The organism is Pseudomonas sp. GD04091 (genome assembly GCF_029836165.1).
In the GTDB taxonomy this organism is placed as follows: Bacteria; Pseudomonadota; Gammaproteobacteria; order Pseudomonadales; family Pseudomonadaceae; genus Aquipseudomonas.
Genome location: NZ_JAOEBG010000032.1, coordinates 1 through 54,952 on the forward strand (window position 1 = coordinate 1; position 54,952 = coordinate 54,952).

The window sequence follows — 54,952 nt, forward strand, 5'->3', positions numbered from 1 at the left end:
GAAAATGAAATATTTAGCGAAAGGGTCGCATCAAGGCTGTCAGGTGTTCGCCATAACCTTAGCAGCGCCTATCAGATCGAGCGCCGCCCGCGCGGCGCATCGCGGGCAAGCCCGCTCCCACATCTGTTCCGGGCGGCCAGTCACTCCTTTTAGGTCATCGCTGTCTGCCTTGGTGCATGGTGTGCGGTTACAGGAAAGCCGATGCAGAGCTTGCTTACCTTGACGCCAATTGCGCACTATATTGCGCATCCTGCGTTCACAATAATGGAAGCCGACATGTCCCCCTCAAACCGCAGCCTGGCCGCCACACTCTTCCCCATCGGCCTGCTGCTGATCGCCATGGCCTCCATCCAATCAGGGGCTTCGCTGGCCAAGAGCATGTTTCCCGTGGTGGGCGCCCAAGGCACGACCGCGCTACGACTGATCTTTGCCAGCATCATCATGCTCTTGCTGCTGCGGCCCTGGCGCGCACGCCTGGACGCCAGCACCTTGCGCAGCGTGATCATCTACGGCATGGCCCTGGGCGGCATGAACTTCCTCTTCTATATGTCCCTGCGCAGCGTTCCACTGGGAATCGCCGTGGCACTCGAATTCACCGGCCCGCTCGCAGTGGCGCTATGGGCTTCGCGACGGGCATTGGACTTTGTATGGATCGCACTGGCGGTGGTCGGCCTGCTGCTGTTGATCCCTGTCGGCCAGACAGGCGCAGGGCTAGATCCTATCGGCGCCGCCTACGCCCTTGGGGCCGGGGTGTGCTGGGCGCTGTACATTCTCTACGGGCAAAAGGCCGGCGCGCAAAACGGTATCCAAACCGCCGCCCTGGGGGTGGTCATCGCAGCGATCTTCGTCGCCCCCATCGGCATCGCCCACGCGGGCAGCGCCCTGCTTACGCCAGCCCTGCTGCCTGTGGCCCTGGGCGTCGCCATCCTCTCGACCGCCCTGCCCTACAGCCTGGAGATGGTGGCCCTGACCCGCATGCCAGCCCGCACCTTCGGCACATTGATGAGCATCGAGCCAGCTTTCGGCGCGCTGTCCGGGCTGCTCTTTCTGGGCGAGAGGCTCACCGCCTGGCAATGGCTGGCGATTCTCGCCATCATCACCGCGTCAGTGGGTGCGACCCTTTCGATGAAACGGGAAACACCCCCCCCTGTAGCTGCCGACTGATTTGAGAAATATTTGCATTTAACCGTTATGCAACCTTGTACCACTCCCCATGCCTGATTAAGCTGTCACAAAATCATAATCTTGACGCTATCTACTGAGCTGTACATGGATGCCGGGGACCATCAGGGAAGACGCGAAGCGTAAACGAAAGGCCCGTTGACAACGTAGTCGGGCCCGCATAAGGACAGGAATGAAACGTATTTTGCTCATCCTGGCCATCCTGGCCATCGCTGGATGCGCCGCGACAGCCAACACCGAGGTGAAGCGCGGGAAGAAGGGCCTGCACATCAACTGCTCGGGGCTGTCCTCGTCGTGGGAAAGGTGCTACAGCAAAGCGGCTAGCTCCTGCAGCAGCAAGGGCTACAAGGTCATCGCCCGCTCAGGCGATAACGACGAAGAGCCGGGCGACTATGTGTTCGGCATCAATCCTGCCGGCTACACAAGCCGCAGCATGATCGTGATCTGCAAGTAGACGCAGAAAGGGCAGCCCGAGGCTGCCCTTTTTCATTCATGTGTCATTCAGATGGGTGCGGTACGCCGCTCCAGCCATGCCAGCGCCTCACCCTCAAGCAGCGGAGCGAGCCGCTCGCGTACCGCCTGATGGTAGCGGTTGAGCCAGGCGATATCCTCGACGCCAAGCATTTCGGTCAACAGGCAGCGGGTGTCGATCGGGCACAGGGTCAAGGTTTCGAACCCAAGGAACTCACCGAATTCGCTCGTGCCGGCTTCACGGTTGACCACCAGGTTCTCGATACGCACGCCCCACTGCCCCGGCCGATAGGTGCCGGGTTCGATCGAGCTGATCATCCCGGGCTGCATCGCCGTCTGCGGCGTGGCCGCTGCCTGATAGGCGATGACCTGCGGCCCCTCATGCACATTCATGAAGTAGCCGACACCATGGCCGGTCCCGTGCCCATAATCGACCTGGTCCGCCCAGATCGGCGCACGGGCGATGGCATCGAGCAGCGGCGAGAGGATCCCCCGTGGGAACCTGGCCCGCGACAGGGCGATCATGCCTTTGAGAACGCGGGAACAATCCGCCTTCTGTTCGTGACTCGGCTCACCGATCGGCACCATTCGCGTGATATCGGTCGTTCCACCCAAGTACTGGCCACCCGAGTCGATCAACAACAGGCCATTGCCCTCGATCACGGCATGGGATTGCTCGGTGGCGCGGTAGTGCGGCATCGCGCCATTGCCGTTATAGGCCGCGATCGTGGCGAAACTCAACGACACGAAGCCAGGACGACGGGCCCGAGCGGCGCTCAACTGCTCGTCGATGGTCAGTTCGGTGATGCGTTGCCTGCCCTGGCTCGCCTCGAACCAGGCGAAGAATTCACACAGCGCCGCGCCATCCTGCTCCATGGCCTGGCGGATATGGACGAGGTCCCCCTCCCCCTTGCGCGACTTGCTCAAAGTCGTCGGGTTGATGCCCTCCACCAGGCGCACCTGCTCATGGAGGTTGTCCAGCAGCCCACGCGTGACCCGTGCCGGATCCACCATCAGGCTGTCCTCAGGCGCAATGGCGGCCAGTGCCTCATTCACCGTGGCGTAATCCCGCACTTCGATGCCATCGGCCGCCAGCACCTGGCGCAGATGATCATCGACCTTGTCACGGCCGACGAACAGGCAGGCCTGGTCCTGGCTGACCAGGGCGAAGGACACGAACACCGGATTGTAGGAGACATCGCTGCCACGCAGATTGAACAGCCAGGCGATATCGTCAAGGGTGGCGATGAAGTGCCAGTCGGCGCCTTTTTCCTGCAGCGTGCGCCGCAATTCGGCGAGTTTTTCCGCCCGATTGACCGTGGCATGTGGTGCCAGGTGCTGGTACACCGGGTTACCCGGCAGTTGCGGCCGATCGCTCCATACCTGCGTAAGCAGGTCCAGATCCGTGCGCAACGTCGCGCCCCGGGCCTGCAGGCGGTCCCCCAGCTGACGGGCCGAGGCCAAAGCCATGACCGCGCCATCCACCGCGACCGTCCCGCTGGCCTGCGTGCCCAACCACTCCAGCGCGCCCGGCTGTCCAGGGCGCAGCTTCATCAACTCGATACCGCTACCCGCCAGCTCCTTTTCCGCCTGCTCCCAGTAGCGGCTGTCCGCCCACAAGCCGGCGAAATCCGCCGTCACCACCAGCGTACCCACTGAGCCCTGGAACCCAGACAACCATTGCCGCCCTTGCCAATAACCTGGCAGATACTCGGACAGATGGGGGTCGGCAGACGGCACCAGCAGCGCGTCCACGCCCTCGCTGGCCATGACCTCGCGCACGCGGGCCAGCCGCGCCGGTACGGATTCGTGAAGGGGGGACTGACTGTTCATGCGCACTCCTGCGAAAAGGTCTCGACAGATCCAGACCGTCGATAATGAAACAGCCGCGCAACGCCCGCAATCATCATGGCCGCAATAAGACATGCCTTGCCCCAAGTGCCATGTCGACCGCCGATCCATCGCCCTGAACTAAACAGCTGACTGACCTTTCACAACCCTTGCATACCGAGCACGTGCGAGGTCAGTCATGCCCCACCCCAGCGATACCAGAAGCGCTGTCGTATTGCTCGATACCCGCGAGCACACGCCGGACCACGAGCACACGGTCCACCTCAAGATCGCCGACTACCTGGCGCAGCTGCTGGGTGCCGAACGGATCGAAGCCGGCCCTTCGGCGACCAAGGGCGCACGCTCCTACTACATACCGACCGAAACCCTGATAGATCCGGCACGCCATGCGCCGTTGGGCATCCACGGCGAGAACGACCTGTTCGGCGGCATGGTCAGCCATCCGCACATGGCCACCAAGGCGATTTCCCATCCACTGCCGGCCGGCGCGAGTTTCCCCCCTGGGTGGACGGATGCCTTTGCCCGACGGGCCAGTGCCGCGCTGTTGCGAGGCTATACCGTGTTTTCCAAGGTGGATGCCCGCCGCGCCACCGACCTGCTGCTGCGCGAAGGTCCGGTTCGGATCAAGCCGGTGCAGGCCTGCGCCGGTCGAGGCCAGCAGGTCATCACCGATATCCAGGCACTCGAGCCGCTGCTGGAGACCATGGATGACCAACAACTCGCTCTATGGGGCCTGGTACTGGAAGAGGACCTGAGTGAAGTCCAGACCTTCAGCGTCGGCCAGGTGCGCGTGGCCGGCCTGACCTTGAGCTACCACGGCAGCCAGCACCTCACCCGCGACCATCAGGGTATCGAAGTCTATGGCGGCTCCGACCTGCTGATCGTGCGCGGCGACTACCTGCAGTTGCTGCAATTGCCCCTGGAGGATCATCTACGCCTGGCCATCAATCAGGCCATGACCTACGAAGAGGCCGCCGAGCGCCACTTCCCGGGTTTCATCGCGTCACGGCGCAACTACGACATCGCCCGCGGCCATGACAGCCAGGGCCATGTGCGCAGTGGCGTGCTCGAACAGTCCTGGCGCCTGGGCGGCGCCAGCCCCGCCGAGGTCCTGGCGCTGATGGCCTTCGCCGACGACGCTGCCCTGCACCAGTTGCGCGCGTCGACCCACGAGGTGTTCGGCCTGCCCCGGCTGCCCGCCGACGCCACACTCTTCTATCAGGGGCACGACAGTGAACTCGGGCAACTCAGCAAATATGCACGGATACGCGACCATGACCATCGAGAGTGAAACCATAGAACTTCAGGTCGAAGGTGAAAGCATCGTCGGCACCCTGGTCAGCCCCGGCAGCAAGATGCCGGGCATCCTCTTCGTCCACGGCTGGGGCGGCAGCCAGCAACGTGACCTGGCCAGGGCTCGGCAGATCACTGGGCTGGGATGCGTGTGCATGACCTTCGACCTGCGCGGCCATGAGAAGACCGAAAGCCAGCGCCTGACCGTGACCCGCGAGCAGAACCTCGATGACCTGCTGGCCGCCTATGACCGGCTGGCCAGCCATCCGTCGGTCGACCCTGCGGCCATCGCGGTCATCGGCAGCAGCTACGGCGGCTACCTGGCCACGCTGCTGACTGGCTGTCGGGCAGTGAAGTGGCTGGCGTTACGCGTACCGGCCCTGTATTGGGACGATGAATGGAACGCCCCCAAGCAAGCCCTCGACCGCCAGCGTCTGAGCAGCTACCGCCTGCGCAACCTCGGCCCTGCCGACAACCGCGCCCTGGCGGCCTGCGCGGAGTTCGCCGGCGATGTGCTGCTGGTGGAGTCGGAACAGGACGACTATGTCCCGCACAGCACCTTGATGAACTACCGTTCTGCGTTCGTCAGCGCCCACTCGATGACCCACCGGCTGGTCGATGGCGCCGATCATGCGCTGTCCAGCGAAGAGAGCCAGAAAGCCTACAGTGCGATACTGACGGCCTGGATCAGCGAGATGGTGGTCGGCGCCCGACTGGACCGCTATCCCCATTACGCTCCCTGGTATGCCTGAGTCTCGCCCAGTTGGCAGTGCAAGCCACCATCGGCGCCGCGCACCAGGCTGCGCAGGGTCTGGTACGCGGCAAAATTCACCCCGCGCGCCTGGTACCGGCGCAAAAGCTCGAGGAAAGGCTCCTCGACGAAACAGCCCGCGGCCGCCACCCAGGCCTGACGCGATTGCCATTGCAGGTGCTGCAGTACCCGGCGTCCATCGTCGCTGGCCTGGATGCTGACGCTCAACAACCCCTCGCAACGCTGCGCCAACTGCTCGCTGCGCACCACCAGGGCCTCGGCCAGCGCGTCCTGGCACAAAGGGGGCACATCGTATTCGATCATTTGGGTGAACCACAGGGAACGGGTATTGACCACCATGGCGGAGCTCCTCGTCTTGGGCACTTGCAGCAGATGGCCAGGGAGGGTAAAACCTCCAGTTAACTCAAGGTCAAGGACTTTCTCGCGAATGAAGCCACCCTCATCCCAGGACCGCCTGCTCAGCGTCGGCCAGGTGGCCGAACGCAGCGGTGTCGCGGTGACCGCCCTGCACTTCTACGAAACCAAAGGGCTGATCCACAGCACCCGCAACGCCGGCAACCAGCGACGCTATCCACGTGCCATGTTGCGCCGGGTGGCGGTGATCAAGATGGCCCAGCGCCTGGGTATCCCGCTGGCCGATATCGCCAGCGCCCTGGACAGCCTGCCCCGCGATCACACACCTACCGCGGAGGATTGGCGGCACCTTTCCGCGCGTTGGCGCAACGACCTGACCCGGCGCATCGACGAGCTGATGATGCTGCGCGACCAGCTCGATGGCTGTATCGGCTGTGGTTGCATGTCGCTGAAAGAGTGCCCCCTGCGCAACCATCATGACCGTCTGGCCGATGAAGGCCCTGGCCCTCATCCCCCCTGCCACGCCTGATGCTCAACTGCTGATGACCGCGAAGCGCCGCCGGTACTCGCTGGGTGTCATGCCGGTCAGGCGCTGGAATACCTTGCGCAAAGCGCCGGGATCCTGATAACCGACGCCCCAGGCGATCTGGTCGATGCTGCGTCGGGTGAACTCCAGTAGCCGACACGCCCGTCCGACCCGTACCTGCTGCGCGTACTCGGTAGGACGCAATCCGGTGGCGGCGCGAAAGCGGCGCAGGAACGTGCGGGGTTCCAGGCCGGCACAGCGAGCCATCTCAGCCAGGCCGGCGTTGACCGAGTCCTCTGCTTGCAACCAGTGCTGCACCCTCAGCACCGCCTCGTCGCCATGCTCCAGACGTGGTTGGAACAAGGCACCCGGCAGAGGCGCCGGTGAGGGCTCGACCGACAGGTAACGGGCGGTCTCGCGAGCCAGGGCATGGCCAAGAAAGCGCTCGATCAGGTGCAGGCCAAGATCGGTCCAGGCCATCAACCCGGCAGAGGTCACGATGTCGCCATCATCCAGCAATGGCTGGCTGCCTTGCACCCGAACCTTGGGGAAGCGCTCGCTCAGGGCCTGGGCGTAGTTCCAGTGCGTGCAGGCCGCCCGCCCGTCAAGCAAGCCGCTGCCAGCGATGAGAAACACGCCGATGCACACCGAGGCCAGCACGGTGCCCTGGCCATGCAGTTGACAGAGTGCGGCGCGATGCGCCTGGAGCAGCTGCGCCGAGGGCACCGCCGCCAGGCTGGGCGGGATCATCAATGCACGTAGCGCATGGCCGGCCTGGGGCAGACTGTCATGCACCAGCTGCAACTGCCCGGCGGGATCGAGCTGCCAATGGCTGACCCGCAGTACGGGCAGTTCCAGGGCGCCCAGCTGCGCAGCGACCCGGTTGGCCACCGCGAACAGGTCGCTCAGGCCGTACACCGCCGCGCTCTGCGCACCGGGGTAGATCAACACACCGATTTCCAGGCTGTCAGTTTTTGCCGTCATTGTGTCGCTCGCGCCAATCCTCAATCCGATCGCCCAAGCCTATAACTATCGCCAGTTCGTCACTACTGCCGCAGGAGGCATCATGAGCAAGCACGCCCTGATCATCATCGACATCCAGAACGACTACTTTCCGGGTGGCAAATGGCCCCTGGATGGCGCCGAGGCGGCCGCCGACAATGCCGCCCGGCTGCTGGCCGCCGCGCGCCAGCGGGGCGACCTGGTGGTGCATGTACGCCACGAGTTCCAGGACAGCGACGCCCCCTTCTTCGCGCCAGGCTCGCAAGGCGCACAGATCCATCCGAAGGTAGAGCCCGCGACCAACGAGGCCGTGGTGCTCAAGCACAACGTCAACAGCTTCCGCGACACCAACCTCAAGGGCCTGCTCGACCAGCACGGTATCGAGGCACTGACCATTGCCGGCAGCATGAGCCACATGTGCATCGACTCGGCGACGCGCGCCGCCGCCGATCTTGGCTATGACGTCAGCGTGGCCCACGATGCCTGCGCCACCCTGTCGCTGACGTTCGACGGCAAGCAGGTAGCCGCCGCCGAGGTGCAGGCCGCGGCGATGGCCGCGCTGGCGTTCGCCTACGCCAAGGTGGTCAGTACCGAGCAACTGCTGGCTGGCTGAACGCTCAGATCACCACGTTGCGCACGAAGCGCACCGGCACCGCACCGTCGTTGCGATAGACATAGCGGCAATCGCTGGGGAAGACGAAGAACTCGCCCTTGCCCAGCCGCCGCTCTGCCCCTTCTATGACGAGTGCCAGGCATCCCTCGACCACATAGATCTGCTCGCCCCAGCCTGCCGCATCGGCCTCGCTGGCATAGCATTCGCCCGGGGCCAGGGTCCACTCCCACAGTTCGACCTCACGCCGCGCCGGGCTGCTGCCCAGCAGAACGGCACGACTGCCAGGGTGCTCACCGGCCCAGGCCAGTTCCTCGATACGGCTGGGATCACGTCGGTCGGGCGCCTGGATCAACGTGCTGAAGGCCACGCCGAGGGCCTCGGCGATGAGGTCCAGGGTGGTCAGGCTGACATTCTTCTCGCCGGCCTCGATGGCCACCAGCATCCGCCGGCTGACACCGGAACGCTCCGCTAGCGCGGTCTGGCTCAGGCCAGCATCGCCGCGCAGGCGGCGAACGTTCTGACTGACATGCTGTAGCACCGATGCGCGGTGCTCGGAATCTTTGTGCACTATATTGCTCACTGGTAGAGGTTGCGCAGTATACTGCCCACTTTGCGGCGAATTGTGCGCCGCCCCTTCCGAGTGTGCAAGTCCATGAGCCAGCCCCCCGCCCGCAAACCCATCGTCGCCTTTCGCCTGAGCAAGGCCGAACTGGTGCTGGTGTTCATCACCATGCTCTGGGGCGGCACCTTCCTGATCGTGCACAACGTCATGAGCGTCAGCGGACCGATGTTCTTCGTCGGCCTTCGTTTCGCCGCCGCCGCCTTGTTCGTGGGGCTGGTGTCGGCCCGCGCACTGCCGGGGTTGACCCTCACCGAACTCAAGGCGGGCGTGGTCATCGGTGTCTCGATCATGCTCGGCTACGGCCTGCAGACCATGGGCCTGCAGACCATCAGCAGCAGCCAGTCGGCGTTCATCACCGCGCTCTACGTACCGTTCGTGCCGCTCCTGCAATGGCTGGTACTGGGCCGCCGCCCAGGCCTGATGCCCAGCCTGGGCATCTGCCTGGCCTTCGTCGGCCTGATGCTGCTGGCTGGCCCCGAGGGCGGCACACTGCGCTTCAGCGAAGGCGAACTGGTGACGCTGGTGAGCGCCGTGGCCATTGCCGGCGAGATCATTCTCATCAGCCGCTATGCGGGCAAGGTGGACGTACGGCGAGTCACCGTCGTGCAACTCGCCACCGCGTCGGCACTGGCGTTCCTGATGATCGTGCCAACCCAGGAGCGCATTCCCGACTTCTCCTGGCTGCTGCTGGTCAGCGCGGTAGGCCTGGGCGCGATGAGCGCGGTGATCCAGGTGGCGATGAACTGGGCGCAGAAGTCGGTCTCGCCCACCCGCGCGACCCTGATCTACGCCGGCGAGCCGGTCTGGGCCGGCATCGTCGGGCGTATCGCCGGCGAACGCCTGCCGGGCGTGGCGCTGATCGGCGGGCTGCTGATCGTCGTGGCGGTGGTGGTGAGCGAGCTGAAGGTCCGGCGCCGGAACGAGGCGACCTTGGTGCAGGATGAGCAGACAAGGCAACGCGAAGCCGGCCTGTAAAGTGCTCAGGACCCGCTATGCTTTGTAAGAAACTGTTATAAAAAAACAGCTTGTCACAGCACATTTGTAGGATCCTGCAACCGCTTGCGTGTTGGTGAACAACGGCCCGGCACGTATGATCCTTGGCAAACTTCTCAGAACAGAACGCTATGTCATTGATTGTGCTATTGCTTCTGCCCTTCGTGGGCAGTTGCCTGGCGGCTGTCCTGCCGCACAACGCACGCAACGCCGAGTCCATTCTTGCCGGGCTCGTGGCCCTGGTCGGCACCGTCCAGGTGGCGTTGCTGTACCCCCAGGTCGCCGATGGCGGCGTCATTCGCGAAGAGCTGCTGTGGTTGCCGAGCCTGGGCCTGAACCTGGTCCTGCGCATGGACGGCTTTGCCTGGCTGTTCAGCCTGCTGGTGCTGGGCATCGGCACCCTGGTCGCATTGTATGCGCGCTACTACATGTCGCCCCAGGACCCGGTGCCGCGCTTCTTCGCCTTCTTCCTGGCCTTCATGGGCGCCATGCTCGGCCTGGTCATCTCCGGCAACCTGATACAGCTGGTGTTCTTCTGGGAATTGACCAGCCTGTTCTCCTTCCTGCTGATCGGCTACTGGCACCACCGCGCCGACGCCCGCCGCGGCGCCTACATGGCGCTGATGGTCACCGGCGCCGGGGGCTTGTGCCTGCTGGTCGGGGCCCTGCTGCTCGGCCATGTGGTCGGCAGCTATGACCTGGACAAGGTCCTGGCTGCCGGCGACACCATCCGCCAGCATGCGCTGTACCCGGTGCTGCTGCCCCTTATCCTGATCGGCGCGCTGAGCAAGAGCGCGCAATTTCCCTTCCAGTTCTGGCTGCCCCACGCGATGGCGGCGCCCACCCCCGTATCGGCTTATCTGCACTCGGCGACCATGGTCAAGGCCGGGGTGTTCCTGCTCGCCCGGCTATGGCCGGTGCTGTCCGGCAGCGAGGAATGGTTCTGGATCGTCGGCGGGGCCGGCGCTGCCACCTTGCTGCTCGGCGCCTTTGCCGCGATGTTCCAGAACGACCTCAAAGGCCTGCTGGCCTACTCCACCATCAGCCACCTGGGCCTGATCACTCTGCTGCTGGGCCTGAACAGTCCGCTGGCCGCCGTCGCCGCGGTGTTCCATATCCTCAACCACGCCACGTTCAAAGCCTCGCTGTTCATGGCCGCCGGCATCATCGACCACGAAAGCGGCACCCGCGATATCCGACGCCTGAGCGGCCTGTTCCGGCTGGTGCCATTCACCGCGACCCTGGCCATGGTCGCCAGCGCCTCGATGGCCGGCGTACCGCTGATGAACGGCTTTCTGTCCAAGGAAATGTTCTTCGCCGAGACCGTCTTCATCACCTCCACCGCCTGGGTCGAGGCGGCCCTGCCGGTGATCGCCACCCTGGCCGGGACCTTCAGCGTGGCCTATGCGCTGCGCTTCACCGTCGACGTGTTCTTCGGCCCTCCCGCCCAGGACCTGCCCCACACGCCCCACGAGCCGCCGCGCTGGATGCGGGCGCCAGTGGAGCTGCTGGTGCTTGCCTGCCTGGTGGTCGGCATCTTCCCGGCACAATCGGTCGGCCCGTTGCTCGCCGCCGCCGCCTTGCCCGTGGTCGGTGGCACCCTGCCGGAGTACAGCCTGGCCATCTGGCATGGCTGGAATGCGCCACTGGTCATGAGCCTGATCGCCATGACCGGCGGGATCGTCCTCTACCTGTTGCTGCGCAAGCAGCTGCAACGTGGGCGCTTCCCTTATCCACCGCTGATCGAGCGCTTCAACGGCAAGCGCCTGTTCGAACATGGCCTGGTGCGCCTGATGCTGCTGGCGCGACGCATCGAAGGGCTGCTGACCACCCGCCGCCTGCAGAAGCAACTGTTCATGCTGGTGCTCGCGGCGTTCCTCGCCGGCCTCACACCCTTGCTGTTCAGCGGCCTGAGCTGGGGCGACCGACCGAAGATCCCGGGTTCTGGCGTGTTCGTCGCGCTGTGGCTGATCGCCATCGCCTGCGCCCTCGGCGCCGCCTACCAGGCCAAGTACCACCGTCTTGCCGCCCTGATCATGGTCGGCGTCTGTGGCCTGATGACCTGCATCACCTTCGTCTGGTTCTCCGCCCCGGACCTGGCGCTGACCCAGTTGGCCGTCGAGGTGGTGACCACCGTGCTGATCCTGCTCGGGCTGCGCTGGCTGCCCCGGCGTATCGAAGGCGTCTCGCCATTGCCTGGCAGCCAGGATCGCGCCCGCCTGCGCCGTCTGCGCGACCTGGTGCTGGCCGTACTGGTCGGTGGCGGCATGGCGGTGCTGTCCTACGCCATGCTCACCCGTCCGACGCCCAACGACATCTCTTCGTTCTACCTCAGCCGCGCCTTGCCACAAGGTGGCGGAACCAACACGGTCAACGTGATGCTGGTCGACTTCCGTGGCTTCGATACCCTCGGTGAGATCACCGTGCTGGTGGCCGTGGCGCTCACCGTGTTCGCGCTGCTGCGCCGGTTCCGCCCGCCCAAGGAAAGCATGCAGCTGCCAGCCCAGCAGCGTCTGCTGGCCCCGGACGTGGTCACCGACCTGGTCAACCCGCGTCACGCCACCGACACCGCGCTTGGCTTCATGATGGTGCCTGCTGCACTCGTGCGCCTGCTGCTGCCGATCGCCCTGGTGGTTTCGATGTACCTGTTCATGCGCGGCCACAACCAGCCGGGCGGCGGCTTCGTCGCCGGCCTGGTGATGTCGGTGGCGTTCATCCTGCAATACATGGTCGCTGGCACCCAGTGGGTCGAGGCGCAGATGAGCCTGCGTCCGCTGCGCTGGATGGGCACCGGCCTGCTCTGCGCCACCCTCACCGGCGCTGGGGCGATGCTGTTCGGCTACCCGTTCCTCACCACTCATACCGCGCACCTGCACCTGCCGCTGCTGGGTGACGTGCACGTGGCCAGCGCGCTGTTCTTCGATATCGGCGTCTACACCGTGGTGGTCGGATCGACGCTGCTCATCCTCACCGCGCTGGCGCACCAGTCCGTTCGCGCCTACCGCCCCGGCAATCCCGCCAAGTCCAGCCAAGCAGGAGCCGCCTGATGGAAGAAGTCATTGCAGTCGCCATCGGCGTCCTGGCCGCCTCCGGGGTCTGGCTGATCCTGCGCCCACGTACCTACCAGGTGATCATGGGCCTGTGCCTGCTGTCGTACGGCGTCAACCTATTCATCTTCAGCATGGGCAGCCTGTTCATCGGCAAGGAGCCGATCATCAAGGACGGCGTTCCCCAGGACCTGCTGCACTACACCGACCCGCTGCCCCAGGCGCTGGTACTGACCGCGATCGTCATCAGCTTCGCCATGACCGCGCTGTTTCTGGTAGTGCTGCTGGCGTCACGCGGCCTGACCGGCACCGACCATGTGGATGGCCGGGAGCGTGACGAATGACTGGCATGAGTCAACTGGTCATCGCACCGATCCTGCTGCCGCTGCTGACCGCGGCGCTGATGCTGCTGATCGGCGAAAGGCACCGCTGGCTGAAAGCCCGGCTGAACCTGTTGTCCACCCTCGTCGGCCTGGCCATCGCCATCACGCTGTTGATGTGGGTGCGTACCCAGGGGCAGGCCGAGTCCATCGGTGTCTATCTGCCAGGCAACTGGCCGGCGCCGTTCGGCATCGTGCTGGTGGTGGACCACCTCTCGGCCCTGCTGCTCACCCTCACCGGCATCGTCGGCAGTTGCGCCCTGTTGTTCGCGCGGGCCCGCTGGGACGGCGCCGGGGCGAGCTTCCATGCGCTGTTCCAGATCCAGCTGATGGGCCTGTACGGCGCATTCCTCACCGCCGACCTGTTCAACCTGTTCGTGTTCTTCGAAGTGCTGCTGGCGGCCTCCTACGGCCTGCTGCTGCACGGCTCGGGCCGGGCACGGGTCAAGGCCGGCCTGCACTATATCGCCATCAACCTGTTCGCCTCATCGCTGTTCCTGGTCGGCGCGGCCATGCTCTATGGCGTGACCGGCACCCTGAACATGGCCGACCTGGCCTTGAAGGTGCCGCTGGTGCCGGAGGCCGATCGCGGGCTGCTGCATGCCGGCGCGGCGATCCTGGCGATTGCCTTCCTGGCCAAGGCCGGCATCTGGCCGCTCAACTTCTGGCTGGTGCCGGCCTATTCATCGGCCAGTGCGCCGGTGGCCGCGCTGTTCGCGATCATGACCAAGGTCGGCCTGTATGCCGTGCTGCGCCTGTGGAGCCTGCTGTTCTCCGGCCAGGCCGGCGCCTCGGCGCACTTCGGTGGCGAGTGGCTGGTGTATGGCGGCCTGGCAACGCTCGCCGTGGCCGCGGTTTCCATCCTCGCCGCGCAGCGCCTTGAGCGCCTGGCGGCTCTGAGCATCCTGGTCTCGGCCGGCACACTGATGGCCGCCATCGGTTTCGGCCAGCCCGTGCTCACCGGTGCCGCGCTGTTCTACCTGGCCAGCTCCACCCTGGCCCTGTGCGCCCTGTTCCTGCTGGCCGAACTGGTCGAGCGCTCGCGTTCGGCCAACGAGGCGCCGCTGGAGGACGAAGAGGGGACGATCCCGCCGCCCCTCGAGTCGCTGCATCCGCCCAAGGGCATCAACCTGGACGATGAGCAACAGGTCGTGATCGGCCAGATCATTCCCTGGACCATGGCCTTCCTCGGCCTGAGCTTCATCGCCTGCGCCTTGTTGATCATCGGCATGCCACCACTGTCGGGTTTCATCGGCAAGCTCAACCTGATCAGCGCCCTGTTCAATCCGCAAGGCATGGGGGTCGCTCCCGAGCAACCGCTGGGTGCTGCCGGCTGGACGCTGGTGACCCTGCTGATCCTCTCCGGAATGGCCTCGCTCATCGCTTTCGGCCGTGTCGGCATCCAGCGGTTCTGGAAGCCCGAAGAGCGCCCCTCGCCGCTGCTGCGGCGCTATGAATGCGTGCCCATCGTCATCCTGCTGGGCCTGTGCGTCTTCCTCAGCCTCAAGGCCGAACCGCTGCTGCGCTACACCCAGGACACCGCAGCCAGCCTGCAGGCACCTGACAGCTACATCCAGGCGGTGATGGCGACCCGGCCACTACCCGGCCCGACCACCGCCAGCACCGAGGTTCAGCCATGAAGCGACTGTTCCCCGCGCCACTGCTATCCATTTCACTGTTCGCGCTGTGGCTGCTGCTCAACCTGTCGGTCAGCCCGGGCAACCTGTTGCTCGGCGCCGCACTGGGCATCCTGGCGCCGCTATTGATGGCTCCCCTGCGCCCGCAGCACGCCCACGTGCGCCGGCCACTGGCGATCGTCCGACTGATCTGCCGCGTCGGCCTCGATGTGATCCACTCCAACCTGCTGGTGGCCCGTGGCGTGCTGCGCGCCGGCCGCAGACCGCCACGCTCGGCGTTCGTGCACATTCCGCTGGCCCTGCGTGACGCCCATGGCCTGGCCGCCTTGTCGATGATCACCACGGTGGTGCCCGGCACGGTCTGGTCGGAGCTGGCGCTGGATCGTAGCGTCCTGCTGCTGCATGTCTTCGACCTGGAAGACGAAGCAGCTTTCATCGAGCACTTCAAGCACACCTATGAACGCCCGCTGATGGAGATTTTCGAATGAGCGGCCTGCTAGCCAACGCCGTCCTCGCCAGCCTGTTCATCTTCGCCATCGCCATGGGCCTGGCGCTGATCCGGCTGTTCCGAGGCCCTTCCGCCCAGGACCGCGTACTGGCCCTGGACTACCTGTACATCCTGGGCATGCTGATGATGCTGGTGCTGGGGATTCGCTACGCCAGTGACACCTATTTCGAGGGCGCGCTGCTGATCGCCCTGTTCGGCTTCGTCGGCTCCTTCGCCCTGGCCAAGTTCCTCCTGCGTGGCGAGGTAATCGAATGAACGAAACCATCGAACTGCCGTTCTGGCTGGAATTGGCGGTATCCGCCCTGCTGCTGCTCGGCAGCCTGTGCGCCCTGATCGGCGCCATTGGCCTGGTGCGCCTGAAAGACTACTTCCAGCGCATGCACCCACCGGCGCTGGCCTCGACCATTGGCGCCTGGTGCGTCGCGTTGGCATCGATCCTGTTTTTTTCCGTGCTCAAGCAGAGCCCGGTGCTGCACGCCTGGCTGATCCCGGTCCTGCTGTCGATCACCGTTCCGGTGACCACGCTGTTGCTGGCCCGTGCGGCGCTGTTTCGCAAACGCACCTCGGGAGAGGAAGTGCCGGACGAGGTCAGCAGCGGCCATGATCGCGGCAATTGACCGTCAGTCCTGGGTCAGACGCTGCAACTCCCGCCGCACCATCGCGGCGTAGGGTGGCGGGCTGAGCTGGTAGAGCTGGCCTGCGACCCAGGTCAGCCAGGCACCCTGCAACTCGTCGCGACGCGCCAGCAACTGCTCGGCCTGCCGGATGGCCTGAGCCTGGTGCCGACGATGGAAATCGGCTCGCGAATCCGACTCCGACCCTTCGCTCACTCGCTGGCCTTGAACGTGGTCAGCTCGCCCTTGCGCCATTTCGCGACCTTGCCGGTGACAGCCTTGAGCAGTTTGCCCAGGCCTTCCTGAACCTGCTGCTGGGCTGCGAACACCATCACCACGCCATGTCCTTCGCGGAACACGATGGCGTTCCCCTCCGGAACCGAGACAAAGGCGTAGTCACCCTGGCCGTAGACATTGAGCTTGATCTCGCGAAAGCGCAGCTCGAGCTTGCCGCCTTCCCGGCTGGGCAGCACCGCGGCGCGAAAATGATCGCCGACCTTCAGTTCAAGGCGTTGCTTGTCATCGACCACCATCGCACTGTCAGTGTCGATTTCGGCCATGTACAAACCATCGGGGTTCTGCTCGGTGACGTAGATGAAACGCCCCTGGAAAAGTTTGACCAACCTGGCCCGCAGGTCGCCCAGGGCAAACAAAGCGTGGGTATCGAGTGTACTGACTGCCAATGAAGAGCTCCTCACATCAATTGCAACCGGCCACGCCCCAGACGCCTGTGCAGGTCAGGTGGCAGCCACTTCAAGTAAACGTCCCAAGGACTGTGGAAACAGGCAACGGAGCATCTTCGCAGCAGGCGTAGGCAACAACCGGGAAATGATTCACTCGGCCATCGCCAATGGGCGCGAAGTATGCTTCGACCAATTTCCATAAAAGGAATCCGTAATGCCTGACAGCAAAGATGTCAGGAAGGATGCGATCGATAAGGCCGACCCCTTCGTCACAAAGGGCAGCGCCCTTCATGCGCACATTACAAGGAAGCGAATATGCACGAAAACCATGAAATCCGTCGAGAGCCACGGAACATTTACACCCCTGACAACAGTGGCGGCATGCCCCGTTTCATCGTCATCCCCGCCGGCATCGCCTTCTATCACGTGGTCGAGCGTGCCACCGGCAGGATCAGGGGGTTCCGTCAGCGCCACGCGGACGCCTGCGCGCTGGCCCGTGCCTTCGAGGGCTGAGCGCCTCAGGCCGCTCGCCCCCTGGCCATCTGCGCTTGCCAGGCCGCCTGACATTCCAGCGCCTCGTCACGGCTGGCGAAAGCCGTGCCACGGCGCTCTCCATCGACCAATACCACCCAGCACAAGCGCTTGCCCAGTGCACGCAGAGAGGCCGGCACACCACTGCCGATCATCACGGCCACATCGATTCGGCTATTCATCATTCCCTCCGGAATTTAATTAGCAACCTAACGAAGTGGCATGATACGCCTTGCCTGCCAGGGAAAACAGCGCACGCCGGCACTGCTGTATTGCACCAATGGCAACAAACGCCTCAGTTCAGCCCTGGCTCTGGCCGATAACCCAGACGCAGGCCACCCCAGTGCCGCCCCTGGACGAAGATCGGCACGGACAGGTCGTGCATCAGTTCGCCGGTATCGCGGGTGTAGGTCTGCAACAGCAGGCGCTGCTGGTGGCTGCCACAGCGGATCCCGGTGCGATCGTCGAACATGCGCTTGCTGCGATTGTGCGCAGTGTCGTGGACAGGATCGCCGGTCAATGGCTGGTTGAAGGCAGCGTTGTGCGTGGGTACATAGCCCTGCGCGGTGCAAGCGATGGCGTAGACCAGGCCATCATGCTGCAGCAGCGGCTCCTGGATCTGCGGCAGCACGCCATCGGTATAGTGATCGAACCGCGTGGTGAAACGGGGTGGCTGCAGGTCGGCAATCGGCCGGTAGTGGCGGTCGAACAGATCGTCCAGGCCAATACGCCCCTGGTCGATGTCGGTCTCGAAGCATTCGCCGATCTGCCGCGCGGCAGCCTCGGCCAGTTCGAACACGCTCTGGTGATAGGCGTCCAACCCGACCTCGGCCAGGCGCTCGCTGAGGCCTTCGACCTGCCCTTCCATCTGTACCGCGGCGTTGGCCAGCCGCCGGGTCTGCTGGTCGCTGACCTCCAGGTCGCTGCGCACCTGGGCCACGGCCTGGAACAAGGTATCGAGCTGGGCCTGGTTGGTCTGCGTACCGGCGGCGATTTCGCTCACTTGCCCCTCGACACTCGCGGCAAGCCGGGCAATCTGCGCCAGCTGTCCGCCGGTATGCTCGACCTGCTCGACACCACGGCCCAGATCCTCGGCCAACTCGCGGATCTGCGCCACCACCTGGGCGGTTCGCGCCTGGATATCGGTGACCAGTTGCCCCACCTCCTCGGTGGCACTGGCGGTACGTCCGGCCAGCCCACGCACCTCGTCGGCCACCACCGCGAAACCGCGGCCATGCTCCCCGGCCCGCGCGGCCTCGATGGCGGCGTTGAGCGCCAGCAGATTGGTCTGGCTGGCAATGGCCTGGATCACCAGGGTTACCCGGGCGATGGCCTCGCTGCGCTGGTGCAGCGCTTCGATCAGCTCGCGGCTGCTCATGGCCCGTTCGCTTAGGCCACGCATGCAGCGGATCGACTCGGCGAGCACTTCGCTCCCCGCGACGCTGCTGCCGTGAGCCGAGCGCGCAGCGTCCAGAGCCTGCTGGCTCAAGTGCGCGGCGCACTGCTCGGTGGCAATCATGATCTCGGCACTGCCGACGATCTCCTGCGCGGCCCCCAGCTGCGACTGCACGCGCGCCGCCAGCTGTTGCACCGAATGCGCCACCGCGGCGGCCGACAGAGCGTTGTGACTGGTACCACGAGCCAGCTCCTGAATCAGCTCACGGTCCTGGGCAGGTGCCGACGCCTGAAGCGGGGCTCGCGATCGCCGGCCGTGGGGCAACCACAGCACCAGCAACGCCAGGGGCAAGGCGAGGTACAGCGCCAGTCCGGCGAACGCCATGGCCGACAGCACCGCGCACAGGGCCGCGCCCCGGAGCAACGGAAACGTCCAGGCCAGCATGGGGAACGGCTTTTCGTCAGCCGTCAGAGATCCTTCTCGCATCATCTTCGTGGTCCATCCGCATGTCGTTCTTGTGACGTCATTAAACGCCACTATAACGCCATTATCCACGCTCCCTTGAGAGCAAGACGGTCACGCTTGATGCAAGGCAATAAAACACGAAGGCCCCAGGGATCGCTCCGTGGGGCCTTGCGCAGGGCGTGGAATCAGATCTGCCGCTGGTGGCGGTCGAGCTGTTCGTGACGCTCCTGGGCTTCGATGCAGTACTTGGTGGTCGGGCTGATCAGCAGGCGCTTCAGGCCGATCGGCTCGCCGCTGTCGTCACACCAGCCGAAGCTATCGTCACCGATGCGGTCCAGGGCCATCTCCAGCTGCGGCAGCAGGCGCTGGTCGCGATCGATGGCGTTGACCAGCCAGGTGCGTTCTTCCTCGACCGACGCCACGTCAGCGGGATCCGACGGGGTATCCAGGTTTTCGATGGCGGTGCGGTTGAGTTCGATGCGCTCGTGGGTTTCGACTTTCATCGCTTGCAGCAGCGCGGTGAAATACGCGAGCTGCTCGGCGTTCATGTAGTCATCGGCCGACATGGCCAGCAACTGTTCCTTGGTCATCGACTTCTCTATGAAAAATGTGCATTTGGGCAATTCAGGTGCCACCGGCGACACGGTCATCGGTAGCGGAATTCTTCAAGCGCCAACCGGCACTCTTTTACAGGGGGCGGCAGTCTAAGGTGCCAAGCGGCGGTGGGCAACAGAAATGACGGTGGATTTGACCGAAATTGCCAGGAATCCGCCCGCTGGTGCTGTCATTGGCCGCGCTCGCGCCGCTGGGCGGCGCCGCCAGGCAATATGCCGCAACAAATACCACGTTGCCAACCCGGCAGCGCTCGAAACGCCCCGATGCGGTAGCCCGATAGTGCATGCCAGGTCATGAAAAGACGCCTGATTGGCCTCCCTTCATGCACACACCCGAACACCATGAACGACAACCTGCACCAACGCCCGGCCCGTTTCAGCAACCTGGACTGCAAGGTGGCCCGCCGCTTCGATGATCGCCCCGTGCTCCTCGACGCCGCCGACCGTATCCTGAGCGAGCAATGGCAACAATACCTGCCTGGCGATTCCCATGATCCACTGACGCTGTACCTGGCAAGCCGTCATCCGCGCTCCGGCAGTCTGTGGATTCGCCCATTGTCGCAAGTGCTCGTGGAGCGCTATTGCCAGCGCCAGACACTCAACCTCGACGAAGGCGTCGATTTCGTCTCTTCTCGCGTCGAAGCCGACCAGGCCAGTCGGGTGAGTATCGACCTGCATCAGGTCGAGCTACTGGTCAACGAAGCGGCTCCGACTCTGCTCGAGGTCTATCGGCGGGCGCTGACAGCCTACTGGAGTCACTTCGACAAGGCCGGCCAGACGCCATGGCACTGGTTCGCCCAGTACCTTCGCGGCCAGTTCCAGGAGGCCATCGCCGCTCACCGCAAGGCCAGGAGCCTGCCGGACTTCGCCCTGGCGGCCATCCAGCAGGTGCACGAGCATCCAGATGCCGATGCGCGCAGTACGTGGGAACATGCGCCCCACCTGACGGTGTCGCACCTTGCCGTGGACTTCTCTGCCGACGCCAAGCTCGACAGCGACCTGGCCAGCGCCCTGCTCGTCGAATACGCCGATGACGACCCAGGGCATGGGATGACGTTGCTCTTCACGCTGGCCGGCAAGCTGCACAGTTTCCCGTCTCGCCAGCAGATGCTGACCACCATCGGCCGCTATTGGCCAGCCGGTTCACACATCGCGCACCACGTGGTGCACATCGTCCCGACCACCCAGGGTGCCTTCGAAATCCAGGCACTGGGCTTGCTCGACCAGCAGCTGCGTCTGATCGAGCACCTGGCCGGGCAATACCGGAGCAAGCTGGACGCCCTCAACATGAGCCTGGCCCTGGACCGCCTGACCTCGATGATCGACCTGTGCAGCGATGCCGAGGCCAGCCAGCGCCGCACCTTGTCCGGGCATCTGCCCGCCTGGCTGCGCAATGCCCGGGGCCGCCCGTTGATGCGCTACAGCAACCTGTTGATCGACGTCGCCCAAGGCTACCTGGAGACCCAGGGCACGTTCTGGCTCGACGGTATCGACAACGCGCAAACCTTCGCCAACCGGCAGCTTGCCGCGCGCTTCAGCGCCGACCACCCAGGCGACAGCGTCGACCCCGCCCACGTGCGGATCATCAATTACCAGACCACCGCAACCGCCAGCGCCGGCCAGGGCGGGATCATCACCTCGGGAGAAGTCACCCCGGTCTCCTACTCGCTCGCCCAACTGGCGATCGGCAACCTCGGCCTGCTTCGGCCAGGGCGGGTCGAAGTGGGTTCAACCGCTGCCGGTACCCTGCCCGACTGGCTCGACGCAGGTTACCTGCGAAAAGTGGTCAGCGAGCTGGACATCGCCACCGTCTACCCGGCCATGCTGCGCGACAAGCTGCTGGGCGACCAGGCCCAGCGCAAGGCACGCCAGCGCCTGCTCGTCACCCAGTTGCGCAATCAGTTGCCGGCCTTGGCGCAGGAGTTGTATCTGCGCGAGAAACTCCCCGATCAGGAAGCCGCCAGCCACATCGCGCAAGTGTTCTCGACCGCCGGCGATGATGATGCCCAGCGCTGGGTGATGCGCCCGCTGGGCTTCATCAAGGCACCTGGGTCACCCGTGGACCACCCGCGCAACACCTGGCTGATCGAGCCACTGTCCCCCGTGGCCGATACCTGCCTGCTGTACCGCCCATTGCACGAGGACAGCCTGCTGCAGTTCAACGACCGCCTGGCGCTGTTCGTCGCCATCAGCACCCCTGGCCCGCTTCAGGACGATATGCTGCAGCGCCTGCCTGCCGAAGACCGGCGGTTCTATGCCCATGGCGGCTTTCTCGAACCGCATCTGTTCGTGCCCCTGGACGACACCAGCGCCATCCCGTTCGGCACGCCGGCACCGGTGAAGCTGTCGCTGGAAGCGCCTGTGGACGATCCCGGCGAGGCCCTCTACCTGGCGTGCGTGAACGAATCGATCGAGCATTTCGAGGAGCACGCCTCGACCACCGCGCAGACCCGCTGGGCACGCTGGAGGGAGATGGGCTGGCTGCTGTTCAACACCCTGTTGCCCCTGGCCGGTGGCGCGTTGGGCAAGGTGGCCTGGCTGGCGCAGATGGAGCTGACGCTGGCCGACTTCATGGACTCCGACGCCCAGCGTGAACCTGGCCGGCACCAGCTGGCGCTGGTCAACCTGCTGGTCAATATCGCCATGCTGCTGTTTTCCCATTCGATCCTGCGCATACGCGAGGAACAGGGCGAGGCGCCGTCGTTCCCTGGCGAGGCCATCGCCTCCCCGCAAGCGCTGCCTGCTGCCGCTCCGGCAGTGGCGGCAACTTCGCTCATTCGCCTCGACTTCAGCTGGGCACGGCCCGCTCGCGCGCTGACGGCCAGGCAGACCGAGGCGCTGCATGCCCTGCGGGCCAATATCGACGCCTCGCGGCTCGGCACGCCGATCCCCAGTGGGGCGCTGCGTGGCCTGTATCTGCATGGCGACAAGCTGTACACAAGGCTGGGCGACAAGGTGTACGAAGTGATGCTGGACATGCCGCGCAACCAGATGCGCATCATCGGTCCGGACCTTGCCCAAGGGCCTTGGCTGCGCCATGACGAAGCCGGCCGTTGGCAACTTGACCTCAGCCTGGCGCTCAAGGGCGGCATGCCGCTCTCCGGTCAGATCCGCGCGTTACGGCTGGAAAAGGCCAATGCCCTGCGCAGCGTCGATGAACAGATAAAGGCGGACAAGGCTGCCATTCCCGCCAAGCTCAAGGAACAGACCACGATCGAGAGCCTGGTCGCCGCCACGCTCGACGAGACCGCCCTGCAGACCTGCCAGAGCAAGTTGCAAACCCTTTCGGCGTTCTGGGCGACGCACGTCGAACGGCTCAAGACCCGCAACGCCCTGCAACCGATCAGCAACTTCAAGACCGTCCATGCCTATGCGCTCTACCAGGACACCTTCTGCCAACGTGTGCTGCGCAAGGTACTCCAGTTGCGCTACCAGCCTGACCGCGAACAACTGCTGCAATTTGCCAGGCAACAGCAGGACGGCGCGGACCTGACCCGCCGCGACATGCGTATCGCCAGCGAGCGCCTGGACCGGCTGGTGCCGATGATCGACCTGATGATCGAGAACAACCGCCACCTGCGTGATTGCCAGGACGCGCTGAACCGGCTCGCCAGCCCGCAACAGCCCGAGATCCTGCAATGGAGCAAGCTGGCCGGCACCCTGCCCGCCACCGCGGAGCGCGGCCTGATCCTGCGTTTCCTGCGCCTGGAAGCCCTGCTCAACCGCCTGACCCTGATGAACGACCTGACGGACGACGCGGTAATGTGGCGCGATCGGTTCTGGAGCAACGTTCAGCTAGGCATCGCCCAGCGGGCAAAGCTGTTCAAGCGAACCAACGCCGACGAGGAGCTCAGCACGATGCTGTTGCGCAGCATCCTCGGCCATTTCCAGGCGGCGGCGCGCCAGTTGGGCATCTTCACCGGCCTGGTCGAGGGAGAGGCCGCGAACCAGGCCGCGAATCAGTTGCAGGAACAGCTCGACTGGTTGATCTCGCACATCAGCCAGGACCTTGCCGGGCTGCCTGACTATCCACCGACCCGGACCCTCAGCCAGATGCGCGAGACCGAGCCAGGGTTGATCGAGACGTCCGAACACGGTCTGCTGCTGGGCGAACCCCGTGCGAACGATGCCAGGACCGTCGATATCGCGGGCCCGGACAGCAAGACACCGTCACGCACCTACCGCAACAAGAAAGGCGAGTGGGTGGAACTGAAGACGGCGGCCAAAGCCGGTAAACGCGCCTCTGCCCAGCAAAGCCTCACCCAACTGCTCGAAGACAGCGACCGACTGATGGAGCAAGCGCGCGATGAAGTGGCGAAACTGCAACGGACTAGCGCCAGCTATCTGCCGAGGGAGCTCGAAGAAGGTGTACTGCACCAGCGTCAGCGCCTGCTCGAGCAGATCGATACCGTCGAGGCGCGCCTGACCAAGGACAACGAAACCGATGAAGCGCGTGCCGGCAGGGACGCCGAGCTGACCTGCCGCGCCTTGCGCCGGTTGGCCGATGAGCTGCAAGGCAGCGCCAGGACGCTGCGCATATCGGCCGCCCTTGCGCAGAAGCCGAGCATGGGTGAAGTCATGTTCCTGGTCGCAGAAAAACAAGTGCAGATCACTGCCGTCGGCCCTCGGGTCAGGCTTGCCGAGGTCAAGGGCAGGCCCGAGGACTTCCTCGACGAGTACAGGATCAGCCACGCAGGCAAGGGGCTGTGGTATGCCCACTTCCACTACGCCACGATGACCGCGGCCAAGGCCGACTTCACCGCCGGGCACCTGAAGACGGCGGTGCAACGGCGCATGTCCGGGCACCGCCACGCCGACGGCAGTGGCGGCACGGTAGAGGTCTACCGTGCCAAGGTCACCCATGCGGCCGCCGCGAAGTACTTCTTCAACCGATAGACGCAAGGGCGCAGCCTGGGCTGCGCCCGCCTCCCTCAACGGTCCTTGAACTGCGCTTCACGCTTGGCGATGAAGGCGGCCATCCCCTCTTTCTGGTCCTCGGTGGCGAAGGCGGCGTGGAATACCCGGCGCTCGAAACGCACGCCCTCGCTCAGGGTGACCTCGAAGGCACGGTTGACGCTTTCCTTGACCATCATGCTCACCGGGACCGATTTGCTGGCGATGGTCGCGGCCACCTTCAGCGCTTCCTCCAGCAGTTCCGCCTGCGGCACCACACGGGCCACCAGGCCGGCGCGCTCGGCCTCCTCGGCGCCCATCAGGCGGCCGGTCAGGCACAGCTCCATGGCCTTGGCCTTGCCCACCGCGCGGGTCAGGCGCTGGGTGCCGCCCATGCCCGGCAGCACGCCGAGGTTGATCTCGGGCTGACCGAACTTGGCGTTGTCGGCGGCGAGGATGAAGTCGCACATCATCGCCAGCTCGCAACCACCGCCCAGGGCGAAGCCGGACACCGCGGCGATGATCGGCTTGCGCCGGTTGGCGATGCGGTCGGCGTCGCTGAACAGGTCCTCGACGTAGATCTGCGGGTACTGCAGTTCGGCCATTTCCTTGATGTCGGCGCCGGCGGCGAAGGCCTTGGCCGAGCCGGTCAGCACCACGCAACCGATGTGCGGATCCTTCTCCAACTGGTCCAGCGCCTGATTGATCTCGCCGACGATCTGCGCGTTCAACGCATTGAGCGCCTGCGGGCGGTTGAGGGTGATCAGGCCGACCTTGCCGTGGATGTCCAACAGGATGGTTTCGAATGCCATGCAGTCTGCTCCTTCAAAGATTGCGCGCAATGACCATGCGCTGAATGTCGCTGGTGCCTTCGTAGATCTGGCAGACCCGCACGTCGCGGTAGATCCGCTCCAGCGGGAAGTCGCTCAGATAGCCATAACCGCCCAGGGTCTGCAAGGCGTCCGAGCAGACCTTTTCGGCCATTTCCGAGGCGAAAAGCTTGGCCATCGAAGCCTCCACCAACGCCGGGCGCCCGGCGTCGCGCAGTGCGGCGGCGTGCAGCACCATCTGCCGGGCCACGGCGATCCTGGTCGCCATGTCGGCCAGGCGGAAAGCCACGGCCTGGTGCTCGATCAGCGGCTTGCCGAAGCTCTGGCGCTCGCTGGCGTAGTCACGGGCCACCTCGAAGGCAGCGCGGGCCATGCCCACCGACTGCGAGGCGATGCCGATTCGCCCACCTTCGAGGTTGGCCAGGGCGATCTTGTAGCCCTGGCCCTCCTCGCCCAGGCGATTGGCCACCGGCACCCTTACGTTGTCGAAGACGATCTGGCAGGTGTCGGAGGCGTGCTGGCCGAGCTTGTCCTCGACCCGCGCCACCTGGTAGCCCGGCGAGTCGGTAGGCACGATGAAGGCGCTGATGCCACGCTTGCCAGCGTCCGGATCGGTGACGGCGAAGACGATCACCACCCCGGCGTTCTGTCCGGAGGTGATGAACTGCTTGCTGCCATTGAGCACGTAGTGGTCACCGTCCAGGCGCGCGCGGGTCTTCAGGCTGCTGGCATCGGAGCCGGCCTGAGGTTCGGTCAGGGCGAAGGCGCCGAGCATCGCGCCACTGGCCAGCGGCGCAAGAAACTGCTGCTTCTGCGCCTCGGTGCCGAACTTGAGGATCGGCACGCAGCCGACCGAGTTGTGCACGCTCATGATGGTCGAGCAGGCCCCGTCGCCCGCGGCGATCTCTTCCAGGGCCATGGCATAGGCCACGTAGCCCGTGTCACTGCCACCATACTGCTCCGGCACTAGCATGCCGAACAGGCCGAGGTCGGCCATCTCCCCGATCGCTTCCTTGGGGAAGCGGTGCTCCTTGTCCCACTGTTCGGCGAACGGTTTCAGTCGCTCCTGGGCGAAAGCCCGCACGGCGTCGGCGATCTGTTGTTGCTCTTCAGTTACCAGCATGGTTCACCTCAGTACAGGCACTCGACCGCCATGGCCGTCGCTTCGCCACCGCCGATGCAGATGGCCGCCACGCCACGGCGCAGGTTGTTCTGGCGCAGGGCCGACAGCAAGGTCACCAGAATCCGGGCGCCCGAAGCGCCGATCGGGTGACCCAGGGCGCAGGCGCCGCCGTGGATGTTGACCTTGTCGTGAGGCAGGTCGAGGTGCTTCATGGCGGCAAGGGTGACCACGGCGAAGGCCTCGTTGATCTCGAACAGATCCACCTCGACCAGGTTCCAGCCGGTGCGCTTCATCAGTTTGTCGATGGCACCGATCGGCGCGGTGGGGAACAGGGCCGGGGTATCGGCGAAGGCCGCGTGGCCATGGATCACCGCCAATGGCTTGAGGCCGCGTTTCTCGGCCTCGGAGCGACGCATCAGCAGCAAAGCGGCGGCGCCATCGGAGATGGAGCTGGAGTTGGCGGCAGTGACGGTGCCGCCCTCGCGGAAGGCCGGCTTGAGCTGCGGGATCTTGTCCAGGCGCGCCTTGGGCGGCTGCTCGTCGTCCTTGACCAGGCGCTTCTCCTTGCCCTCGGTGACTTCGACCGGGACGATCTCGGCGGCGAAACGACCGCTCTTGATAGCGTCCTGGGCACGGGTCAGCGAAGCGATGGCGAAGGCGTCCTGGGCTTCGCGACTGAAATTCCCCTTCTGCGCGCAGTCCTCGGCGAAGGTGCCCATCAGTCGGCCCTTGTCGTAGGCGTCCTCCAGGCCGTCCATGAACATGTGGTCAATGATTTTCCCGTGGCCCATGCGGTAGCCGCCACGGGCCTTGTCCAGCAGGTACGGGGCGTTGGTCATGCTTTCCATGCCACCGGCGACGATGACGTCGGCACTGCCGGCCAGCAACTGGTCGTGGGCCATGATCGCCGCCTGCATGCCCGAACCGCACATCTTGTTCAGGGTGGTACAGGTGGTGTGCTTGTCCAGGCCCGCGCCCAGCGCCGCCTGGCGCGCCGGAGCCTGGCCCTGGCCGGCGGGCAGCACGCAGCCGAACAGCACCTGCTCGACGCTGGCGGCGTCGATGCCGGCGCGCTCGACGGCGGCGCGGATCGCCGCGCTGCCCAGTTGCGGCGCGGTCAGGCTCTTGAGGTCACCCTGCAGGCCGCCCATGGGCGTGCGCACGGCGCTGACGATGACGATGGGGTCGTTGGCGAGAGTCATGTCGTTATCTCCTTACTTGGCAGCCATGCGCAGCGCGCCGTCGAGGCGAATCACCTCGCCGTTGAGCATGCTGTTCTCGATGATGTGGCAGGCCAGCGCGGCATACTCCTGCGGGCGGCCCAGGCGTGGCGGGAACGGCACCCCGGCGGACAGCGAGGCACGGACTTCGTCGGTCATGCCAGCCATCATCGGGGTCTCGAAAATGCCGGGGGCGATGGTCATCACGCGGATACCGAAGCGCGCCAGCTCACGCGCGGCCGGCAAGGTGAGGCTGGCGATCGCGCCCTTGGACGCGGCGTAGGCAGCCTGGCCGATCTGGCCGTCGTAAGCGGCGATCGAGGCGGTGTTGATGATCACCCCGCGCTCGCCACCCTCGTCCGCCTGCCCCTCGGCCATGGCCGCGGCGGCCAGGCGCAGCAGGTTGAAGCTGCCGACCAGATTGACGTTGATGACCTTGGCGAAGCTGGCCAGGCCGTGCGGCCCGTTCCTGCCCAGAACCTTCTCGGCGCCGACGATGCCGGCGCAGTTGACCAGCCCGTGCAGGCTGCCGAAGGCGCCGAGCGCCGCCGCGACCGCGGCCTGGGCGGCCTGCTCGTCACTGATGTCGGCCACCGCGAAGCGGGCGTTGGCGCCCAGCTCGACAGCCTTGGCCTCGACCGCGGCGGCATTGAGGTCGACCAGCATGACGTTGGCGCCAGCCTCGATGAGCATCTGCGCGGTGGCGGCGCCCAGGCCCGAGGCCGCGCCGCTGACGATGAAATTCTTGTGGGTGATTTGCATATCGGTCTTCCTTCAGGCGCCCGCAGCGATCGGCTGCGTGGCTTGTTGTCGGGCGATTTCCTGGTTGCGCAGGATGAAGCGTTGCAGCTTGCCGCTCGGGGTCTTGGGCAGCTCGCCGACGAATTCGATTTCGCGCGGATAAGCGTGGGCGTACAGCCGCTGACGCACATGCTGGCGCAGGGTTTCCTCCAGCTCGGGACTCCCCTGGTAGCCCTGGCCCAGTACGACGAAAGCCTTGATCAGTTCGGTGCGCTCAGGGTCCGGCTTGCCGATCACGGCGGCCTCGACCACCGCGGGATGCTCGACCAGCGCGCTTTCCACATCGAACGGGCCGACCCGGTAGCCGGAGGTGGTGATCACGTCGTCGCTGCGGCCGACGAAGCTGATGCTGCCGTCCTGGTTGAGCTCGACGGTGTCGCCGGAGAGGTAGTACTGGCCGACGAACGCCTTGGTCGGCAGGCCGTGATACCCCGCGAACCAGCACAGCGGCGAACGCGCACGGTCGACGGCGAGGATCCCGGGCTGCCCCGCTGGCAGCTCGTTGCCTTGCTCGTCCACCACCACGATGCGATGACCGGGGATGGCGAAACCCGCCGACCCCAGGTGCACCGGGTGGTCCAGCGCATGGTGGTTGCACAGCACCATGCCCAGTTCAGTCTGGCCGTAGTGGTCGTGGATGGTCACGCCGAGCTCGTCGGCGAACCAGCGGATCACCTCCGGGTTGAGCGGCTCACCGGCACTGCTGACCACCCGCAGGCGGCCCTTGATCGGCGCCGCGAACGCGCTGCCCGCCGCGATCAGCAGTCTGTAGGCCGTCGGCGAGCCCGCCAGGTTGGTAATGCCCAGCTTGTCGATGACCCGCGCGCAGCTTTCGACACTGAACGGGCCGTCGTAGAACGTGGTGGCATGGCCCAGGGACAGCGGCCCGGTGACCGCGTAATAAAGGCCATAGGCCCAGCCCGGGTCGGCCAGGTTCCAGAAGTTGTCTTGCGCACGCAGGTCGATGGCGTCGCGCATGTAGCCCTGGAACGCGACGATGGCGCGCAGCGGCACTTCCAGCGGCTTGGCCGGGCCGGTGGTGCCCGAGGTGAACATCAGCAGGAAGGGATCGTCGCCAGTACGCATCACCGGTTCGCAATCGCCGGTGGCGGCTTCGAGGCTGCGGTGGAAGTCCAGCGCCTGCCCGGCGGCGCCGACCGTGACGATGGTCGGGCAATCCGTCACGTCGTCGAGCTTGGGGCGATTGCCGCGATCGGTGACCACCACCTTGGCATGCGACTGCTCCAGACGGTGCTCGATGGCCTTGGGCCCGAACGCGGTGAACAGTGGCTGGTACACCGCACCCAGGCGCCAGGTGGCGAGGATGGTCACCAGCAGTTCCGGGGTCCGTGGCATCAGCCCGGCGACGCGATCGCCCGCCGCCACGCCCTGGGCCTTGAGCACATTGGCAAAGCGTGCGGACAGGGCCTGCAACTGGTCGAAGGTATAGCGCCCGCCGTTGCCGTCACGGTCTTCCCAGATCAGGGCGGGCTTGCCTGTGCCAGCGTGGCGGTCGCAGCATTCGACACAGGCGTTGAGGGCATCGAGGTTGCCATGCAGCGCCGCGGCGGCGGCTTGGGCATGGTCGAACGAACGAGCGGCCTCGGCGTAATCGCGCATCGTCAGACTCCTGGTTTCTTATTGTTGGAGTGCACCATCGGTCTGACGATGTTCGCGCCGGTCAGCTCATCCGGCAATGGCCAAAGCTGTCAATCGGGCTGAGCGGATTCGACCGGCTCGAGCAGGTCGCCCTGCTCGACCGTGGCCAGGGCCTGCCGGGTGAGCTGCCAGGTCAGCGCATGCTCTGCGACTTCGCGCTCGACCTTCAGGTCGTTCCACTGCCGCGCGTAGGCCTCGCTGCCCAGCGTCTCGCTCTGCTTGTCGAGCGCCGTGCCGCGGGCCTCGAAGGGTTCAGCGATGGCCGCGAATGCCTTCGCATGTCGATGGCGCAGGTAGCTGCCCCAGAACTCGCGCTCGCACAGGCTTTGCGGCAGCTCGTCGGTCGCCTCGCTGGCCCGCACCGCAGCCAGGGCGTCGCGCTCACGCTCAGGGGTGATGCCGGCGAGCTGCTCGAAACGCATGGTCCGGGGTTGCCCAGGCAACTGCAGTTGCGCAGCCAAACGCACCCGATAACCCAATACCACCTCCAGCACGTCGGTATCCGGATGCGTGGTCAGCCGCCTTGCCGCATCCTGCTGGGCGAACTGGTCCAGGCATTCGAGCCGGAACAGCTGCCTGCCCAGCGCCAGCAACTGATCGCCCGCCGTTCCCGTGGCCGCCTTGCGGTTGGCCTGATACACCATTTCCTCCAGCAACAGGCGACTGAACCGCTCGGCGGTACTGTCGTGGCAGCCTTGCACCTCGTTGGCGCTGGCAAAGATCCGCTCGCGCAGGTCGGCATCCTTTTCGATACTGGCGAACAGCGTCCAGACCTGCTCGGACAGATAGTCCCTGGCCTTGCTGAAATCGGTGGTCTGGGTCAACTGCGCCATCAACTCGAACAACTCGCGGCTCCCGTCCAGAGCGTGCAGTTTTTTCCATAGCGCCTCCCGCGCCGGCCGCTCGGCTTCGCCCGTCCAATCGAGCCAAGAGCGTACGGAAGGTGCCCCGGCGGGGTCGGGTACCAGGTGGGCTGCGTGAGCATCGAGGCCATAGAGTCGGGCGATGGTCCGGTGGGGGATCGGATTACCGCGAATCCTGAGGTGGTGCCTGAACTCCCAGGGCATCTCCAGCACTTCTGGCGCAATGTTCGAGATCAGGTTGTCCCGCAGATCGGCCACCAGCAACATCCCGCAGCGCTCGATACCGCCCGGGATACTGAGCATCCCGCAGTGATTGAGGCGCAGTGTCGTCAGTTGCGGCAACTGGTGGAAACGCAACGCCAGCGAACGGATGGGGTTGCGACTCAGGTCCAGAAGATGCAGCCGAGACAGGTTCGCCAGCTGCTGTTGGTCGTGCTCAGCCATGCGGATGCGGTTCCCCATCAGGTGCAGCGCGCGCAGACGTGGCAGGTTGGAAATGCTTTCGGGCAGGGCCGTGAGCTGATTGTTGTTGAGGTTCAGCGTGCGCAAGGACTGGAAGCAGTGCAGGAAACTGGTTGGCAGCTGATCCAGCCCCATGCCCGCCATCACCAGTTCGCTGATATGGTCGAAATCCACGCTGGCCGGCAGTATCGGCAGCGCGCCCACCCGCCAGCCACTGAGGTTGAGCAGCATGCCCTCGGCCTCGCCGCGCGGGTTCCTGACCATTTCACCGTTGTAGCGCCATGCACCGCACAGGCGATGGGACAACTGGCGACGGACCGTTCGCATGTCTCGGTCGGGCGTTCCGATCACCCAGAACTCAAGAGTGTCCTCGAGCAGGGCAAGATTGCGCTCCAGGCTCAACAGCACCTGGTAAGGATTCGCGACGCCCTGGCGCAGCGTGCGTTCATAGGTTTCGACCTCGTCATCGCTGAAGCCCGGATAAAGTGCACGGATACGGGCACGCAGGGGCGCCGTGGCCGAACGCGACGCCGAGCCACCCAACATATAGCCGACCCTACCATCGGCCAGTCGTTTGCCTGGGTTGAACCATGGCGTGGTGGCCCGCAGGCCGAGCCGATCGAGGACACCGCCGCGGCTGCTGGGCAAGGTGCCGATGAGCGCCTCGCGCAACCGGCGAGCACAGTCGGCGCCTTCGATCGCCATGGCTTTTCGATCCTTTTCCTTCAGCAACACCGAGATGGCGTCGAAGATCGACGCCGGCTCCGGCACCTCGTCCTCCAGCTCGAGCCCCTGACTGTCATAGAGATGGAAGCGCCCTTGGCGCCACACCAGGACGGTTCTGGTAGCACTGGATCCCTGGGGATTCATGATCGCCAGCAACCGGCCGCTCTCATTGCCCTCGCGAAGCTCCAGGTTGACGGACCTTGGCCAATTGCGCAGGCGCTCCAGTTGCGCCAGCACCAGCACGCCGGTGTCGTTGCTGTAGCTCGCCTGGAGAAACACCCCTTCCAGCGCGCGATTGACCCGGACCAGTTGAGACAGGGCGCGGGCACGCTTGGCCAGCGTCACCGGCACGCGCGACTCGAGCAGGGCCACTCTGCGCAGCGTGCCATCGGTGTCTCGCACCGCCTCCTCCACATAGATTTCCGGCAGGCTGGGGAAGTCCCGCTTGACCAGGGCTCCCAGCTCGTCGACTGGCGCCGCCACGCCGGCCAGATATTCCAGCAGCCGCCCCTGCACCTGAGGGTGCTCGTCAACCAGCCAGGCAGCGAGCGATTTTGCATCATGGGCCACCATCCCAGGTTGATTGCGCGCCCACTCGAGCACCTTGGCATCGGTGATCGCCGCATCGGGGGCTCGCGCGTCTTGCAGCACCCGCGAGATGCGCTGGTCGGCCTGGAACCGGCGCAGTGTCTCGGTCAGGTTCACCGGCGCCGGGCGATTCTCCACCAGCACGCCCCGCAGCTCCTCAGGCTCCATGCCGGCGATACGCAGGATCTGCTGCGCTTGCCCATCATCCAAGGGGGGATCGCACGGCCACAACCGGTTGAGCATGCTGGCGCTGTCGCGCCACTCCAGCGGCCTCTCCACGCGCAGTCGCCAGAAGCGTTCGCCATTGTGTTCAACCAGTGGGCCAAAGGCATCGGCCGCACGCGGATGCCTGAGCCGCCAGGGTTTGGCAGCGACCGGCCGATGGACTTCGTAATAGCGATCGCCCACGCGCAACCACTGCCGCCCGTCCAGCGCATACAGGCCATCGTCCTGCAGCACGGCGGCACCCGGATCGGACTCATAGACCTTCAGGTCATGGTTCCACAACCGCTCGCCGGCACCCTCGACGTTCACCGGTTCCAGTGCATCGACGAAGCCGCTGCGAAGGGCGCTGGCGACCACCCCCGCCCCCACCACGAGCGCGCCGGTCACCGCCACGGTTTCCGCCACCTGCAGCATGTGTTGCATGGCTTCGTGCTGGTGACCCTGGTGCCAGTCCACGGCACCTTCATAGACTTCGCCCAGGGTGTCCCAGACCATTTTCGCGAACAGCGCCACACCCACCACCGGCACCGCCAGGCCCACCAGCCCCAGCGCGTCCAGCCCGAGGCCTTGCCAACGCCGCAATCGCTCCTCGGCCAACTGCCGATCCGCATCCGCGCTCGGAACCAGCACCAGGCGCCCCTGCTCCTTGAGGCGATTGACCTGATTGCGCGCCAGGGCCTCGAAAATGTCGCCTTGAACGACCCGCCCCTGCAGTTCGAAATCCGTCTCATCGTCGGACAGGCGCATGTCGAGTGTCCCCATGAAGCCGGCACGCTCCTTCAGACTGACCAACAGGCGAATCTGCTTGTGCGGCTGCGGTGTGGACAGGTGCTCCTTGAGAAAGTCGCTCAGCAACTGCTGCGAGGCGAAGTGGTGCAGTGGGCGCTGCTCATCGGCGGGCAGGTAGTACACCACCCCCTTCGATGCACCGGTTGCATCCCGCAACTGCACCAGCAGCCCGTTCTCGATGGTGCACTGCAACATCCGCAGCTCCCCGGCATAGGCCTGCACCGAGCCTGGCGACGACTGCGCCGCCGGTTCGGTCAGCCGTTTCAGTGCAGCGAGCGTGTCCGTATCGATCAACGACTCGGCGGCCGCACGCTCACAGGCAAGGGCAAACCCCGTGCGCTGATGGTTGCCCAGCACTGCCAGTGTCGACGCAGTGAACATACCCGCCAGCAACGTCTGATACTGCTGCCCTGCGTCCAGGGCATGGCAGCGCCTGGCCAGTGGTTCCGGCGCCCCGGACAGCACCTGGTCGTCGTCCTTGCGCACCAGGCCGCTGCCTTCGAAAAACTGACTATCCGATGCAAAGCCCTGCATCAGCCTCAACAGGGCCGGAAAACGCACCTCGCGGCGCTCCATCGAGGGCGAGGAGATCACCTCCGACCGACCGAAACGGATGTCCAGCCACTGCATCTGTTCAAGGTCCGGGCCGTCTGGAAGGATCTCCTTGATCAACGGCACGAAGGCCTGCTGCGCGAACTGCCATGGCGAGAGCAGTCCCTGGGTCGCCGCAGTCACTTGCTGGCCGCTGGCCATGTGCGCGCTGAAGCTTTCGCGCAAGGCCTTGATCCTGTCGGCCGGGGCGTGCTTCAGCCAGTCCGGCAGCCGCGTGGCGATGAAGCCATCGATGACGGCCTCGTCGCTGAGAGTGGTCGTGGGTGGCGGGGTGTGGGTTGTCGATGACATGGGGTCGCATCCTGCTGTTCATGTGGACGCCGGACACTAGCCAGCGCCCCTCGCCCGTGACAGCGGGAAACGAACCCTCTACGGCGCCGCTGGCAGGACCAGGTTGCGGTAATGCCCCGGATTGCAGCCGAACCACTTGCGAAACGCCTTGTAGAACGAGCTGGCATCGGCGAATCCCAGGCGCAGGGCGATGTCGGCAAGGCCCAGGTCGGCCTCGGCCAGCCAGGCGATCGCCAGCTCCCGACGCACGCTGTCCTTGATACCCTGGTAGCTGTGCCCTTCTTCCGACAGCCGCCGCCGCAGGGTCGACACCGACATGCACAGGCTCGCGGCCAGGCTGTCGGCGTCCGGCCAGCCTCCTGGCTCCTGGCCCAGCAGCGCCGAGCGGATCCGCCGCGCCAGGCTGTCGGGGTCGCGGTACTTGACCAGGATGTTGCCCGGCGCCTCGGCCAGAAATCGCTGCAGTTCCTGAGGCGTGCGCCGCACCGGCACGTCGAGGCAGTCGGCGCTGATGATCATGCGCGTGCGCGGGCGGTCGAACTGCAGGTTTTCCGAGAACATCACCCGGTAATCGTCGCAGAACGGCGGCTCGGCGCAACGCAGGTCGATGGCCAGGATGGCGATGCGCCGCCCGGCCAGCCAGCAGGCCACGCCATGCACGATCATCCAGAAGGTGAAGTAGGTGAACGCCCGGCGCGGCGTGTCGCGCGGCTCGTTGATGACGATCTCGGCCAGGCTCTGCTGACGCACCAGGCTCGGCTGCAGGTCCTCGAGCATCAGCGACAGGAAACCCAGGGCCACGTCCAGCGCCTCGCCCAGGGTGGGCTGGGCCATGCTCGCCCGACACAGGAACGCCAGGCTGCCACTGCGCAGGCCGCGCGGGTCCATGGCGAAGAACTCGTCGTTGCAACGTCGCGCCAGCAACCGCCACAGCCGTGCGTACGCCTCGGCGCTGACCCGCGCCTCGGGCCGCTCGAGCTGGGCCGCGTCGATCCCCGCGCGCCCCAGCAGCAAGCCGTCCGGCGTGCCGTGCGGGCATGTCTGCAACAAGGCCTCGCGTACCAGTTGCATGGAGATGGTGTCTTTCTCGCTCATCGACAATCCTGTCAGCTATCTGCCGGCCATCTTAGGCCCGCGCGAGAAAAACGCCAGGCCTGCCTCACAGCCCGGCCGCCAGGCCGAGAAACGCCTGGATCAGGCGCAACTCGCGGCGTCGCTCCAGACAGCCGAGCATGTGCTGGTTGACCAGCCCGGCGCCACTAAGGGGTCGAGCCACCACACGAGGGTCATTGGCCACCTCGGTGGACGACACCACGCCAATGCCCAGCTGCGCCGCCACCGCCTCGGTGACCGCCTCGCGGCTGTCCAGCTCCAGCAGTACGCGCGGCTGCACCCCCGCGCCGACGCATGCCTTGTCGAAGGTGCGCCGGGTGGTCGAGCTCGGTTCGCGCAGGACCATGATCTGCCTGTCCAGTTCGGCCAGCGGCAGGTCGCCCTCGATCGTCGCCCAGGCATGCCCCACCGGCAGCAACGCGCACAGCCGCGACTGGCACAGGCTCTGCAGGTGCAGGCCCTTGCGCGGTTCTATCTCGGTCAGCACGGCCACGTCGGCGTGCTCCGAGAGCAGCGCGGCCAGGGTTTCCTGGGCGTTGCCCAGGCGCAGGTTGACGGTGATCCCCGGATAGCGCTCGCGCAGCAGCGCCAGCATCGGCATCACCCGGTGCGGGCCGTCGGCGGCCACCTCCAGGCGCCCGGTGAGCAACTGACGGTTGGCCTCGAGCATGGCCTGGGCCTCCTCGGCCAGGCTGAACATCGCCCGGGTGATGGCCGCCAGGCGCGTGCCCTCCTCGGTCAGTTCGACCCGCCGCGCGGTGCGCCGCAGCAGGGTGATCTGGTAGTGCTCCTCCAGTGCCTTCACATGCCCGGTCACCGCCGGCTGGCTGATGAACAGCCGCTCGGCGGCGCGGGTGAAGCTGCCCTCGCGGGCGACGGCATCGAAAGCTCGGAGCTGGAACAGGTTCATATCTATCGGCCTGACTTATGGCTGGCATATCTACAAACAATTTGATTGATGAGTCGGCGAATTGCAACCTAGTCCCCATAGTTTGCAGCCCACCCGCCTGTGAGGAACCACGGAATGAGCAACGCCCCGATCCTGCTGACCCCCGGTCCCCTGACCACCTCGATCCGCACCCGCCAGGCCATGCTGGTGGACTGGGGCTCCTGGGACCGCGACTTCAACCAGTTGACCGCCAGCGTCTGCGAGCAACTGCTGGCCATCATCGACGGCAGCGCCAGCCACCACTGCGTGCCCCTGCAAGGCAGCGGCACCTTCGCCGTCGAGGCGGCCATCGGCACCCTGGTACCGCGTGACGGCAAGGTGCTGGTGCTGATCAACGGTGCCTACGGCCAGCGCCTGGCCAAGATCTGCAAGGTGCTGGGCCGCGACTTCAGCACCTTCGAGACCGCCGAGGACCAGCCGACCACCGCCGCAGATGTCGACCGCCTGCTGGCTGCGGATCCGGCCGTGACCCACGTGGCGCTGATCCACTGCGAGACCAGCACCGGCATCCTCAACCCGCTGCCCGAGATCGCCCAGGTGATCAAGCGCCACGGCAAGCGCCTGATCATCGACGCCATGAGCTCGTTCGGCGCGCTGCCCATCGATGCCCGCCAGATCCCCTTCGAAGCGCTGATCGCCGCCTCCGGCAAGTGCCTGGAAGGCGTACCGGGCATGGGCTTCGTGTTTGCCGAGAAGGCCGCCCTGGCCGCCGCCGAAGGCAACGCTCATTCCCTGGCCATGGATCTGCACGACCAGCACGCCTACATGGCCAAGACCGGCCAGTGGCGCTTCACCCCGCCGACCCACGTGGTCGCCGCCCTGCACGAAGCGCTGCAGCAATACAACGAGGAAGGAGGCCTGCCGGCCCGCCACCGCCGCTACGCCGACAACTGCAAGACCCTGCTCGACGGCATGGCCAGGATCGGCCTGCAGAGCTTCCTGCCCGCCGAGATCCAGGCCCCGATCATCGTCACCTTCCACGCGCCGAAAGACCCGCGCTACCAGTTCAAGGACTTCTACGAGCGAGTCAAGGCCAAGGGCTTCATCCTCTACCCAGGCAAGCTGACCCAGGTCGAGACCTTCCGCGTCGGCTGCATCGGCGTGGTTGGACCAGACGGCATGCAGGCCGCCGTCGATGCCGTGGCCGACGTGCTGCGGGAAATGGAAGTGCTGGACATCTGACCCTCTGCCCACTCGATTCAAGGAAAACGCGCACATGAACTACAGCAACCCCACCCAGCTGCAAGCCGCCATCCTCGACTGGGCCGGCACCGTGGTCGACTTCGGTTCCTTCGCCCCGACCCAGATCTTCGTCGAAGCCTTCGCCGAGTTCGACGTGCAGGTGTCCATCGAAGAGGCCCGCGGCCCGATGGGCATGGGCAAGTGGGACCATATCCGCACCCTGTGCGACGTGCCGGAGATCGCCGAGCGCTATCGCAAGGTGTTCGGTCGCACCCCGACCGATGAAGACGTCACCGCCATCTACGAACGCTTCATGCCGCTGCAGATCGAGAAGATCGCCGTGCACTCCGCGCTGATTCCAGGCGCCCTGGACACCCTCACCGGGCTGCGCGAGGACGGTTTGAAGATCGGCTCGTGCTCGGGCTACCCGAAGGTGGTGATGGACAAGGTGGTCGAGCTGGCCGCGCAGAACGGCTACGTCGCCGATCACGTGGTCGCCACCGACGAAACCCCGAACGGCCGCCCGTGGCCAGCCCAGGCCCTGGCCAACGTGATCGCCCTGGGGATCGATGATGTGGCCGCCTGCGTGAAGGTCGACGACACCGTGCCGGGCATTCTCGAAGGCCGTCGCGCCGGGATGTGGACCGTGGCCCTGGTGTGCTCGGGCAACGCTCTGGGACTGACCTGGGAGGGTTACCGGGCACTGAGCGCGGAGAAGCTGGAGAGCGAGCGCAAGCGCATTCATACGCTGTTCGCAGGCTCGCGTCCGCACTATCTGATCGACACCATCAACGAGCTGCCCGAGGTGATCGCCGATATCAACCGGCGGTTGGCCAAGGGCGAGATGCCGCAAAGCGCCTGATGTCGAGACTATCGCGGGGCAAGCCCGCTCCCACGCCAGACTGAGTGCCGGCATGGGAGCGGGCTTGCCCCGCGATGCTTTTTGCGGATCAGACTGCCTGAATGCGCTTCACCCAGGACGCGAACTTGTCGATGAACCCTTGCAGGAACGGCCGGGTCTTCTCGTTGAGCTTGCCGTTGTCATCGAACAACGACGCCGCGCCGCCGATATAGGCCTCGGGCATCTGCATGCAGGGCATGTCGAGAAACACCAGCGATTGACGCAGCGCATGGTTGGCGCCAAACCCACCGATCGCCCCGGGCGAGACACTGGCCACCGCCGCCGGCTTGCCGCTCCAGACGCTCTCTCCATAAGGTCGAGACCCTACATCGATGGCATTCTTCAACCCACCCGGCACCGAACGGTTGTACTCCGGTGTCACGAACAACACCGCATCGCTACGGCGGATCTCGTCGCGAAAACGTGTCCATGCCTCTGGGGCTCCCTCGGTCTCGACATCCTCGTTGTACAACGGCAGGTCGCCGATCTCGACGATCCGCAGGGCAAGGCTGGACGGCGCCAGCTCAGACAGCGCGCGGGCCACCTTGCGGTTGAAAGAGTCCTTGCGCAAGCTGCCGACGACGACCGCTACCGAATAGACCTGGCTCATGGCGTTTTGCAACCTCTACTCAGGGAAGGGGACCTGTTAGTTATAGATGACCGTTCCTCGTGCCCCTGGTTTTTTTCCAATTGGCGGAAAACTTCCCAAGCATTTCGATTGTCTATGCCTACAGACATTTCCTACACGATTCAGAGGTTTCCACCTAAATGGCAGCAGTAATGGTCGGCCAGTTCCACGCCCGTGACGCCGAAGGCCGTATCTATCCCGTGCATGAATTCCAGGAGTCCACCCTCCAGGCGGACGGCAGCACCCTCGGTGCGCCGATCACCAGTTATCGACTGGCCATCGGCGACCGCGTCAACCATCTGGGCGAAGACCGTTTCGAACTGGCCCAGACCGGCGTCGAGATCATCCGCATTCCCTGACGCAATCGACGGTGTACAGCGCCCCCTCGCGCTGCAGGCCATGCACGTCGGCGACGAACCCCGCAAACCCCTGGTCGAAGGCCCGGGCACAGGCCAGGTATTCGAGGATAGAACGCGTCGCCTCGGTGAAGCGCTCCCCCGGCATGATCAAGGGAATACCTGGGGGATAGGGCACCAGCATCACCGCCGCGACCCGGCCAAGCAGGTGCTCGATCGGCACCGCCTCCACCTCCCCGCGCACCATGCGGTCATAGGCCTGGGCCGGGGTCATCGCCACCTCGGGCAAGCGGGTAAACAGCTGCTTGAGCTGCCGGGCCGTGGCATTGCCACGGTAGAAGGCGTGCAACTGCGCGCACAGATCGCGCAGCCCCAGCCCCTGGTAGCGTGAGGGCTGCGCCGCCACTACGCTGGGCAGGCAATCAGCCAGCGCGGTGTTGTCATCGTAGTGCCGCTTGAACTCCAGCAACTCGGTGAGCAAGGTACTCCACTTGCCCTTGGTGATGCCCATCGAGAACAGCACCAGAAAGCTGTACAGGCCGGTCTTCTCCACCACCAGGCCGCGCTCCCAGAGAAACTTGCCCACCACCGCGGCCGGAATGCCGTGCTCATCCGCCACGCCCCCGGCCCCGGGCATGACCAGAGTGACCTTGAGCGGATCGAGCAACACGTACTCGTCGCTGATCTCGCCAAAGCCATGCCATTCGGCGCCCGGCTGCAGCAGCCAGTCCGCCGCCAGCAGCCGCTCGCTGCCTTGCGCCGCCGATGGTTGCCAGATGCTGAACCACCAGTCTTCGGCGGCGATGTGCTCGCGCAGGTTGGCCAGGGCCCGACGAAAGCTCAGCGCCTCGTCGAACATCTCCTGCAGCAGCGAGCGCCCGGCCGGCCCCTCCATCATCGCCGAGGCCACGTCCAGCGAAGCGAGGATGCTGTACTGCGGCGAGGTGGAGATATGCATCATGAACGCTTCGTTGAAGCGGTCACGGTCCAGCTGGCGACTGGCGCCGTCCTGCACATGGATCATCGACGCCTGACTGAAGGCGGCCAGCAGCTTGTGGGTGGAGTGGGTGCTGAACAGCAGCGGAGCATCGTCGCTACGCGACGTGCCCATGGCGTAGCGGTCGATGAAAAACTCATGGAAGGCGGCATAGGCGAACCAGGCCTCGTCGAAGTGCAGCACCTCGGCACTGGCGCCGAGCGCCTGCTTGATCAGGCCGGCGTGGTAGCACAGCCCGTCGTAGGTGGAGTTGGTGACGACCGCCAGCTTGATCTTCGCTGCGCGCCCCTGGGCCAGCGGGTGGGCCTGGATCTTCGCCTGGATCGACGCGGGGCTGAATTCGCTGAGCGGAATCGGCCCGATGATGCCCAGCTCGTTGCGCTCCGGACACAGGTAGAGGGGGATGGCGCCGGTCATGATGATCGCGTGCACCACCGACTTGTGGCAGTTGCGGTCCACCAGCACCAGGTCGTCGCGCCCGACCATGGCGTGCCAGACGATCTTGTTGGCGGTGGAGGTGCCGTTGATGACGAAGAAGCTGTGGTCGGCGCCGAAGTTGCGCGCCGCCCGCGCTTCGGCCTCTGCCAATGGCCCGGTGTGGTCGAGCAGCGAGCCCAGTTCGGGCACCGACACGGACAGGTCCGAGCGCAATGTGTTTTCGCCGAAGAACTGGTGAAAGGCCTGCCCCACCGGGCTCTTGCGATAGGCCACCCCACCGCCGTGGCCGGGCGTGTGCCAGGAGTAGTTGGATTGCGCGGTGTGCTGCACCAAAGCCTTGAAGAACGGCGGCAACAGCCCATCCAGATAGTTGTGTGCGGCCCGTGCGACCTGGCGGGCGAGAAACGGCACGGTGTCTTCGAACAGGTAGAGGATGCCGCGCAGCTGGTTGAGCTCGCCCATGGCCTCGGCCGGGGCATTCTCCAGGGTGACCTGCTCGCCCAGGGCGAAGATCGGCAGGTTGGGCGCGCGCAGACGGGCCAGGCGAATCAGTTCGGCCATGTTCTGCAGCAGGCGGCTATTGTCGCCGACGCCTTCGGCGGCGATCAGCATGCAAGCCAGGCCATGGTGGGTGGCGGCCACCAGGCGGGCCTCGGCCTGGTCGGCGGCGGCGAGGATGGCGAAACCGTCCTGGGCCAGCTCGTCGGCAATGCCGCGGACCCGCTCGCCGGCGACGCTGTCTGCCTTGATTGCCCGGTGGACGATGAGGATGGGGAACTTGAGGTCCTTGTACATCAGACGGCTACCTCTGCGGGGCGATTCTCCACAGGGTAGTTGATGTCATCGCGGGGCACGCCCGCGCCAGGGCCGGTACTGCCTTGGCGTCAGCTAGCGGGTGTGTCTGTCAGCGCCTGCCACATCGCCGGTCCGCCAGCCGACTTGGCGATGGCCGCCAGCCGCTCGGCATGGGCCTCGAGCTCTTCCTCGCTGGCCTCGATCACCCGCCCCGGCGCACGGCCAGTGATCCGACGAATCTCGCTACCAGTGCCACCCTGCCCATCCTCGCCCTGCGCGCCATCCCCCGCCAGCGACAGGCTGGTCTGGCCGCCGGTCATCGCCAGGTAGACGTCGGCCAGCAGCTCCGAGTCGAGCAGTGCGCCGTGCAGCTCACGGCCAGAGTTGTCGATGCCGTAGCGTTTGCACAGCGCGTCGAGGCTGTTGCGCTGCCCCGGGTGGCGCGAGCGCGCCATCATCAGGGTGTCGAGGATCGGGCAGTGCTGCGCGATATCGGCACGCTCGGACTGGCCGATCAGGGCGAATTCGTTGTTGATGAAACCAACGTCGAACGCCGCGTTGTGGATGACCAGGGTGGCGCCCTGGATGAATTCGAAGAACTCTTCGGCAACGTCGGCGAAACGCGGCTTGCCGACCAGGAAGGCGTCGGTGATGCCGTGGACGTTGATCGCGCCTTCGTCACTCTCGCGATCGGGCTGCAGGTAGACATGGAAGTGCCGCCCGGTCAGGCGTCGGCCCACGACCTCGACGCAACCGATCTCGATGATGCGGTGACCTTCGGCCACCGGCATACCGGTGGTTTCGGTGTCGAGGATGACGAACCGTTTGTCTTGCTGCTGCTCCACGCGGGGACTCCAACTGGCGGTGCTTGAATTCGGGGTGGGAGTATAACGAAATCGGGGCCGCTTTGCGGCCATCGCGGGGCAAGCCCGCTCCCACAAGATGAGCATTCCCCGCGATGGCCCGCAACACAATCAACGCTGGGCGCGTACCTCGTCGACCCCACGCTTGGCCAGCTGGTCAGCCCGTTCGTTGCCCGGGTGACCGATATGCCCACGCACCCACTTCCAGGTCACCTTGTGCCGGTTGACCTGCTCATCGAGCGCCATCCACAGGTCGGCGTTCTTCACCGGCTCCTTGGCGGCGGTCTTCCAGCCGCGCTTCTTCCAGTTGGTCATCCACTCGTTGATGCCCTTCATCACGTACTGGGAGTCGGTGGTCAGGATCACCTCGCACTCGCGCTTTAGCGCCTTCAGGCCCTCGATCGCCGCCATCAGCTCCATGCGGTTGTTGGTGGTCTCGCGCTCGCCGCCCCACAGTTCCTTCTCGACGCCCTTGAAAATCATCAGGACGCCCCAGCCACCCGGGCCAGGATTGCCCTTGCAGGCACCATCGGTGTAGATCTCGACGCTATCGCTCATGTACCACTCGTGTTCAGTGCTTTTCGGAATCAGGGTGGGTGGCGCTGCGATTGACCTTGGCCAACGGCAGCGGCAGCAGCTTGCCCATCGGCTCGCGACGCTCCAGACGCAACGGCCGCAGGCCGACCACCATCTTGCGCGCCACCAGCAGGTAGACCCCGCCACCTGAGCTCTGCCAGCCCCCGGCCACGCGCTCCCAACCGGCCAGACGCTGCTGCCAGGCCGGCGAGGCAAGCGGCGGACGATAGCACCCATACCGGCGTTTCTCCAGCGCGAAGCCCAGCAGGTTGAGCCAGTCGCCGACCCGTGACGCCGAGATGCAGCGAGCCTTGCGCAAGGCGCCGTGGCTGAAGAAGTGACGCATGCCCCAACTGCTCCACGGGTTGATGCCGACGATCAGCAGGTGGCCACCCGGGCGCACCGCACTGGCCGCCTCACGGAGCAATCCATGGGGTGAAAGGCTGAAGTCCAGGCCATGCTGCAGCACCACCACATCGGCGGCATGCTCAGACAACGGCCAGGCCTGTTCCTCACAGACGATCTCAACGCCCGGCAGTGGCGCGCCCAGGCGCACGTTGCGATGCACCTGCGGCGCGCTGGGCGGGGGTTCGGCGCAGGGGCCGTAGTGCACGAGGTAGCCACCGAAGAAGCGCCGCAGCTCTTCTTCGAGCAACTTTTCCTCTTCCTTGAGCATCAACTGCCCCAGAGGGCCGTTGAACCAGTCGCGGGCCAGGCTGATGAGCTCGACCCAGTCGGGGTCGGCCTGGGCGAAGGCTTGGTCGGTCATTGCGTTCTCCCTCGAAGGTTCTCCGGCCGCGCCATCGCGGCTAAGATGCCCCCAATGTCCAGGCTTGGCGATACGGATCCGCACATGATACAGATCGATGCCCTACCCGCTTTCAACGACAACTACATCTGGTTGTTACAGGATACTGCCAATCGCCGCTGCGCAGTGGTCGATCCTGGTGATGCCGAGCCGGTGCTCGCCTGGCTGGCCCAGCACCCCGACTGGGCGCTGGAGACGATCCTCGTCACCCATCATCACCATGACCACGTCGGTGGCGTCGAGGCCCTGAAGCAGGCCACCGGCGCCCGGGTGTACGGCCCGGCCAGCGAGCGCATCCCGGCCCGCGACGTCGCCCTGGAGGACGGCGCCCAGGCGCAGGCGCTGGGCCTGAGCTTCGACGTCCTGGCCGTGCCTGGGCACACCCTCGGGCACATCGCCTATTACACTGCGCAAACGCCCACGCCGCTACTGTTCAGTGGCGACACCCTGTTCGCCGCCGGCTGCGGGCGCCTGTTCGAAGGCACGCCGGAGCAGATGCACCATTCGCTGCAACGTCTGGCCGGCCTGCCTGGCGAAACCGAAGTGTACTGCGCCCATGAATACACCCTGAGCAACCTGCGCTTCGCCCGCGCCGTGGAACCAGAGAGCGAGCACGTTCACCAACGGTTCGAAGACGTTACCCGGCTGCGCGCCGACAATCGCATCACATTGCCATCAACCATTGCCCTGGAGCGCTTGACCAACCCATTCCTGCGCACCGCTGAAACATCCGTTAAACAAAAAGCAGACGAATGGAAGGGACATTCCAACCCAAGCCAAGCCACTGTTTTTGCTGCCTTGAGGTCTTGGAAAGACGTGTTCTGATAACTCCAAGATATATCGCAGTGTGCCCCCAAAGGTTGACCCGGCCGGGACCGGTTTCTAGAATCGCCCAACTTTTTTGCCCGGATAACCGTTCCCGCCGATGTCTTCCCGTAGCCGCAGAACCGCTCATTCGGTCGCCCTGACGCGACTGGCACAGATCAGTGCGCTGGCGCTGGCCGCCACCCTGGTCGGGTGCCAGAGCACCCGTCAGCTCGACGAATCCGACAGCGTTCGCGCGCACAGCTACCAGGCGCGGATCAAGCACAAGCCCGCCCCCCTGGTGATCAAGACCCAGGACCAGGCCCCGCCCCAGGACGTCTGGGAGCGCATGCGCCAGGGCTTCGTCCTGCAGGACGGCATGGACGTCAACCCGCGCATCGAACAGCAACGCCTGTGGTTCGCCAGCAACCCGTCGTTCCTCGAGAACGCCGGCGAGCGTGGCAGCCTGTACCTGCACTACATCGTCGAGCGCCTCGAAGAACGCGACATGCCGCTGGAACTGGCGCTGCTGCCGGCCATCGAGAGCGCCTACAACCCGATGGCGTATTCGCGCGCGCATGCCGCCGGCATGTGGCAGTTCATCCCGTCCACCGGTCGCCACTTCAACCTGCGCCAGACCAACTTCTACGATGGCCGCCGCGACATCACCGCGTCGACCAACGCCGCGCTGGACTACCTGAACCGCCTGCACGACATGTTCAACGGCGACTGGCTGCTGGCCCTGGCGGCCTACAACGCCGGCGAGGGCACCGTCAGCCGCGCCATCGAGCGCAACGAGCGCCTGGGCCTGCCGACCGACTACTGGAACCTGCCACTGCCGCAGGAAACCCGCGACTACGTGCCCAAGCTGCTGGCCCTGTCGCAGGTGGTCAACACCCCGCAAGCTTACGGGATCAACCTCAACCCGATCGCCAACGAACCCTATTTCGAAGCCGTCGCCATCAACGATCGCCTCGACCTGTCGCGGGTCGCCGCCTTCGCCGACATCGACGAGGACGAGCTGATCCAGCTCAACCCCGCCTTCAAGAAGCGCATGACCGTGGACGGCCCGCAGCAACTGCTGGTGCCGACCGCCAAGGCGCAGCTGCTGTCCACCCGCATGTCCAACCTCAAGCCCGAGGAACTGGTCAGCCTGCAGCCGAACAAGGCCGTGTTCCAGGCCGCCCTGGCCGAGGCCAAGGCACCGGCGGCGCGCAGCTACCGGGTCAAGCGTGGCGACAACCTGGGCAGCATCGCCAAGGCCAATCGGGTGTCGGTCAAGCAGCTGCAGGCCTGGAACCGCCTGCGCGGCAACAACCTCAAGGTCGGCCAGGTGCTGGCCCTGCGCGGTGGCAGCGCGCCGAGCGCGGCGGCCAACCGGGTGGCTGATGCCAAGCAGCGTTCCACCCAGTACAAGGTGCGCAAGGGCGACTCGTACTACCTGGTGGCCAAGCGCTTCAATGTCGAGATGAAGCACCTCAAGCGCTGGAACCCGCGTAGCGGCCATGCGCTCAAGCCGGGGCAGACCCTGACCGTTTACCTGTCGCGTTGATGTGAATCCTGGGGGCGCTTGGCGCCCCTTTCGCGGTACAAGGCCGCTCCTACAGAGTCCGCGCAATCCCAAGGGCTGGCGCAATCCCTGTAGGAGCGGCCTTGTGTCGCGAAAGGGCTGCGAAGCAGCCCCGACCCAGCTAGTCGCTCACCCTTTTTCCATTCCAGACAAGCTGTTACTGTACCCCGAACCAAGCCCAACGCCCCCTGGATCGGATGCCGACTTGATACGTCCCCTCCTGCTGTCTCTCAGCCTGGCCTTGAGCTTCCCCGCCGTCGCGATGGTGAGCGAAAGCCACGGATACGCGCAGTTCGGCACGCTCAAGTACCCCGCCAGCTTCACCCACTTCGACTGGGTCAACCCGCAAGCCCCCAAGGGCGGCACCTTGCGGGCCATGGCCTTCGGCACCTTCGATACGCTCAACCCCTACACCTTCAAGGGATCGAGCCCGGTCACCACGCCCAACTTCCTGCAGTACGGCATCAACGAACTCAACGAGCCGCTGATGGTCGGCACCGGCATGTACGACCCGTCCGGCGACGAACCCACCTCCAGCTACGGCCTGATCGCCCGCTCCGTCGAGTACAGCGAGGACCGTAGCTGGGTAGTGTTCAACCTGCGCCCCGAGGCGCGCTTCCACGACGGCGTGCCGATCACCTCGGCCGATGTCGCCTTCAGCTACCGGACCCTGCTCAAGGACGGCCATCCGATCTACCGCACCAACCTGCAGGAAGTCGCCCGCGTCGATATCCTCGGCCCGCTGCGCATCCGCTTCGTCTTCAAGCGCGCCGGCAACCCGCTGCTGATCCTGCGCCTGGGCGAGATGCCGGTGCTGCCCAAGCACTATTGGGCAAAACGCGACTTCAAGGCCACCACCTTCGACCCGCCGCTGGGCAGCGGCCCCTACCGCATCACCGAGGTGCAACCGGGCCGGCGCCTGGTGTTCGAACGGGTGAAGAACTATTGGGGCAAGGACCTGGCCGTGAACCGCGGCAAGTACAACTTCAAGCGCGTCGAATACGAGTTCTACCGTGACGCCACCGTGGCCTTCGAAGCCTTCAAGGCCGGTGAGTTCGACATCTATATCGAGCACCAGGCCAAGAACTGGGCCAACGGCTACCACTTCCCCGCCGTGCGCCGCGGCGAAGTGATCAAGGCTCAGATCCCGCACAAGATCCCGACACAGACCCAAGGCCTGTTCATGAACAGCCGCCGCGCCGCCTTCAGCGACCCCCGGGTACGCCAGGCGCTGGGCCTGATGCTCGACTTCGAATGGACCAACCGCGCGCTGTTCAACGGCGCCTATCGCCGCGCCACCAGCTACTACCCCAACAGCGAGTTCACTGCCAGCGGCCTGCCCACCGGCAAGGAATGGCTGCTGCTCAAGCCGTTCCGCGATCAGTTGCCCGAAAAGCTGTTCACCCAGCCCTACCAGGTCAGCCACACCGACGGCAGCGGCATCAGCCGCCAGGCCCTGCGCCAGGCCCTCGACCTGTTCGCCCAGGCCGGCTGGAAGCTCAGCGGCCAGCGTCTGGTCGACAGCAAGGGCCAACAGTTGCGCATGGAACTGCTGCTGGTGAACCCCAACCTCGAACGCATCCTGCAACCTTATGTCGAAAATCTGGCCAGCATCGGTATCGATGCGCGCTTGCGCACCGTGGACCGCGCCCAGTACAAACAACGCCTCGACCAGTTCGACTTCGACATGATCCTGATGACCCTGAACCAGACCCTGAGCCCGGGCCTCGAACAGTGGCTGTATTTCCATTCCAGCCAGGCCACCACCAAGGGCAGCAAGAACTATGCTGGCGTGAAGGACCCGGTGGTCGACCACCTGCTCGACACCCTGCTCGCCGCCCGCAGCCGTGACGACCAGGTCGCCGCCGCTCGCGCCCTGGACCGCGTGCTCTCATGGCAGTACTACATGATCCCCAACTGGTACCTCGACAATCACCGCCTGGCCTACCGCAACCGGTTCGCCTTCGTCGCCACGCCGCCCTACACCCTCGGGCTGAACAGCTGGTGGATCAAGAAGACTTCGGAGAAAGCCAAGAAATGATGCCAACCCAACGTCTGCGCCAGTTGGCCGGCGGCCTGCTGCTGGCCTGCCTCACGCTCCCGGCGCTGGCCGCCCCGCAGCACGCCCTGACCCTGTACGACGAGCCGCCGAAGTACCCGGCCAACTTCAAGCACTTCGAATACGTCAACCCCGACGCGCCCAAGGGTGGCACCTTCCGCCAGTCCAGCTTCGGCGGCTTCGACAGCCTCAACCCCTTCATCAACAAGGGCGTGGCCGCCGAGAACATCGGCAGCATCTACGACACCCTGATGCGCCAGAGCCTGGACGAGCCGTTCACCGAATACGGCCTGGTGGCCGGCAAGATCGAAAAGGCTCCGGACAACAGCTGGGTACGCTTCTACCTGCGCCCCGAAGCGCGCTTCCACGACGGCCACCCGATGCGCGCCGAGGACGTGGTGTTCACCTTCAATGCCCTGATCAAGGACGGCGCGCCGCTGTACCGTCAGTACTACGCCGACGTCGCCGAGGTGGTCGCCGAAGACCCGCTCAAGGTGCTGTTCAAGTTCAAGCACAACAACAACCGCGAGCTGCCGCTGATCCTCGGCCAGCTGCCGGTGCTACCCAAGCACTGGTACCAAGACCGCGACTTCAACCGCGGCAACCTGGAAATCCCCTTGGGCAGTGGCCCGTACAAGGTCGCCGAAGTGAAGGCCGGTCGCTCGATCCGCTACGAGCGGGTCAAGGACTACTGGGCCAAGGACCTGCCGATCAACCGCGGCTTCTACAACTTCGACGTGATGACCTTCGACTCGTACCGCGACAATACCGTCGCCCTCGAAGCGCTCAAGGCCGGGCAGTTCGACTACGCCCTGGAAGTCAGCGCGAAGAACTGGGCCACCGCCTACGACGTGCCCGCCGTGCGCGACGGCCGCCTGATCAAGGAAGAGATCCCCAACGGCAACCCGGTAGGCATGCAGGGCTTCATCTTCAACCTGCGCAAGCCGGTGTTCCAGGACATCCGCGTGCGTCATGCCATCAGCCTGCTGATGGACTTCGAATGGACCAACAAGCAGCTGTTCAACGGCGCCTACACCCGCACCGACAGCTACTTCGAAAACTCCGAGATGGCCGCCAGCGGCCTGCCCTCGCCAACCGAGCTGAAGATCCTCGAACCACTGCGCGGCAAAGTGCCCGACGAGGTGTTCAACGGCGCCTTCCGCAACCCCGTCACCGACGCCAGCGGCATGATCCGCGACCAGCAGCGCCAGGCCTACAAGCTGCTGCAGGAAGCCGGCTGGAAGATCGTCGACGACAAGATGGTCGACAAGGACGGCAAGCCGGTGACCATCGAGTTCCTGCTGGCCCAGACCCAATTCGAGCGCGTGCTGCTGCCCTTCAAGCGCAACCTCGCGGACCTGGGCATCAACTTCGAGATCCGCCGCGTGGACGTGTCGCAGTACATCACCCGCCTGCGCTCGCGCGACTTCGACATGATCGTCGGCGGCTTCCCGCAGTCCAACTCCCCCGGTAACGAGCAGCGCGAGTTCTGGTCCAGCACCGCCGCCGACAACCCCGGCAGCCGCAACTTCATCGGCCTGCGCGATCCTGCCATCGACCAGCTGGTGGAAGAACTGATCAACGCCGACTCGCGCCAGAGCCTGATCGACCACTGCCGTGCGCTGGACCGAGTGCTGCTGTGGGGCTACTACGTGATCCCCAACTGGCACATCAAGACCTCCCGCGTGGCGTACTGGAACCACATCGGCCACCCCGCCGTACCGCCCAAGTACGACATCGGCATCGACACCTGGTGGATCAAGCCCGACGTGACCCCGTCGGTGAGCGAAACCCCGGTCACGGAAGAGGCCAACTGACATGCTGGCCTATATCCTGCGGCGCCTGCTGCTGATCATCCCCACGCTGTTCGGCATCCTGATCATCAACTTCATCATCGTCCAGGCCGCACCCGGCGGCCCGGTCGAGCAGATGATCGCCAAGCTCGAAGGCTTCGATGGCGCCACCAGCCGCATCGCCGGCGGCGGCGCCGAAGTGTCGGTGGCCGGCTCCAACTACCGTGGCGCGCAAAGCCTGGACCCGGCGCTGATCGCCGAGATCGAGCGCATGTACGGCTTCGACAAGTCGGCGCCAGAGCGGCTGTGGATCATGGTCAAGAACTACGCCCAGCTGGACTTTGGCAACAGCTTCTTCCGCGATGCCAAGGTCATCGACCTGATTGCCGAGAAGATGCCCGTATCCATCTCGCTGGGGCTGTGGAGCACGCTGATCATGTACCTGGTGTCGATCCCCCTGGGGATCGCCAAGGCCGTGCGCCACGGCAGCCATTTCGACGTCTGGACCAGCTCGGCGATCATCGTCGGCTACGCCATCCCCGCGTTCCTGTTCGCCATTTTGCTGATCGTGCTGTTCGCCGGCGGCAGCTACTTCGACTGGTTCCCGCTGCGCGGGCTGACCTCCAACAACTTCGACGAGCTCAGTGCCACCGGCAAGGTGCTCGACTACTTCTGGCACCTGGTGCTGCCGATCACCGCGCTGGTGATCGGCAACTTCGCCACCATGACCCTGCTGACCAAGAACAGCTTCCTCGACGAGATCAACAAGCAGTACGTGGTCACCGCCAAGGCCAAGGGCCTGAGCCGCACCCGCGTGCTCTACGGCCACGTGTTCCGCAATGCCATGCTGCTGGTGATCGCCGGCTTCCCCTCGGCGTTCATCGGCATCTTCTTCACCGGCTCCCTGCTGATCGAGGTGATCTTCAGCCTCGACGGCCTTGGCCTGATGAGTTTCGAAGCGGCGATCAACCGCGATTACCCGGTGGTGTTCGGCACCTTGTTCATCTTCACCCTGCTTGGCCTGGTGGTGAAGCTGATCGGCGACCTCACCTACACCCTGGTCGATCCGCGTATCGACTTCGCCAGCCGGGAGCACTGACATGGCCCTCTCTCCCCTCAATCGCCGGCGCTTCGAGCGCTTCAAGGCCAACCGTCGCGGCTGGTGGTCGCTGTGGATCTTCCTGGTGTTGTTCGTGCTGAGCCTGGGCGCCGAGCTGATCGCCAACGACAAGCCGATTGCCGTGCGCTACGACGGCGAATGGTACTTCCCCGCCTTCAAGCGCTACCCGGAGACGACCTTCGGCGGCGAGTTCCCGCTGGAGGCCAACTACAAGAGCCCGTACATCCGCGAGCTGATGGAGAAGAAAGACGCCTTCGTGCTGTGGGCGCCGATCCCCTACAGCTACCAGAGCATCAACTACGACCTGAAGGTACCCGCCCCCGCGCCGCCCTCCAGCGACAACCTGCTCGGTACCGACGACCAGGGCCGCGACGTGCTGGCCCGAGTGATCTATGGCTTTCGCATCTCGGTGCTGTTCGCCCTGACCCTGACCATCGCCAGCTCCATCGTCGGCGTGATCGCCGGCGCCCTGCAGGGCTTCTACGGCGGCTGGGTGGACCTGGCCGGGCAGCGCTTTCTGGAGATCTGGTCCGGCCTGCCGGTGCTGTACCTGCTGATCATCCTTGCCAGCTTCGTGCAGCCCAACTTCTGGTGGTTGCTGGGCATCATGCTGCTGTTCTCGTGGATGAGCCTGGTGGACGTGGTGCGCGCCGAGTTCCTGCGCGGGCGCAACCTCGAATACGTACGCGCCGCCCGCGCCTTGGGGATGAGCAACGGCCCGATCATGTACCGCCACATCCTGCCCAACGCCATGATCTCGACCATGACCTTCATGCCGTTCATCCTCACCGGCGCCATCGGCACCCTCACCGCCCTGGACTTCCTCGGCTTCGGCCTGCCCGCCGGCTCACCGTCGCTGGGTGAGCTGGTGGCCCAGGGCAAGTCCAACCTGCAAGCCCCGTGGCTGGGCATCAGCGCCTTCGCCGTGCTGGCGGTGATGCTGAGCCTGCTGGTATTCATCGGCGAATCCGCCCGCGACGCCTTCGACCCGAGGAAATGACATGAGCCAAGACACCCTGATCGAAGTCCGCGACCTGGCGGTGGAGTTCCTCACCGGCGAGCAGGTCAACCGCGTGGTCGACGGCATCAGCTTCGACATCCGCAAGGGCGAGACCCTGGCCCTGGTCGGCGAAAGCGGCTCGGGCAAGTCGGTGACCGCCCACTCGATCCTGCGCCTGCTGCCCTACCCCCTGGCCCGGCATCCTTCCGGCACCATCCATTACGAAGGCAAGGACTTGCTGCACCTGGGCGAGAAGCCCATGCAGCGGATTCGCGGCAACCGCATCGCGATGATCTTCCAAGAGCCGATGACCTCGCTGAACCCGCTGCACAGCATCGAGAAGCAGATCAACGAGATCCTGTTGCTGCACAAGGGCCTGACCGGAAAGGAAGCTACCGCACGCACCCTGGAGCTGCTGGAGCTGGTCGGTATTCCCGAGCCGCACAAGCGCCTGAAAGCCCTGCCCCACGAACTGTCCGGCGGCCAGCGCCAACGCGTGATGATCGCCATGGCCCTGGCCAACGAGCCTGAACTGCTGATCGCCGACGAGCCCACCACGGCGCTCGACGTGACCGTGCAGTTGAAGATTCTCGACCTGCTCAAGGAGCTGCAGGCGCGCCTTGGCATGGCCCTGCTGCTGATCAGCCACGACCTCAACCTGGTACGCCGCATCGCCCACCGCGTGTGCGTGATGCAGTGCGGCAAGATCGTCGAGCAGGCCGACTGCGCCACGCTGTTCAGCAAGCCGCAGCATCCGTATACGCAGATGCTGATCAATGCCGAGCCCAGCGGCGCGCCCGCCGCGAACGCCGAAGGGGCGCCGTTGCTGGAGGTGAAGGACCTGAAGGTGTGGTTCCCGATCAAGAAGGGGCTGCTGCGCCGGACCGTGGACCATGTGAAGGCCGTGGATGGGGTGAATTTCAGCCTGCCTCAGGGGCAGACGCTGGGGATCGTTGGCGAGAGTGGATCGGGCAAGTCGACCTTGGGGTTGGCCATCTTGCGGTTGATTTCCAGCCAGGGTGGCATTCGCTTCCATGGGCAGAATCTTGAAGGGCTGAACCAGAAGGCCGTGCGGCCGCTGCGGCGGGAGATGCAGGTGGTGTTTCAGGACCCCTTTGGCAGCCTGAGCCCGCGCATGTGCGTGGCGGATATCGTGGGCGAGGGGCTACGGATTCACAAGATCGGCACGCCGGCTGAGCAGGAAGCGGCGATTATTGCGGCGCTGGAGGAAGTGGGGCTGGATCCGCGGACGCGGCATCGGTATCCCCATGAGTTTTCTGGGGGGCAGCGGCAGCGGATTGCGATTGCTCGGGCGTTGGTGTTGAAGCCAGCGTTGATTTTGCTGGATGAGCCGACCTCGGCGCTGGATCGGACGGTGCAGCGGCAGGTGGTTGAGTTGCTGCGGAATTTGCAGGTTAAGTACAACCTGACTTATCTGTTCATCAGTCATGACCTGGCGGTGGTCAAGGCGTTGAGTCATCAGTTGATGGTGATCAAGCATGGGCAGGTGGTGGAACAGGGGGATGCTGGGGCTATATTTCATGAGCCGAAGCATGGGTATACGAGGCAGTTGTTGGAGGCGGCGTTTTTAGAGGTAGAGCACTGAGATCGCCGAGGCACTGCTTGCACGCAGCACCTTGGGCCGCGAAAGGCGTGCGAGGCGGTCATGACTTGCGCATCAAGCTAGTATTGCCAGGGCCGCTCTGCGGCCCTTTCGCGGCACAAGGCCGCTCCTGTTTGACAGCAGGCAGCTGGCCGCCCTTCGAAAGGAACAAGTTCATGCTGAAGATTGTTCCCGACCCACCCCACAACCACCACTCCCTCGAAGACACCATCATCCAGGCCACGGAGTACGCCCTGTGCGCGCAGACCGTGGCGCATCAGGCTGTTCTGCTGCATCCCAAGTCGCCCGTGTCGGCTCTGGTCATGGCCGCGATGCATGAAATGGAAGCGCTGCGGGTGCTGCTCGAATCGGCGTTGATTCAGGTGCAGATGCCGCAGGTGGAGCCTCGGACATTGCACTAGGGCTTTAGCCATGGGTTGCCTGGGCTGGCCTCATCGCCGGCAAGCCGGCTCCCACAGGGGAGCGGCGTGGCTGCGCGGCAGATGCTGTGTAGCTGATTGCTGGACTACCTGCTCGCCCAGGCACCGATCATTTCAGGGAGATTGAGCCATGAGCACAGACGACACCACGCCCCACACCACCGTGGGCAAGACCAAGTTCTACCAGGGTGGAACGCGCAGTGCCGTGACCCCCGCCCTGATCGCCGCTGCATGGGTTGGGGATGAAGCACTGACCTCTGGATACATGCAGGCTCTGTAGGAGCGGCCTTGTGTCGCGAAAGGGCCGCAAAGCGGCCCCCG

49 protein-coding genes are annotated in these 54,952 nt (G+C 65.1%); 27 read left to right on the forward strand and 22 right to left on the reverse strand.

Going from position 1 to position 54,952, the window contains the following annotated elements:
- Positions 1 to 276 precede the first annotated feature (276 nt).
- Both rhtA and N7422_RS25245 read left to right on the forward strand, forming a co-directional pair.
- Positions 277 to 1,164: a threonine/homoserine exporter RhtA gene (gene rhtA, locus N7422_RS25240; RefSeq protein ID WP_279809068.1), complete on the forward strand. Its 888-nt coding sequence runs from the start codon at positions 277 to 279 to the stop codon at positions 1,162 to 1,164.
- A gap of 190 nt (positions 1,165 to 1,354) precedes the next feature.
- Positions 1,355 to 1,636 carry a hypothetical protein gene (locus N7422_RS25245; protein WP_279809069.1) on the forward strand — a complete coding sequence of 94 codons (282 nt, stop codon included), beginning with the start codon at positions 1,355 to 1,357 and terminating at the stop codon, positions 1,634 to 1,636.
- A 47-nt stretch (positions 1,637 to 1,683) separates the two neighbouring features.
- Here N7422_RS25245 and N7422_RS25250 read toward each other — a convergent pair whose 3' ends face one another.
- A complete protein-coding gene (locus N7422_RS25250) occupies positions 1,684 to 3,486 on the reverse strand; it encodes an aminopeptidase P family protein (RefSeq protein ID WP_279809070.1) in 1,803 nt (600 codons plus the stop codon).
- 196 nt (positions 3,487 to 3,682) lie between these two features.
- Between N7422_RS25250 and N7422_RS25255 the strand changes: the two genes are divergently transcribed.
- On the forward strand, positions 3,683 to 4,795 hold the full coding sequence (locus tag N7422_RS25255; protein ID WP_279809071.1) for a DUF3182 family protein: 1,113 nt from the start codon (positions 3,683 to 3,685) through the stop codon (positions 4,793 to 4,795).
- Positions 4,779 to 5,549 carry an alpha/beta fold hydrolase gene (locus N7422_RS25260; RefSeq protein ID WP_279809072.1) on the forward strand — a complete coding sequence of 257 codons (771 nt, stop codon included), beginning with the start codon at positions 4,779 to 4,781 and terminating at the stop codon, positions 5,547 to 5,549. The genes N7422_RS25255 and N7422_RS25260 overlap by 17 nt, the downstream gene beginning before the upstream one ends.
- On the opposite strand, the gene N7422_RS25265 is transcribed toward N7422_RS25260, so the two are convergent.
- Complete coding sequence (locus tag N7422_RS25265) at positions 5,528 to 5,908, reverse strand: antibiotic biosynthesis monooxygenase (protein ID WP_279809073.1); 381 nt, start codon at positions 5,906 to 5,908, stop codon at positions 5,528 to 5,530. The genes N7422_RS25260 and N7422_RS25265 overlap by 22 nt on opposite strands.
- Positions 5,909 to 5,996: 88 nt before the next feature.
- On the opposite strand from N7422_RS25265, the gene soxR reads away from it, so the two are divergent.
- Positions 5,997 to 6,452 (forward strand): redox-sensitive transcriptional activator SoxR, encoded by a 456-nt coding sequence (gene soxR, locus N7422_RS25270; protein WP_279809074.1) that lies wholly within the window; start codon positions 5,997 to 5,999, stop codon positions 6,450 to 6,452.
- A gap of 3 nt (positions 6,453 to 6,455) precedes the next feature.
- On the opposite strand, the gene N7422_RS25275 is transcribed toward soxR, so the two are convergent.
- On the reverse strand, positions 6,456 to 7,433 hold the full coding sequence (locus N7422_RS25275; protein ID WP_279809075.1) for a helix-turn-helix domain-containing protein: 978 nt from the start codon (positions 7,431 to 7,433) through the stop codon (positions 6,456 to 6,458).
- Positions 7,434 to 7,515: 82 nt separating this feature from the next.
- On the opposite strand from N7422_RS25275, the gene N7422_RS25280 reads away from it, so the two are divergent.
- Positions 7,516 to 8,064, forward strand: a complete 549-nt coding sequence (locus N7422_RS25280) for a cysteine hydrolase family protein (protein ID WP_279809076.1) — start codon at positions 7,516 to 7,518, stop codon at positions 8,062 to 8,064.
- Between the two features lie 4 nt (positions 8,065 to 8,068).
- Here the strand turns inward: N7422_RS25280 and N7422_RS25285 are convergent, their stop codons facing one another.
- Positions 8,069 to 8,632: an XRE family transcriptional regulator gene (locus N7422_RS25285; protein ID WP_279809077.1), complete on the reverse strand. Its 564-nt coding sequence runs from the start codon at positions 8,630 to 8,632 to the stop codon at positions 8,069 to 8,071.
- Between the two features lie 84 nt (positions 8,633 to 8,716).
- On the opposite strand from N7422_RS25285, the gene N7422_RS25290 reads away from it, so the two are divergent.
- The 7 genes from N7422_RS25290 (at position 8,717) to N7422_RS25320 (ending at position 15,868) form a co-directional block, all read left to right on the forward strand.
- The gene (locus N7422_RS25290; RefSeq protein WP_279809078.1) at positions 8,717 to 9,661 is read left to right on the forward strand and encodes a DMT family transporter; all 945 of its coding nucleotides are present in this window, start codon (positions 8,717 to 8,719) and stop codon (positions 9,659 to 9,661) included.
- Positions 9,662 to 9,810: 149 nt separating this feature from the next.
- Positions 9,811 to 12,726 (forward strand): monovalent cation/H+ antiporter subunit A, encoded by a 2,916-nt coding sequence (locus tag N7422_RS25295; protein ID WP_279809079.1) that lies wholly within the window; start codon positions 9,811 to 9,813, stop codon positions 12,724 to 12,726.
- Positions 12,726 to 13,070, forward strand: a complete 345-nt coding sequence (locus N7422_RS25300) for a Na+/H+ antiporter subunit C (protein ID WP_013971840.1) — start codon at positions 12,726 to 12,728, stop codon at positions 13,068 to 13,070. Before N7422_RS25295 ends, N7422_RS25300 begins: the two co-directional genes overlap by 1 nt.
- On the forward strand, positions 13,067 to 14,746 hold the full coding sequence (locus tag N7422_RS25305) for a monovalent cation/H+ antiporter subunit D (RefSeq protein WP_279809080.1): 1,680 nt from the start codon (positions 13,067 to 13,069) through the stop codon (positions 14,744 to 14,746). Before N7422_RS25300 ends, N7422_RS25305 begins: the two co-directional genes overlap by 4 nt.
- Entirely contained in the window at positions 14,743 to 15,231 is a 489-nt protein-coding gene (locus N7422_RS25310) for a Na+/H+ antiporter subunit E (RefSeq protein WP_279809081.1), read from the forward strand. The genes N7422_RS25305 and N7422_RS25310 overlap by 4 nt, the downstream gene beginning before the upstream one ends.
- Positions 15,228 to 15,506, forward strand: coding sequence for a K+/H+ antiporter subunit F (locus tag N7422_RS25315; protein ID WP_279809082.1), 279 nt, complete (start codon positions 15,228 to 15,230; stop codon positions 15,504 to 15,506). Before N7422_RS25310 ends, N7422_RS25315 begins: the two co-directional genes overlap by 4 nt.
- Positions 15,503 to 15,868 (forward strand): Na+/H+ antiporter subunit G, encoded by a 366-nt coding sequence (locus N7422_RS25320; protein ID WP_279809083.1) that lies wholly within the window; start codon positions 15,503 to 15,505, stop codon positions 15,866 to 15,868. Before N7422_RS25315 ends, N7422_RS25320 begins: the two co-directional genes overlap by 4 nt.
- Before the next feature lie 3 nt (positions 15,869 to 15,871).
- Here N7422_RS25320 and N7422_RS25325 read toward each other — a convergent pair whose 3' ends face one another.
- Together N7422_RS25325 and N7422_RS25330 are read right to left on the reverse strand one after the other, a co-directional pair.
- Positions 15,872 to 16,081, reverse strand: coding sequence for a hypothetical protein (locus N7422_RS25325; RefSeq protein WP_279809084.1), 210 nt, complete (start codon positions 16,079 to 16,081; stop codon positions 15,872 to 15,874).
- Positions 16,078 to 16,548 (reverse strand): hypothetical protein, encoded by a 471-nt coding sequence (locus N7422_RS25330; RefSeq protein ID WP_279809085.1) that lies wholly within the window; start codon positions 16,546 to 16,548, stop codon positions 16,078 to 16,080. Before N7422_RS25330 ends, N7422_RS25325 begins: the two co-directional genes overlap by 4 nt.
- Before the next feature lie 315 nt (positions 16,549 to 16,863).
- Between N7422_RS25330 and N7422_RS25335 the strand changes: the two genes are divergently transcribed.
- On the forward strand, positions 16,864 to 17,061 hold the full coding sequence (locus N7422_RS25335) for a hypothetical protein (protein WP_279809086.1): 198 nt from the start codon (positions 16,864 to 16,866) through the stop codon (positions 17,059 to 17,061).
- A 5-nt stretch (positions 17,062 to 17,066) separates the two neighbouring features.
- Here N7422_RS25335 and N7422_RS25340 read toward each other — a convergent pair whose 3' ends face one another.
- From N7422_RS25340 to N7422_RS25350, 3 genes are all read right to left on the reverse strand, one after another.
- Positions 17,067 to 17,261, reverse strand: a complete 195-nt coding sequence (locus N7422_RS25340) for a hypothetical protein (protein WP_279809087.1) — start codon at positions 17,259 to 17,261, stop codon at positions 17,067 to 17,069.
- 113 nt (positions 17,262 to 17,374) lie between these two features.
- Positions 17,375 to 18,919, reverse strand: coding sequence for a methyl-accepting chemotaxis protein (locus N7422_RS25345; RefSeq protein ID WP_279809114.1), 1,545 nt, complete (start codon positions 18,917 to 18,919; stop codon positions 17,375 to 17,377).
- 206 nt (positions 18,920 to 19,125) lie between these two features.
- The gene (locus tag N7422_RS25350) at positions 19,126 to 19,530 is read right to left on the reverse strand and encodes a TraR/DksA family transcriptional regulator (protein WP_279809088.1); all 405 of its coding nucleotides are present in this window, start codon (positions 19,528 to 19,530) and stop codon (positions 19,126 to 19,128) included.
- A gap of 366 nt (positions 19,531 to 19,896) precedes the next feature.
- On the opposite strand from N7422_RS25350, the gene N7422_RS25355 reads away from it, so the two are divergent.
- Complete coding sequence (locus tag N7422_RS25355; protein ID WP_279809089.1) at positions 19,897 to 24,450, forward strand: hypothetical protein; 4,554 nt, start codon at positions 19,897 to 19,899, stop codon at positions 24,448 to 24,450.
- A gap of 35 nt (positions 24,451 to 24,485) precedes the next feature.
- On the opposite strand, the gene N7422_RS25360 is transcribed toward N7422_RS25355, so the two are convergent.
- The 8 genes from N7422_RS25360 to N7422_RS25395 form a co-directional block, all read right to left on the reverse strand.
- Positions 24,486 to 25,259, reverse strand: a complete 774-nt coding sequence (locus tag N7422_RS25360) for an enoyl-CoA hydratase (RefSeq protein ID WP_279809090.1) — start codon at positions 25,257 to 25,259, stop codon at positions 24,486 to 24,488.
- Between the two features lie 13 nt (positions 25,260 to 25,272).
- Positions 25,273 to 26,400, reverse strand: coding sequence for an acyl-CoA dehydrogenase (locus N7422_RS25365; protein ID WP_279809091.1), 1,128 nt, complete (start codon positions 26,398 to 26,400; stop codon positions 25,273 to 25,275).
- Positions 26,401 to 26,408: 8 nt separating this feature from the next.
- Positions 26,409 to 27,602: an acetyl-CoA C-acyltransferase gene (locus N7422_RS25370; protein WP_279809092.1), complete on the reverse strand. Its 1,194-nt coding sequence runs from the start codon at positions 27,600 to 27,602 to the stop codon at positions 26,409 to 26,411.
- A 12-nt stretch (positions 27,603 to 27,614) separates the two neighbouring features.
- Positions 27,615 to 28,382, reverse strand: coding sequence for an SDR family NAD(P)-dependent oxidoreductase (locus tag N7422_RS25375; RefSeq protein WP_279809093.1), 768 nt, complete (start codon positions 28,380 to 28,382; stop codon positions 27,615 to 27,617).
- Between the two features lie 12 nt (positions 28,383 to 28,394).
- A complete protein-coding gene (locus tag N7422_RS25380) occupies positions 28,395 to 30,041 on the reverse strand; it encodes an AMP-binding protein (RefSeq protein WP_279809094.1) in 1,647 nt (548 codons plus the stop codon).
- Positions 30,042 to 30,130: 89 nt separating this feature from the next.
- Positions 30,131 to 34,636, reverse strand: a complete 4,506-nt coding sequence (locus N7422_RS25385; protein ID WP_279809095.1) for an NEL-type E3 ubiquitin ligase domain-containing protein — start codon at positions 34,634 to 34,636, stop codon at positions 30,131 to 30,133.
- Between the two features lie 78 nt (positions 34,637 to 34,714).
- On the reverse strand, positions 34,715 to 35,731 hold the full coding sequence (locus N7422_RS25390; RefSeq protein WP_279809096.1) for an AraC family transcriptional regulator: 1,017 nt from the start codon (positions 35,729 to 35,731) through the stop codon (positions 34,715 to 34,717).
- Between the two features lie 64 nt (positions 35,732 to 35,795).
- Positions 35,796 to 36,659: a LysR substrate-binding domain-containing protein gene (locus N7422_RS25395; protein WP_279809097.1), complete on the reverse strand. Its 864-nt coding sequence runs from the start codon at positions 36,657 to 36,659 to the stop codon at positions 35,796 to 35,798.
- Positions 36,660 to 36,773: 114 nt separating this feature from the next.
- On the opposite strand from N7422_RS25395, the gene N7422_RS25400 reads away from it, so the two are divergent.
- Positions 36,774 to 37,880: a 2-aminoethylphosphonate--pyruvate transaminase gene (locus tag N7422_RS25400; RefSeq protein ID WP_279809098.1), complete on the forward strand. Its 1,107-nt coding sequence runs from the start codon at positions 36,774 to 36,776 to the stop codon at positions 37,878 to 37,880.
- 34 nt (positions 37,881 to 37,914) lie between these two features.
- Positions 37,915 to 38,742: a phosphonoacetaldehyde hydrolase gene (gene phnX / locus N7422_RS25405; protein WP_279809099.1), complete on the forward strand. Its 828-nt coding sequence runs from the start codon at positions 37,915 to 37,917 to the stop codon at positions 38,740 to 38,742.
- Between the two features lie 88 nt (positions 38,743 to 38,830).
- Here the strand turns inward: phnX and N7422_RS25410 are convergent, their stop codons facing one another.
- Positions 38,831 to 39,391 carry an NAD(P)H-dependent oxidoreductase gene (locus N7422_RS25410; RefSeq protein ID WP_279809100.1) on the reverse strand — a complete coding sequence of 187 codons (561 nt, stop codon included), beginning with the start codon at positions 39,389 to 39,391 and terminating at the stop codon, positions 38,831 to 38,833.
- 158 nt (positions 39,392 to 39,549) lie between these two features.
- Between N7422_RS25410 and N7422_RS25415 the strand changes: the two genes are divergently transcribed.
- Positions 39,550 to 39,768, forward strand: coding sequence for a hypothetical protein (locus N7422_RS25415; RefSeq protein WP_134692604.1), 219 nt, complete (start codon positions 39,550 to 39,552; stop codon positions 39,766 to 39,768).
- On the opposite strand, the gene N7422_RS25420 is transcribed toward N7422_RS25415, so the two are convergent.
- From N7422_RS25420 to N7422_RS25435, 4 genes are all read right to left on the reverse strand, one after another.
- Complete coding sequence (locus N7422_RS25420; protein WP_279809101.1) at positions 39,752 to 41,995, reverse strand: Orn/Lys/Arg decarboxylase N-terminal domain-containing protein; 2,244 nt, start codon at positions 41,993 to 41,995, stop codon at positions 39,752 to 39,754. The two genes, N7422_RS25415 and N7422_RS25420, sit on opposite strands and share 17 nt — an antisense overlap.
- 89 nt (positions 41,996 to 42,084) lie before the next feature.
- Positions 42,085 to 42,840 (reverse strand): DNA polymerase III subunit epsilon, encoded by a 756-nt coding sequence (dnaQ, locus tag N7422_RS25425; protein WP_279809102.1) that lies wholly within the window; start codon positions 42,838 to 42,840, stop codon positions 42,085 to 42,087.
- 129 nt (positions 42,841 to 42,969) lie between these two features.
- A complete protein-coding gene (gene rnhA, locus N7422_RS25430) occupies positions 42,970 to 43,416 on the reverse strand; it encodes a ribonuclease HI (protein ID WP_279809103.1) in 447 nt (148 codons plus the stop codon).
- 13 nt (positions 43,417 to 43,429) lie between these two features.
- Positions 43,430 to 44,203, reverse strand: coding sequence for a methyltransferase domain-containing protein (locus N7422_RS25435; RefSeq protein ID WP_279809104.1), 774 nt, complete (start codon positions 44,201 to 44,203; stop codon positions 43,430 to 43,432).
- An 84-nt stretch (positions 44,204 to 44,287) separates the two neighbouring features.
- Between N7422_RS25435 and gloB the strand changes: the two genes are divergently transcribed.
- The 9 genes from gloB to N7422_RS25480 all read left to right on the forward strand — a co-directional run bounded on the left by gloB (position 44,288) and on the right by N7422_RS25480 (position 54,911).
- The gene (gene gloB, locus N7422_RS25440; RefSeq protein WP_279809105.1) at positions 44,288 to 45,067 is read left to right on the forward strand and encodes a hydroxyacylglutathione hydrolase; all 780 of its coding nucleotides are present in this window, start codon (positions 44,288 to 44,290) and stop codon (positions 45,065 to 45,067) included.
- A 100-nt stretch (positions 45,068 to 45,167) separates the two neighbouring features.
- Positions 45,168 to 46,598 carry a lytic transglycosylase domain-containing protein gene (locus N7422_RS25445; RefSeq protein ID WP_279809106.1) on the forward strand — a complete coding sequence of 477 codons (1,431 nt, stop codon included), beginning with the start codon at positions 45,168 to 45,170 and terminating at the stop codon, positions 46,596 to 46,598.
- A 223-nt stretch (positions 46,599 to 46,821) separates the two neighbouring features.
- Positions 46,822 to 48,657 carry an extracellular solute-binding protein gene (locus tag N7422_RS25450; RefSeq protein WP_279809107.1) on the forward strand — a complete coding sequence of 612 codons (1,836 nt, stop codon included), beginning with the start codon at positions 46,822 to 46,824 and terminating at the stop codon, positions 48,655 to 48,657.
- Entirely contained in the window at positions 48,654 to 50,492 is a 1,839-nt protein-coding gene (locus tag N7422_RS25455) for an extracellular solute-binding protein (protein ID WP_279809108.1), read from the forward strand. Before N7422_RS25450 ends, N7422_RS25455 begins: the two co-directional genes overlap by 4 nt.
- A gap of 1 nt (position 50,493) precedes the next feature.
- Positions 50,494 to 51,567: a microcin C ABC transporter permease YejB gene (locus N7422_RS25460; RefSeq protein ID WP_279809109.1), complete on the forward strand. Its 1,074-nt coding sequence runs from the start codon at positions 50,494 to 50,496 to the stop codon at positions 51,565 to 51,567.
- Between the two features lies 1 nt (position 51,568).
- The gene (locus tag N7422_RS25465) at positions 51,569 to 52,588 is read left to right on the forward strand and encodes an ABC transporter permease (protein WP_279809110.1); all 1,020 of its coding nucleotides are present in this window, start codon (positions 51,569 to 51,571) and stop codon (positions 52,586 to 52,588) included.
- Position 52,589: 1 nt separating this feature from the next.
- Positions 52,590 to 54,194: an ABC transporter ATP-binding protein gene (locus N7422_RS25470; protein WP_279809111.1), complete on the forward strand. Its 1,605-nt coding sequence runs from the start codon at positions 52,590 to 52,592 to the stop codon at positions 54,192 to 54,194.
- Positions 54,195 to 54,367: 173 nt separating this feature from the next.
- A complete protein-coding gene (locus N7422_RS25475; protein WP_279809112.1) occupies positions 54,368 to 54,613 on the forward strand; it encodes a hypothetical protein in 246 nt (81 codons plus the stop codon).
- Between the two features lie 148 nt (positions 54,614 to 54,761).
- Positions 54,762 to 54,911 (forward strand): hypothetical protein, encoded by a 150-nt coding sequence (locus N7422_RS25480; protein ID WP_279809113.1) that lies wholly within the window; start codon positions 54,762 to 54,764, stop codon positions 54,909 to 54,911.
- Positions 54,912 to 54,952: the final 41 nt, after the last annotated feature.

Coding starts and splice junctions, on each gene's coding strand:
- rhtA (WP_279809068.1), top strand. CDS start 277: ATGTCCCCCTCAAACCGCAGCCTGGCCGCCACACTCTTCCCCATCGGC.
- N7422_RS25245 (WP_279809069.1), top strand. CDS start 1,355: ATGAAACGTATTTTGCTCATCCTGGCCATCCTGGCCATCGCTGGATGC.
- N7422_RS25250 (WP_279809070.1), bottom strand. CDS start 3,486: ATGAACAGTCAGTCCCCCCTTCACGAATCCGTACCGGCGCGGCTGGCC.
- N7422_RS25255 (WP_279809071.1), top strand. CDS start 3,683: ATGCCCCACCCCAGCGATACCAGAAGCGCTGTCGTATTGCTCGATACC.
- N7422_RS25260 (WP_279809072.1), top strand. CDS start 4,779: ATGACCATCGAGAGTGAAACCATAGAACTTCAGGTCGAAGGTGAAAGC.
- N7422_RS25265 (WP_279809073.1), bottom strand. CDS start 5,908: ATGGTGGTCAATACCCGTTCCCTGTGGTTCACCCAAATGATCGAATAC.
- soxR (WP_279809074.1), top strand. CDS start 5,997: ATGAAGCCACCCTCATCCCAGGACCGCCTGCTCAGCGTCGGCCAGGTG.
- N7422_RS25275 (WP_279809075.1), bottom strand. CDS start 7,433: ATGACGGCAAAAACTGACAGCCTGGAAATCGGTGTGTTGATCTACCCC.
- N7422_RS25280 (WP_279809076.1), top strand. CDS start 7,516: ATGAGCAAGCACGCCCTGATCATCATCGACATCCAGAACGACTACTTT.
- N7422_RS25290 (WP_279809078.1), top strand. CDS start 8,717: ATGAGCCAGCCCCCCGCCCGCAAACCCATCGTCGCCTTTCGCCTGAGC.
- N7422_RS25295 (WP_279809079.1), top strand. CDS start 9,811: ATGTCATTGATTGTGCTATTGCTTCTGCCCTTCGTGGGCAGTTGCCTG.
- N7422_RS25300 (WP_013971840.1), top strand. CDS start 12,726: ATGGAAGAAGTCATTGCAGTCGCCATCGGCGTCCTGGCCGCCTCCGGG.
- N7422_RS25305 (WP_279809080.1), top strand. CDS start 13,067: ATGACTGGCATGAGTCAACTGGTCATCGCACCGATCCTGCTGCCGCTG.
- N7422_RS25310 (WP_279809081.1), top strand. CDS start 14,743: ATGAAGCGACTGTTCCCCGCGCCACTGCTATCCATTTCACTGTTCGCG.
- N7422_RS25315 (WP_279809082.1), top strand. CDS start 15,228: ATGAGCGGCCTGCTAGCCAACGCCGTCCTCGCCAGCCTGTTCATCTTC.
- N7422_RS25320 (WP_279809083.1), top strand. CDS start 15,503: ATGAACGAAACCATCGAACTGCCGTTCTGGCTGGAATTGGCGGTATCC.
- N7422_RS25335 (WP_279809086.1), top strand. CDS start 16,864: ATGCACGAAAACCATGAAATCCGTCGAGAGCCACGGAACATTTACACC.
- N7422_RS25340 (WP_279809087.1), bottom strand. CDS start 17,261: ATGAATAGCCGAATCGATGTGGCCGTGATGATCGGCAGTGGTGTGCCG.
- N7422_RS25345 (WP_279809114.1), bottom strand. CDS start 18,919: ATGCTGGCCTGGACGTTTCCGTTGCTCCGGGGCGCGGCCCTGTGCGCG.
- N7422_RS25350 (WP_279809088.1), bottom strand. CDS start 19,530: ATGACCAAGGAACAGTTGCTGGCCATGTCGGCCGATGACTACATGAAC.
- N7422_RS25355 (WP_279809089.1), top strand. CDS start 19,897: ATGAACGACAACCTGCACCAACGCCCGGCCCGTTTCAGCAACCTGGAC.
- N7422_RS25360 (WP_279809090.1), bottom strand. CDS start 25,259: ATGGCATTCGAAACCATCCTGTTGGACATCCACGGCAAGGTCGGCCTG.
- N7422_RS25365 (WP_279809091.1), bottom strand. CDS start 26,400: ATGCTGGTAACTGAAGAGCAACAACAGATCGCCGACGCCGTGCGGGCT.
- N7422_RS25370 (WP_279809092.1), bottom strand. CDS start 27,602: ATGACTCTCGCCAACGACCCCATCGTCATCGTCAGCGCCGTGCGCACG.
- N7422_RS25375 (WP_279809093.1), bottom strand. CDS start 28,382: ATGCAAATCACCCACAAGAATTTCATCGTCAGCGGCGCGGCCTCGGGC.
- N7422_RS25380 (WP_279809094.1), bottom strand. CDS start 30,041: ATGCGCGATTACGCCGAGGCCGCTCGTTCGTTCGACCATGCCCAAGCC.
- N7422_RS25385 (WP_279809095.1), bottom strand. CDS start 34,636: ATGTCATCGACAACCCACACCCCGCCACCCACGACCACTCTCAGCGAC.
- N7422_RS25390 (WP_279809096.1), bottom strand. CDS start 35,731: ATGAGCGAGAAAGACACCATCTCCATGCAACTGGTACGCGAGGCCTTG.
- N7422_RS25395 (WP_279809097.1), bottom strand. CDS start 36,659: ATGAACCTGTTCCAGCTCCGAGCTTTCGATGCCGTCGCCCGCGAGGGC.
- N7422_RS25400 (WP_279809098.1), top strand. CDS start 36,774: ATGAGCAACGCCCCGATCCTGCTGACCCCCGGTCCCCTGACCACCTCG.
- phnX (WP_279809099.1), top strand. CDS start 37,915: ATGAACTACAGCAACCCCACCCAGCTGCAAGCCGCCATCCTCGACTGG.
- N7422_RS25410 (WP_279809100.1), bottom strand. CDS start 39,391: ATGAGCCAGGTCTATTCGGTAGCGGTCGTCGTCGGCAGCTTGCGCAAG.
- N7422_RS25415 (WP_134692604.1), top strand. CDS start 39,550: ATGGCAGCAGTAATGGTCGGCCAGTTCCACGCCCGTGACGCCGAAGGC.
- N7422_RS25420 (WP_279809101.1), bottom strand. CDS start 41,995: ATGTACAAGGACCTCAAGTTCCCCATCCTCATCGTCCACCGGGCAATC.
- rnhA (WP_279809103.1), bottom strand. CDS start 43,416: ATGAGCGATAGCGTCGAGATCTACACCGATGGTGCCTGCAAGGGCAAT.
- N7422_RS25435 (WP_279809104.1), bottom strand. CDS start 44,203: ATGACCGACCAAGCCTTCGCCCAGGCCGACCCCGACTGGGTCGAGCTC.
- gloB (WP_279809105.1), top strand. CDS start 44,288: ATGATACAGATCGATGCCCTACCCGCTTTCAACGACAACTACATCTGG.
- N7422_RS25445 (WP_279809106.1), top strand. CDS start 45,168: ATGTCTTCCCGTAGCCGCAGAACCGCTCATTCGGTCGCCCTGACGCGA.
- N7422_RS25455 (WP_279809108.1), top strand. CDS start 48,654: ATGATGCCAACCCAACGTCTGCGCCAGTTGGCCGGCGGCCTGCTGCTG.
- N7422_RS25460 (WP_279809109.1), top strand. CDS start 50,494: ATGCTGGCCTATATCCTGCGGCGCCTGCTGCTGATCATCCCCACGCTG.
- N7422_RS25465 (WP_279809110.1), top strand. CDS start 51,569: ATGGCCCTCTCTCCCCTCAATCGCCGGCGCTTCGAGCGCTTCAAGGCC.
- N7422_RS25470 (WP_279809111.1), top strand. CDS start 52,590: ATGAGCCAAGACACCCTGATCGAAGTCCGCGACCTGGCGGTGGAGTTC.
- N7422_RS25475 (WP_279809112.1), top strand. CDS start 54,368: ATGCTGAAGATTGTTCCCGACCCACCCCACAACCACCACTCCCTCGAA.
- N7422_RS25480 (WP_279809113.1), top strand. CDS start 54,762: ATGAGCACAGACGACACCACGCCCCACACCACCGTGGGCAAGACCAAG.